The organism is Streptomyces sp. NPDC043861 (genome assembly GCF_056435905.1).
On record NZ_JBWKDP010000002.1, the window covers coordinates 1 to 55,956 of the forward strand.

The 55,956-nt window shown below is 70.7% G+C and carries 55 protein-coding genes and 6 pseudogenes (1 of these 61 only partly in view); 33 read left to right on the top strand and 28 right to left on the bottom strand.

Translation table 11 applies throughout. From position 1 onward, the window contains the following. The 3 genes and pseudogenes from AC068D_RS04180 to AC068D_RS04190 form a co-directional block, all read left to right on the top strand. A pseudogene (locus AC068D_RS04180) lies at positions 1–254 on the top strand (alpha-glucosidase); the annotation flags it as partial. Between the two features lie 25 nt (positions 255–279). Next, positions 280–1,314: a LacI family DNA-binding transcriptional regulator gene (locus AC068D_RS04185; RefSeq protein ID WP_478821404.1), complete on the top strand. Its 1,035-nt coding sequence runs from the start codon at positions 280–282 to the stop codon at positions 1,312–1,314. Between the two features lie 87 nt (positions 1,315–1,401). Then, entirely contained in the window at positions 1,402–2,304 is a 903-nt protein-coding gene (locus AC068D_RS04190; RefSeq protein WP_478821405.1) for a phosphatase PAP2 family protein, read from the top strand. Between the two features lie 40 nt (positions 2,305–2,344). On the opposite strand, the gene AC068D_RS04195 is transcribed toward AC068D_RS04190, so the two are convergent. Then, positions 2,345–5,359, bottom strand: coding sequence for a bifunctional [glutamine synthetase] adenylyltransferase/[glutamine synthetase]-adenylyl-L-tyrosine phosphorylase (locus tag AC068D_RS04195; protein WP_478821406.1), 3,015 nt, complete (start codon positions 5,357–5,359; stop codon positions 2,345–2,347). 149 nt (positions 5,360–5,508) lie between these two features. On the opposite strand from AC068D_RS04195, the gene AC068D_RS04200 reads away from it, so the two are divergent. From AC068D_RS04200 to AC068D_RS04220, 5 genes are all read left to right on the top strand, one after another. Further along, on the top strand, positions 5,509–6,063 hold the full coding sequence (locus tag AC068D_RS04200) for a pyridoxamine 5'-phosphate oxidase family protein (RefSeq protein WP_478821407.1): 555 nt from the start codon (positions 5,509–5,511) through the stop codon (positions 6,061–6,063). Positions 6,064–6,113: 50 nt separating this feature from the next. After that, complete coding sequence (locus AC068D_RS04205) at positions 6,114–6,548, top strand: VOC family protein (RefSeq protein ID WP_478822006.1); 435 nt, start codon at positions 6,114–6,116, stop codon at positions 6,546–6,548. Between the two features lie 51 nt (positions 6,549–6,599). Further along, positions 6,600–7,058, top strand: a complete 459-nt coding sequence (locus AC068D_RS04210) for a VOC family protein (protein ID WP_478821408.1) — start codon at positions 6,600–6,602, stop codon at positions 7,056–7,058. A 30-nt stretch (positions 7,059–7,088) separates the two neighbouring features. Continuing rightward, a complete protein-coding gene (locus tag AC068D_RS04215) occupies positions 7,089–7,532 on the top strand; it encodes a VOC family protein (RefSeq protein WP_478821409.1) in 444 nt (147 codons plus the stop codon). A 219-nt stretch (positions 7,533–7,751) separates the two neighbouring features. Then, entirely contained in the window at positions 7,752–9,434 is a 1,683-nt protein-coding gene (locus AC068D_RS04220; RefSeq protein ID WP_478821410.1) for an ABC-F family ATP-binding cassette domain-containing protein, read from the top strand. A 267-nt stretch (positions 9,435–9,701) separates the two neighbouring features. Here AC068D_RS04220 and AC068D_RS04225 read toward each other — a convergent pair whose 3' ends face one another. The 9 genes and pseudogenes from AC068D_RS04225 to AC068D_RS04265 form a co-directional block, all read right to left on the bottom strand. Then, positions 9,702–10,427, bottom strand: a complete 726-nt coding sequence (locus AC068D_RS04225) for a DUF899 domain-containing protein (RefSeq protein ID WP_478821411.1) — start codon at positions 10,425–10,427, stop codon at positions 9,702–9,704. Between the two features lie 292 nt (positions 10,428–10,719). Next, positions 10,720–10,806, bottom strand: a pseudogene (locus tag AC068D_RS04230) (glutamine synthetase); the annotation flags it as partial. A gap of 313 nt (positions 10,807–11,119) precedes the next feature. Beyond that, entirely contained in the window at positions 11,120–11,725 is a 606-nt protein-coding gene (locus AC068D_RS04235; RefSeq protein WP_478821412.1) for a methyltransferase family protein, read from the bottom strand. Further along, positions 11,722–12,465: a cation efflux transmembrane domain-containing protein gene (locus tag AC068D_RS04240; protein ID WP_478821413.1), complete on the bottom strand. Its 744-nt coding sequence runs from the start codon at positions 12,463–12,465 to the stop codon at positions 11,722–11,724. The genes AC068D_RS04235 and AC068D_RS04240 overlap by 4 nt, the downstream gene beginning before the upstream one ends. A 2-nt stretch (positions 12,466–12,467) precedes the next feature. Further along, positions 12,468–12,803, bottom strand: a complete 336-nt coding sequence (locus tag AC068D_RS04245; RefSeq protein WP_478821414.1) for an ArsR/SmtB family transcription factor — start codon at positions 12,801–12,803, stop codon at positions 12,468–12,470. 102 nt (positions 12,804–12,905) lie between these two features. Beyond that, positions 12,906–13,565 (bottom strand): SCO family protein, encoded by a 660-nt coding sequence (locus AC068D_RS04250; protein ID WP_478821415.1) that lies wholly within the window; start codon positions 13,563–13,565, stop codon positions 12,906–12,908. Positions 13,566–13,571: 6 nt separating this feature from the next. Continuing rightward, positions 13,572–13,955, bottom strand: a complete 384-nt coding sequence (locus AC068D_RS04255) for an ArsR/SmtB family transcription factor (RefSeq protein ID WP_478821416.1) — start codon at positions 13,953–13,955, stop codon at positions 13,572–13,574. A 43-nt stretch (positions 13,956–13,998) separates the two neighbouring features. Continuing rightward, a complete protein-coding gene (locus tag AC068D_RS04260) occupies positions 13,999–14,643 on the bottom strand; it encodes a vitamin K epoxide reductase family protein (protein ID WP_478821417.1) in 645 nt (214 codons plus the stop codon). After that, the gene (locus tag AC068D_RS04265) at positions 14,640–15,308 is read right to left on the bottom strand and encodes a DsbA family protein (protein ID WP_478821418.1); all 669 of its coding nucleotides are present in this window, start codon (positions 15,306–15,308) and stop codon (positions 14,640–14,642) included. Before AC068D_RS04265 ends, AC068D_RS04260 begins: the two co-directional genes overlap by 4 nt. 308 nt (positions 15,309–15,616) lie before the next feature. Here AC068D_RS04265 and AC068D_RS04270 point away from each other — a divergent pair, with 308 nt between their 5' ends. Both AC068D_RS04270 and AC068D_RS04275 read left to right on the top strand, forming a co-directional pair. After that, positions 15,617–16,000, top strand: coding sequence for an HNH endonuclease (locus tag AC068D_RS04270; RefSeq protein WP_478821419.1), 384 nt, complete (start codon positions 15,617–15,619; stop codon positions 15,998–16,000). A gap of 249 nt (positions 16,001–16,249) precedes the next feature. Continuing rightward, a pseudogene (locus tag AC068D_RS04275) lies at positions 16,250–16,525 on the top strand (hypothetical protein); the annotation flags it as partial. Here the strand turns inward: AC068D_RS04275 and AC068D_RS04280 are convergent. Together AC068D_RS04280 and AC068D_RS04285 are read right to left on the bottom strand one after the other, a co-directional pair. Then, entirely contained in the window at positions 16,478–16,891 is a 414-nt protein-coding gene (locus AC068D_RS04280) for a hypothetical protein (RefSeq protein WP_478821420.1), read from the bottom strand. The pseudogene AC068D_RS04275 and the gene AC068D_RS04280 overlap by 48 nt on opposite strands. Before the next feature lie 288 nt (positions 16,892–17,179). Then, positions 17,180–17,893: an alpha/beta fold hydrolase gene (locus AC068D_RS04285; RefSeq protein ID WP_478821421.1), complete on the bottom strand. Its 714-nt coding sequence runs from the start codon at positions 17,891–17,893 to the stop codon at positions 17,180–17,182. Between the two features lie 141 nt (positions 17,894–18,034). Between AC068D_RS04285 and AC068D_RS04290 the strand changes: the two genes are divergently transcribed. Both AC068D_RS04290 and AC068D_RS04295 read left to right on the top strand, forming a co-directional pair. Then, a complete protein-coding gene (locus AC068D_RS04290; protein ID WP_478821422.1) occupies positions 18,035–18,688 on the top strand; it encodes a hypothetical protein in 654 nt (217 codons plus the stop codon). Further along, positions 18,685–19,469: pseudogene (locus AC068D_RS04295) on the top strand (transposase). The gene AC068D_RS04290 and the pseudogene AC068D_RS04295 overlap by 4 nt, the downstream one beginning before the upstream one ends. 65 nt (positions 19,470–19,534) lie before the next feature. Here AC068D_RS04295 and AC068D_RS04300 read toward each other — a convergent pair. After that, positions 19,535–20,326: a hypothetical protein gene (locus AC068D_RS04300; protein ID WP_478821423.1), complete on the bottom strand. Its 792-nt coding sequence runs from the start codon at positions 20,324–20,326 to the stop codon at positions 19,535–19,537. A gap of 133 nt (positions 20,327–20,459) precedes the next feature. After that, positions 20,460–21,215: a hypothetical protein gene (locus tag AC068D_RS04305; RefSeq protein WP_478822039.1), complete on the bottom strand. Its 756-nt coding sequence runs from the start codon at positions 21,213–21,215 to the stop codon at positions 20,460–20,462. On the opposite strand from AC068D_RS04305, the pseudogene AC068D_RS04310 reads away from it, so the two are divergent. Next, positions 21,144–21,317 (top strand): annotated as a pseudogene (locus tag AC068D_RS04310) (tyrosine-type recombinase/integrase); the annotation flags it as partial. The gene AC068D_RS04305 and the pseudogene AC068D_RS04310 sit on opposite strands and share 72 nt — an antisense overlap. 75 nt (positions 21,318–21,392) lie before the next feature. Here the strand turns inward: AC068D_RS04310 and AC068D_RS04315 are convergent. Beyond that, positions 21,393–22,754 (bottom strand): glutamine synthetase family protein, encoded by a 1,362-nt coding sequence (locus AC068D_RS04315; RefSeq protein WP_478821424.1) that lies wholly within the window; start codon positions 22,752–22,754, stop codon positions 21,393–21,395. Positions 22,755–22,897: 143 nt separating this feature from the next. Between AC068D_RS04315 and AC068D_RS04320 the strand changes: the two genes are divergently transcribed. The 3 genes from AC068D_RS04320 to AC068D_RS04330 all read left to right on the top strand — a co-directional run bounded on the left by AC068D_RS04320 (position 22,898) and on the right by AC068D_RS04330 (position 24,679). Next, on the top strand, positions 22,898–23,299 hold the full coding sequence (locus AC068D_RS04320) for a hypothetical protein (protein WP_478821425.1): 402 nt from the start codon (positions 22,898–22,900) through the stop codon (positions 23,297–23,299). A 73-nt stretch (positions 23,300–23,372) separates the two neighbouring features. Then, complete coding sequence (locus tag AC068D_RS04325; protein WP_478821426.1) at positions 23,373–24,017, top strand: DUF3105 domain-containing protein; 645 nt, start codon at positions 23,373–23,375, stop codon at positions 24,015–24,017. After that, positions 24,014–24,679, top strand: coding sequence for a DUF305 domain-containing protein (locus AC068D_RS04330; RefSeq protein WP_478821427.1), 666 nt, complete (start codon positions 24,014–24,016; stop codon positions 24,677–24,679). The genes AC068D_RS04325 and AC068D_RS04330 overlap by 4 nt, the downstream gene beginning before the upstream one ends. Positions 24,680–24,685: 6 nt before the next feature. Here the strand turns inward: AC068D_RS04330 and AC068D_RS04335 are convergent, their stop codons facing one another. Beyond that, a complete protein-coding gene (locus tag AC068D_RS04335) occupies positions 24,686–25,123 on the bottom strand; it encodes a DUF5990 family protein (RefSeq protein WP_478821428.1) in 438 nt (145 codons plus the stop codon). 88 nt (positions 25,124–25,211) lie between these two features. Here AC068D_RS04335 and AC068D_RS04340 point away from each other — a divergent pair, with 88 nt between their 5' ends. Then, positions 25,212–25,631 carry a CBS domain-containing protein gene (locus AC068D_RS04340; protein ID WP_478821429.1) on the top strand — a complete coding sequence of 140 codons (420 nt, stop codon included), beginning with the start codon at positions 25,212–25,214 and terminating at the stop codon, positions 25,629–25,631. On the opposite strand, the gene AC068D_RS04345 is transcribed toward AC068D_RS04340, so the two are convergent. Then, positions 25,552–26,484, bottom strand: a complete 933-nt coding sequence (locus tag AC068D_RS04345) for an alpha/beta fold hydrolase (RefSeq protein ID WP_478821430.1) — start codon at positions 26,482–26,484, stop codon at positions 25,552–25,554. The genes AC068D_RS04340 and AC068D_RS04345 overlap by 80 nt on opposite strands. A 309-nt stretch (positions 26,485–26,793) precedes the next feature. On the opposite strand from AC068D_RS04345, the gene AC068D_RS04350 reads away from it, so the two are divergent. The 3 genes from AC068D_RS04350 (at position 26,794) to AC068D_RS04360 (ending at position 30,797) form a co-directional block, all read left to right on the top strand. Next, on the top strand, positions 26,794–27,156 hold the full coding sequence (locus AC068D_RS04350; protein WP_478821431.1) for a hypothetical protein: 363 nt from the start codon (positions 26,794–26,796) through the stop codon (positions 27,154–27,156). 94 nt (positions 27,157–27,250) lie between these two features. Then, positions 27,251–28,936, top strand: coding sequence for a multicopper oxidase family protein (locus AC068D_RS04355; RefSeq protein WP_478821432.1), 1,686 nt, complete (start codon positions 27,251–27,253; stop codon positions 28,934–28,936). A gap of 100 nt (positions 28,937–29,036) precedes the next feature. After that, positions 29,037–30,797, top strand: a complete 1,761-nt coding sequence (locus tag AC068D_RS04360; RefSeq protein WP_478821433.1) for an NAD+ synthase — start codon at positions 29,037–29,039, stop codon at positions 30,795–30,797. Here AC068D_RS04360 and AC068D_RS04365 read toward each other — a convergent pair. From AC068D_RS04365 to AC068D_RS04380, 4 genes and pseudogenes are all read right to left on the bottom strand, one after another. After that, positions 30,763–31,136: pseudogene (locus AC068D_RS04365) on the bottom strand (MFS transporter); the annotation flags it as partial. The gene AC068D_RS04360 and the pseudogene AC068D_RS04365 sit on opposite strands and share 35 nt — an antisense overlap. A 104-nt stretch (positions 31,137–31,240) precedes the next feature. Beyond that, the gene (locus AC068D_RS04370; RefSeq protein ID WP_478821434.1) at positions 31,241–32,275 is read right to left on the bottom strand and encodes an endonuclease/exonuclease/phosphatase family protein; all 1,035 of its coding nucleotides are present in this window, start codon (positions 32,273–32,275) and stop codon (positions 31,241–31,243) included. A 185-nt stretch (positions 32,276–32,460) separates the two neighbouring features. Then, positions 32,461–33,258 carry a TetR/AcrR family transcriptional regulator gene (locus tag AC068D_RS04375; RefSeq protein WP_478822007.1) on the bottom strand — a complete coding sequence of 266 codons (798 nt, stop codon included), beginning with the start codon at positions 33,256–33,258 and terminating at the stop codon, positions 32,461–32,463. 158 nt (positions 33,259–33,416) lie between these two features. Continuing rightward, complete coding sequence (locus AC068D_RS04380) at positions 33,417–35,045, bottom strand: DHA2 family efflux MFS transporter permease subunit (RefSeq protein ID WP_478821435.1); 1,629 nt, start codon at positions 35,043–35,045, stop codon at positions 33,417–33,419. A 180-nt stretch (positions 35,046–35,225) separates the two neighbouring features. Between AC068D_RS04380 and panB the strand changes: the two genes are divergently transcribed. The 4 genes from panB (at position 35,226) to AC068D_RS04400 (ending at position 38,592) form a co-directional block, all read left to right on the top strand. After that, on the top strand, positions 35,226–36,092 hold the full coding sequence (panB, locus tag AC068D_RS04385; RefSeq protein ID WP_478821436.1) for a 3-methyl-2-oxobutanoate hydroxymethyltransferase: 867 nt from the start codon (positions 35,226–35,228) through the stop codon (positions 36,090–36,092). A gap of 173 nt (positions 36,093–36,265) precedes the next feature. After that, positions 36,266–36,631 (top strand): cupin domain-containing protein, encoded by a 366-nt coding sequence (locus AC068D_RS04390; protein ID WP_478821437.1) that lies wholly within the window; start codon positions 36,266–36,268, stop codon positions 36,629–36,631. Between the two features lie 147 nt (positions 36,632–36,778). Next, the gene (locus AC068D_RS04395; protein WP_478821438.1) at positions 36,779–37,774 is read left to right on the top strand and encodes an ATP-binding cassette domain-containing protein; all 996 of its coding nucleotides are present in this window, start codon (positions 36,779–36,781) and stop codon (positions 37,772–37,774) included. Beyond that, complete coding sequence (locus AC068D_RS04400) at positions 37,771–38,592, top strand: ABC transporter permease (RefSeq protein ID WP_478821439.1); 822 nt, start codon at positions 37,771–37,773, stop codon at positions 38,590–38,592. The genes AC068D_RS04395 and AC068D_RS04400 overlap by 4 nt, the downstream gene beginning before the upstream one ends. Here the strand turns inward: AC068D_RS04400 and AC068D_RS04405 are convergent. Then, on the bottom strand, positions 38,540–42,193 hold the full coding sequence (locus tag AC068D_RS04405) for an ATP-binding protein (protein WP_478821440.1): 3,654 nt from the start codon (positions 42,191–42,193) through the stop codon (positions 38,540–38,542). The two genes, AC068D_RS04400 and AC068D_RS04405, sit on opposite strands and share 53 nt — an antisense overlap. A 121-nt stretch (positions 42,194–42,314) precedes the next feature. On the opposite strand from AC068D_RS04405, the gene AC068D_RS04410 reads away from it, so the two are divergent. Next, positions 42,315–43,124, top strand: coding sequence for a site-2 protease family protein (locus AC068D_RS04410; RefSeq protein ID WP_478821441.1), 810 nt, complete (start codon positions 42,315–42,317; stop codon positions 43,122–43,124). 195 nt (positions 43,125–43,319) lie between these two features. On the opposite strand, the gene AC068D_RS04415 is transcribed toward AC068D_RS04410, so the two are convergent. Both AC068D_RS04415 and npdG read right to left on the bottom strand, forming a co-directional pair. Continuing rightward, the gene (locus tag AC068D_RS04415; protein WP_478821442.1) at positions 43,320–43,493 is read right to left on the bottom strand and encodes a hypothetical protein; all 174 of its coding nucleotides are present in this window, start codon (positions 43,491–43,493) and stop codon (positions 43,320–43,322) included. Between the two features lie 143 nt (positions 43,494–43,636). After that, positions 43,637–44,347, bottom strand: a complete 711-nt coding sequence (npdG, locus tag AC068D_RS04420) for an NADPH-dependent F420 reductase (protein WP_478821443.1) — start codon at positions 44,345–44,347, stop codon at positions 43,637–43,639. 117 nt (positions 44,348–44,464) lie between these two features. On the opposite strand from npdG, the gene AC068D_RS04425 reads away from it, so the two are divergent. Both AC068D_RS04425 and AC068D_RS04430 read left to right on the top strand, forming a co-directional pair. After that, positions 44,465–45,070 (top strand): hypothetical protein, encoded by a 606-nt coding sequence (locus AC068D_RS04425; RefSeq protein ID WP_478821444.1) that lies wholly within the window; start codon positions 44,465–44,467, stop codon positions 45,068–45,070. Positions 45,071–45,112: 42 nt separating this feature from the next. Then, on the top strand, positions 45,113–46,441 hold the full coding sequence (locus tag AC068D_RS04430; protein ID WP_478821445.1) for an MFS transporter: 1,329 nt from the start codon (positions 45,113–45,115) through the stop codon (positions 46,439–46,441). Between the two features lie 19 nt (positions 46,442–46,460). On the opposite strand, the gene AC068D_RS04435 is transcribed toward AC068D_RS04430, so the two are convergent. Beyond that, positions 46,461–46,691 (bottom strand): hypothetical protein, encoded by a 231-nt coding sequence (locus AC068D_RS04435; RefSeq protein WP_478821446.1) that lies wholly within the window; start codon positions 46,689–46,691, stop codon positions 46,461–46,463. A gap of 117 nt (positions 46,692–46,808) precedes the next feature. Here AC068D_RS04435 and map point away from each other — a divergent pair, with 117 nt between their 5' ends. Then, positions 46,809–47,666: a type I methionyl aminopeptidase gene (gene map / locus AC068D_RS04440; protein ID WP_478821447.1), complete on the top strand. Its 858-nt coding sequence runs from the start codon at positions 46,809–46,811 to the stop codon at positions 47,664–47,666. A gap of 116 nt (positions 47,667–47,782) precedes the next feature. Beyond that, on the top strand, positions 47,783–48,433 hold the full coding sequence (locus AC068D_RS04445; protein ID WP_478821448.1) for a biliverdin-producing heme oxygenase: 651 nt from the start codon (positions 47,783–47,785) through the stop codon (positions 48,431–48,433). Between the two features lie 73 nt (positions 48,434–48,506). Here AC068D_RS04445 and AC068D_RS04450 read toward each other — a convergent pair whose 3' ends face one another. From AC068D_RS04450 to AC068D_RS04460, 3 genes are all read right to left on the bottom strand, one after another. After that, the gene (locus AC068D_RS04450) at positions 48,507–49,292 is read right to left on the bottom strand and encodes a PhzF family phenazine biosynthesis protein (protein ID WP_478821449.1); all 786 of its coding nucleotides are present in this window, start codon (positions 49,290–49,292) and stop codon (positions 48,507–48,509) included. A 90-nt stretch (positions 49,293–49,382) separates the two neighbouring features. Then, positions 49,383–50,918 carry an HtaA domain-containing protein gene (locus tag AC068D_RS04455; protein ID WP_478821450.1) on the bottom strand — a complete coding sequence of 512 codons (1,536 nt, stop codon included), beginning with the start codon at positions 50,916–50,918 and terminating at the stop codon, positions 49,383–49,385. Between the two features lie 33 nt (positions 50,919–50,951). Next, the gene (locus AC068D_RS04460) at positions 50,952–52,352 is read right to left on the bottom strand and encodes an HtaA domain-containing protein (RefSeq protein WP_478821451.1); all 1,401 of its coding nucleotides are present in this window, start codon (positions 52,350–52,352) and stop codon (positions 50,952–50,954) included. Between the two features lie 181 nt (positions 52,353–52,533). On the opposite strand from AC068D_RS04460, the gene AC068D_RS04465 reads away from it, so the two are divergent. From AC068D_RS04465 to efeO, 4 genes are all read left to right on the top strand, one after another. After that, positions 52,534–53,547 (top strand): heme/hemin ABC transporter substrate-binding protein, encoded by a 1,014-nt coding sequence (locus tag AC068D_RS04465; protein ID WP_478821452.1) that lies wholly within the window; start codon positions 52,534–52,536, stop codon positions 53,545–53,547. A 2-nt stretch (positions 53,548–53,549) separates the two neighbouring features. After that, on the top strand, positions 53,550–54,701 hold the full coding sequence (locus AC068D_RS04470; RefSeq protein WP_478822008.1) for a FecCD family ABC transporter permease: 1,152 nt from the start codon (positions 53,550–53,552) through the stop codon (positions 54,699–54,701). A 61-nt stretch (positions 54,702–54,762) separates the two neighbouring features. After that, entirely contained in the window at positions 54,763–55,617 is an 855-nt protein-coding gene (locus AC068D_RS04475) for a heme ABC transporter ATP-binding protein (protein ID WP_478821453.1), read from the top strand. A 165-nt stretch (positions 55,618–55,782) separates the two neighbouring features. Continuing rightward, positions 55,783–55,956 carry the 5' end (the start) of an iron uptake system protein EfeO gene (gene efeO / locus AC068D_RS04480; RefSeq protein WP_478821454.1) on the top strand. 975 nt of this gene lie beyond the right edge of the window, so 174 of the gene's 1,149 nt are visible here — the first part of the coding sequence; its start codon is at positions 55,783–55,785; the stop codon falls past the right edge of the window.

The window sequence follows — 55,956 nt, forward strand, 5'->3', positions numbered from 1 at the left end:
AGCTCTACCGGGCGGCACTCGCCGTCCGCCGCGAACACCCGGGCCTCGGCGCGGGCGACACCGTGACCTGGCTGGACGCACCCGACGGCGTCCTCGCCCTCGCCCGCGACGGATTCGTCTGCACCACCAACACCCGCGGCACGGACGTGGAGCTGCCCGTGCCGGGACGTGTGCTGCTGTCATCGGCGGCACCCGAGTTCACCGGCGGGACGGTCCGCCTTCCCGCCGACTCCAGCACCTGGTGGGCAATCTGACATGCGACCGGTACAGTCCAATCCCATGACCGCACGGCTTGCCGACATCGCAGCCCAGGCGGGGGTCAGCGAAGCCACGGTCAGCCGAGTGCTCAACGGCAAGCCAGGCGTGGCAGCGGCCACCCGCGAATCGGTGCTCGCCGCACTCGACGTCCTGGGCTACGAACGCCCCGTACGACTCCGCAGGCGCAGCGCCGGACTTGTCGGACTCATCACCCCTGAGCTGGAAAATCCCATATTTCCCGCCCTGGCCCAGGTCATCGGTCAGGCGCTGACCCGCCAGGGCTACACGCCCGTGCTGGCCACCCAGACCCCCGGCGGCTCCACGGAGGACGAACTCACCGAAATGCTCGTGGACCGCGGGGTCTCCGGCATCATCTTCGTCTCCGGACTGCACGCCGACACCAGCGCCGACATGCAGCGCTACGAGAAGCTGCGTGCACAGGGCGTGCCGTTCGTGCTCGTCGACGGCTTCGCACCGGACGTGCACGCGCCGTTCATCTCGCCGGACGACCGGGCGGCCATGCGGCTGGCGGTGACCCACCTCGTGTCACTCGGCCACACCCGGATCGGTCTCGCGCTCGGCCCGAAGCGATTCGTCCCCGTTCTGCGGAAAATAGAGGGATTCGTCAAGGCGGTCCGCGAACAGTTGGGGCTGGCCGACCAGCAGATCGAGTCCGAACTGATCCAGCACTCCCTCTACACCCTGGAGGGCGGACAGGCCGCGGCCACCGCGCTGATGGACCGCGGCTGCACCGCGGTGGTGTGCGCGAGCGACATGATGGCGCTCGGCGCGATCAGGGCGGCACGGCAGCGCGGTCTCGAAGTGCCCGACGACATCTCGGTCGTCGGCTTCGACGACTCCCCTCTGATCGCCTTCACCGACCCGCCTCTCACCACCATCCGCAAGCCGGTGCCCGCGATGGGCCAGGCGGCGGTACGCACACTGCTCGAGGAGATAGGCGGGACACCCGCACCGCACAGCGAGTTCGTGTTCATGCCCGAGCTGGTGGTCCGGGGTTCGACCGCGTCGGGACCTGGGGTTACGCCCAGTCCTTAGGGCGTGCCGAAGGGCGTACCCCCGTGCGGTCGGAACCTTACGAGGGATGATCGGGCCGGGGCCGGGCATCTGGCACACTCTGTCCCTATGGGTGAAGCGACCGTAAAGACTCTGGAAGGCCGGACGGCCGCGCCGTCACCCATGGTGAGCGAGGACGTTCCGGCCCCGGAGGACGGTCGGCTGCGCAGGCTGCGGGCACCGCGGCGGCCGCGGATCTGGTTCGAGATCGCGCTCATCGCGGTGAGTTACTGGGTGTACTCGATGATCCGCAACGCGGTGCCGGAGCAGAAGGCGCAGGCCCTGCGGAACGCCGACTGGATCTGGGCCGCCGAGAAGGCGCTCGGCATCGCGGTGGAGCAGACGGTCAACCATGCCGTGAACTCGGTGACATGGCTGATCGTGACGATGAACTACTACTACGCGACGCTGCACTTCCTGGTGACCATCGGTGTGCTCGTCTGGCTCTACCAGCGGCATTCGGGCCGCTACGCCCCGGCACGGCTCGTTCTCTTCGCCATGACGGGCGTCGCGCTCGTCGGCTACTACCTGTACCCGCTGGCCCCTCCGCGCCTCATGACCGGCCAGCACTTCATCGACACCGTGCGGGTCCACGACACCTGGGGCTCGATGGCCTCGGGGAATCTGAAGCACATGTCGAACCAGTACGCGGCGATGCCGTCGATGCACATCGGCTGGTCGCTGTGGTCAGGGATGATCATCTTCGCGCTGGCCTCGGCGCCGTGGGGGAAGATCCTCGGCCTGCTGTACCCGACCCTGACCCTCATAGTCATCGTCGCCACGGCCAACCACTTCTGGCTGGACGCGGTGGGCGGACTGCTCTGTCTGGCCTTCGGCTACGGCGTTTCGTTTGCCTGGTACGGGGCCCTGCCCCACCGGCTCCCGCGGTACGTACCGGGGGCCCCGGCCGGGACCATCGCGCTCGCCGACGGCGGGACGATGGCACCGGGACTGAACGCCGCCCGTCGCTGAGCCGGCGCAACCCACCGGCGCGAGCGGGCCCCCGCGTCGGCTACGCGCCGTAGAACAGCTCCTCCACCACCGACCTCGCCCGCCGCGTCGCGCGCCGGTAGTCGTCGACCATCTCGCCGCTGGAGCCCGCGTGCGGCTGCGCCCGGTCCGGCCCCGGCCCGTAGCCCAGGTACCGGCTCACCGCGCTCAGTTCACGGGCCTCCGAGGGGAATGTGTCGCCCGGCCGGCCGCGGACCAGCATCACGGCGTTGCGGACACGGGTCGCCAGCACCCAGGCTTCGTCGAGGGTCTGGGCGTCCTCCGTGGACAGCAGCCCGGCGGCATGGGCGGCGGCCAGAGCATCGCGGGTACGGGTGGTGCGCAGGCCCGGCTCTGCCCAGCCGTGACGCATCTGGAGGAGCTGGACCGTCCACTCGACGTCGCTGAGGCCGCCGCGGCCCAGCTTGGAGTGGAGGGTGGGGTCGGCGCCGCGCGGGAGACGTTCCGTCTCCATCCGGGCCTTGAGCCTGCGGATTTCGCGGACCGCGTCCTCGCCGAGGCCCTCCGCCGGGTAGCGGAGCGGATCGATCAGCTCGATGAAGCGCGCACCGAGCTCCGCGTCGCCCGCCATCGGCTCCGCGCGCAGGAGGGCCTGGCTCTCCCAGACGAGCGACCAGCGGCGGTAGTACGCAGCGTACGAGGCGAGTGTGCGGACCAGAGGGCCGCTCTTGCCCTCGGGACGGAGATCGGCGTCGATGAGCAACGGAGGGTCCGCGGTGGGGAGCTGGAGCAGCCGCCGCAGCTCTGCCACGACGTCGTTCGCCGCCCGGCCCGCCTCCTGTTCGTCGACTCCTTCGCGCGGCTCATGGACGAACAGGACGTCCGCGTCGGAGCCGTAGCCCAGTTCGTGCCCGCCGAAGCGGCCCACGCCGATGACCGCGAAGCGGGTGGGGAGCATGTCGCCCCACCGTTCCCGGACGACGGCACGCAGCGCACCGGCGATCGTCGCCGCGGTGAGGTCGGAGATCGCATTGCCCACGCGGTCCACGATCGCGCCGGGATCCCGTTCTGCGGGGCTCTCCTCGGTGCCGTACGAGCCGATGAGATCGGCCGCGGCCGTACGGAACAGCTCGCGCCGCCGCACCCCGCGGGCCGCCGCGACCGCCGCCTCCGCGTCCTCGGCCCGTCCGACCGCGGCGAGCACCTCCTGCTCGAGGTGGTCCCGGTTCCGCGGTTTCAGCCCTTCCGGATCGCCGAGGAGCGCGACCGCCTCCGGAGCGCGCAGCAGCAGATCGGGGGCCAGCCGGCCGGCGGACAGCACACGCGCCAGGTTCTCCGCCGCCGCGCCCTCGTCGCGCAGCAGTCGCAGATACCAGGGCGTCTTGCCGAGCGCGTCCGACACCTTGCGGAAGCCGAGCAGCCCCGCGTCCGGGTCGGCCGAGTCCGCGAACCAGCCCAGCAGCACCGGCAGCAGGGTGCGCTGGATCGCCGCCTTGCGGGTGACACCCGACGACAGGGCCTCCAGATGGCGCAGCGCGGCTGCCGGATCGGCGTATCCGAGCGCTTCGAGACGCTGCCCCGCCGCCTTGGCGCTGAGCCGGGTCTCGCCGGGGGCGAGCTGGGCGACCGCGTCCAGCAGCGGCCGGTAGAAGAGCTTCTCGTGCAGCCGCCGTACGACCGCGGCGTGCCGCCGCCACTCCTTGTTGAGCTCTGCGACCGGATCGGCACGCAGGCCCAGCGACCGTCCGAGGCGGCGCAGGTCGTCCTCTCCCTCCGGGACGAGATGCGTGCGGCGCAGCCGGAACAGCTGGATGCGATGCTCCATCGCGCGCAGAAAGCGGTACGCCTCGTCCAGCTGTGCCGCGTCGGTCCGCCCCACGTATCCGCCGGCCGCGAGTGCGTTGAGCGCATCGAGCGTGGTCCCGCTGCGCAGCGTCGCGTCGCTGCGGCCGTGCACCAACTGCAGGAGCTGTACGGCGAACTCGACGTCGCGCAGCCCGCCGGGGCCGAGCTTGAGCTCACGGTCCACCTGGGCCGCGGGGATGTTGTCGACGACCCGGCGGCGCATCCTCTGCACATCGGGCACGAAGTTCTCGCGCTCGGCGGCCTGCCAGACGAGAGGGGAGAGGGTCTCGACGTACTCGGCGCCCAGCTCCGGGTCCCCGGCCACCGGCCGTGCCTTGAGGAGCGCCTGGAACTCCCAGGTCTTCGCCCATCGCTGGTAGTAGGCGAGATGGCTGGAGAGCGTACGCACCAGGGGGCCGTTGCGGCCCTCCGGCCGGAGATTGGCGTCCACCGGCCAGATCGCGCCCTCGACCGTGGTCTCCGAGCAGATCCGCATGAGGTGCGAGGCGAGCCGGGTCGCGGCCTTCAGCGCCTTGGCCTCGTCGGCCCCTTCCACCGGCTCCCCGACGAAGATCACATCCACGTCGGAGACGTAGTTGAGCTCATGGCCGCCGCACTTGCCCATCGCGATCACCGCGAGCCGGCAGACGGCGGCGTCCTCGGGCGCTGCGGTGCGGGCGATGGCAAGGGCGGCCCGGAGCGTCGCCGTCGCCAGGTCGGCGAGCTCGGCCGCGGTCTGCGCGACGTCGGTGGTGCCGCACACGTCCCGGGCCGCTATCGACAGCAGACAGCGGCGGTAGGCGACACGCAGCGACACCGGGTCCGTGGCCGCGGCGAGACCCAGCTCGAACTCCTCCACACCGGGGTGCAGATCCGCCGCCTCGTACGTCACGAGCGCGTGCCAGTCGCGCGGGTGCCGCGCCAGATGGTCACCGAGTGCCTCGGAGGCGCCGAGCACGCCGAGCAGCCGGTCCCGCAGCGGTTTCGCGGAGATCAGGGTGTCGAGCAGCACCTGCCGTTCGTCCGGCTCCTGCGCCTCGACCAGGCGAACCAGCCCGCGCAGCGCCAGGTCGGGGTCGGCGGTGGCTCCCAACCCGTCGAGCAGCACCGAGTCGGCCCGTACGGTCGCCATCTCGGGCAGATCGAGGAACCGCTCGGCAACGGCGGGGTGTGTGAACCCGTGCCGCAGCAAAAGCGTGAACGTGCTGCTTCTTCGACCCGGCACCGTCATCCCACCGCCTCCGATCAAGGTCCGGATCCGAGCCTAGGCCCTGTCCGGCCCGATCGGCCTGGCCGGGCCTGCCTTCCGTACCGGATTCCGATGAGTCCGGTCGCCGCGCAGAGTCGGCACTTCGAAGGGACCATTGAAGGACCGAGAGGATGGACCACGCGATGCCCGTACAGGCGAACGCGCAGGCGCAGGAACCGCTGACCGATCTGGACCCGCGCTACAGCTCTCCCGGCGCGACCGCGACGCCCTGGTCCGACGCCGTGGCGCTGCTGGAGAAGGCGGAGATCTTCTGGCTGTCGACCGTACGGCCCGACGGCCGCCCCCATGTCACCCCGCTGATCGCCCCCTGGCTGGACGGAGCCGTCCACTTCACCACGGGCGAGCAGGAGCGCAAGGCCCGCAACCTCGCCGCCAATCCGCAGGTGGTCCTCACCACCGGCACCAACCGGTCCGACACGGGATGCGATCTGGTGATCGAGGGCGAGGCGGTCCTGATCACCGACGAGAAGCGGCTGCGCCGACTGGCGGCGGCCTGGGAGGCCAAGTACGGGGCCGAGTGGCACTTCGACGTACGGGACGGGGCATTCCACTCCGAGGAGGGGGGCCGTGCCCTGGTCTTCGAAGTGGCCCCGCGCACCGCCTTCGGTTTCGGCAAGGGAGAGACCTTCAGCCAGACCCGATGGCGCTTCACCGGGCAAGGATGACGATCGGAGACGCCGTCATGGCGACAGCAGAAGGCGCGGACGAAGAGAGCCTGGAGTGGACCCTCGAGGTGATCGTCGTCCCGGTCGGCGACGTGGACCGGGCCAAGAGCTTCTACGCCGACCGGTGCGGTTTCAGGCCCGACCTCGACGTGTCCCCCTTCGAGGGTGCCCGCTTCGTCCAGCTCACCCCGCGCGGCTCCCGCTGCTCCATCGTCCTCGAGGCGGGTCTTCCCGACTCCCCGGGGCAGCCCCGGATGGCCCCCGGCTCGCTCCAGGGCCTTCAGCTGTGCGTCACCGACATCGACGCGGCCAGGGACGAGCTCACGGACCGCGGTGTCGAGGTCAGCCCGGTGCAGCACGTGGGGCCGTCCGGCTGGGAGGAGGGCAAAGGCAAGGAAACCTGGAACTCCTTCCTCTTCTTCAAGGATCCTGACGGCAACGGCTGGGTGGTCCAGGAGGCCCCCGCACCGCTCGCCGAACGCTGACCGACTGTCGTCGCACGCCGGCCCGGACGCCGGCCACGGGAGGTTCCGCCGATGGATTTCACGCTGGAAGTCGTCCTCGTCCCCGTCGCCGACGTCGACCGGGCCAAGGAGTTCTACCGCGACAAGGTGGGGTTCACGGTCGACCTCGACACCAGGATCGACGAGCGGATCCGCATCGTGCAGCTGACCCCGCCCGGCTCCGGCTGCTCCATCGTGATCGGCGAGGGCATCCCGCTGCCGGGCGGCAGGAAGCTCGAGCCCGGTTCGTACCAGGGTCTCCAGCTCGTCGTCGGGGACATCGAGGCGGCCCATGCCGAGCTCGTGGCCCGGGGCCTCGACGTCACCGAGCCGCAGGCGGTCGCCCCGGGCGACGGCGGTACGTTCATGTACTTCAGCGACCCCGACGGCAACGGCTGGGCGATCCAGGAATGGACCGCACGCGCCGCTCAGCCCCTCCATGAGTTCCTTTCCGCCCAGGCACGAGCCCGAGCGGGCGGCGAGGCGGACTGACTTGTCCCCGAGAGACATCCGGACAAAGCCATGGAATGGACCCTCGAGGTGATCGTCCTCCCGGTCGGCGACGTGGACCGGGCCAGGGGCTTCTACGCCGACCAGTGCGGTTTCGAGATCGACCACGACACCCGGATCGACGGCGGCGTCCGCATCATCCAGCTGACGCCGCCCGGCTCGCCCTGCTCCATCCTCATCGGCTCCGGGCTGCCACCCGCGCCGGGCCAGACGACGATGACCCCCGGCGCGATCCAGGGGCTCCAGCTCTGTGTCCCGGACATCGAGGCCGCCCATGACGAGCTGCTCCGACGCGGGGTCGAGGTCAGTGCGGTGCAGCATGTCGGGCCGAACGGCTGGGCGCAGGGCAAGGGCGAGCCATGGAACTCGTTCGTGTTCTTCAGGGACCCCGACGGCAACGGCTGGGTCGTCCAGGAGGCCCCGTCGCCCCTCACGGAGCGCCGTCGCCGGTCCTGACGGTGACGGGGCCGGCCGTGCTCCTCCGACGCCACGGGGGCGGCCGTGCTCCGCGCCACGGGACCGGGGGCCGATTCTCCGCACGGTGGCTCCCGGACGGCCGAGGGGGTGCACCGACCGTCGCGAGACGTAGCGTCTTGCCAAAGTGGGCGCGAGGCGTTACGGTCTCCACGAGACGAGACGGACCGTTCCGTTCGCTGTCCTGCAGCCCACCGAAGGATGTCGCCCTTGTTCCCAGTAGCCGCCCCCGTCACCTCCGCCCCGGTCACCACCGCGGTGTCCCAGATCACACTCACCGACGTCACGAAGCGCTACGACGACCACGTCGTTCTGGACCGCGTCTCCTTCACCCTCCGCCCCGGCGAGAAGGTCGGTGTCGTGGGCGAGAACGGCTCCGGGAAGTCCACACTCCTGCGGCTGCTCGCCGGACAGGAGGAGCCCGACAACGGCGCGCTCACCGTCGTGGTCCCCGGCGGCATCGGCCATCTCGCACAGACCCTGGACCTGCCCGGCTCGGCGACGGTCGGCCGGGCGATCGATCTCGCTCTCGCCGGTCTGCGGCACCTCGAGCGTCGTATCCGTGCGGCCGAGGCCGGGCTGCACACGGCCGGCGAGGCCGGGGCCGACGAATATGCGAGGCTGCTCGCCGAGTTCGAGGCACGCGGCGGGTACGACGCGGACCGCAGGGTCGCGGTGGCCCTGCGCCGGCTCGGCGAGCGGGAGCCGCTCGACCTGGACCGGCGGCTGGGGACGCTCTCCGGGGGCAGACGCTCCAGACTCGCGCTCGCCGCTGCCCTCGCCTCCTCGCCGGAGCTGCTGCTGCTCGACGAGCCCACCAACGACCTCGACGACGAAGCCGTCTGCTGGCTCGAGGAACAACTGCACGCCCACCGTGGCACGGTCGTCGCCGTCACCCACGACCGTGTCTTCCTCGAGCGGGTCACCTCCACGGTGCTGGAGGTGGACCAGGACCGTCGCACCGTGCGGCGCCACGGCAACGGCTATGCCGGCTTCCTCGCCGCCAAGGCCGCGGACCGGGCGCGCTGGACCTCGGCGTACGAGGACTGGCGCGCGGACGTGGCCCGTCAGTCGCAATTGGCCACGGTCAACATCGGCCTTCTGTCCGCGATCCCGCGAAAGGCGCCGGCGGCATTCAGCGGCGCGGGCGCGTTCCGGGCACGGTCGCGGGCGCACGGGGCGATGAGCCGTATCCGCAACGCCCGCGAGCGGCTGCACCGGCTGACGTCGAATCCGGTGCCGCCACCACCGCAGCCGCTGTGCTTCACGGCCCGCATCGAGGGCGAGGCGGCCGGCGGCGTGACCGTGGCGGGCCTCGAGGTGCCCGGGCGGCTCACGCTCGACGCCCTGGAGATACCGCCGGGCGGGCGGCTGCTGGTCACCGGGCCGAACGGCGCGGGCAAGTCGACCCTGCTCCAGGTGCTGGCCGGTGAACTCGAGCCGGGCGTGGGCACGGTCACCCGCCCGCCCCGGGTCGGATTCCTTCGCCAGAGCACGCAACCGGTCCTCGACGGGCGCACGGTCCTGCAGGTGTACGGCGAGGAGCGGGCGGAGCAGCTGTCGACGACCGGCCTGCTCCACCAACGCGACTTCACCCGGCCCGTTCGGGAGCTCTCCATCGGCCAGCGACGCAGGCTGGAACTGGCCCTGCTGGTGGCCGGACCGGTCGACCTCATGCTGCTCGACGAGCCCACCAACCATCTTTCGCCGGCCCTGGTGGAGGAGTTGGAGGCCGCTCTGGCCGGGTATCCGGGCACGCTGGTGGTCGTCACCCACGACCGGCGGATGCGCGGAAACTTCGACGGTCCGGAGCTGGTGGCCGGTGGTGCCGGGGCGGCACGGGAGCGGGCCGGACACCCTCCGCGATCGGCGCCGGACGAGTGAGACGTACGACTCCGGGAATCGGCCCCGGACGGACCCGGGCGACCGCATGCAGCCGGGCCGGCGGTCGGCACCGCCGGCCCGGAGTGCTCGGCCGTCGGGTGTACGGGCTCTGACCTGCGCTTACAGCACCTGCGGCGGGTCGTTGCGCAGCCCGAAGGCGAGCGTCCGGGAGCAGCGCCTGCAAGGCGCCTGCCCACGGGCCGTTCAACGCCGAGCCCTGCGTCCCCGACCTGCCGCGACTCGATCGCTCAGTCGCCGGACGACGGCTCAGTCGCGCCGGCCTCGGGGGCCCCGGCGAGTCTGGGCCACCCACTCCTCCCGCCCCGCGTCCTCGCCGTATTCGTCGTGCCAGTTCCACCACTCGTACGGCGGAGTCCGGGGGTAGCCCTCGGGCGAGTCCTCCCAGTCCTCCTGCCGCCCGAGTGCGGTCATGTCGAGGTAGCTCCAGGTGCTTCCCAACGCCTCGTCGCCGCGGGCGTTGATGAAGTAGGTGCGGAACACCCCGTCGCCGTCGCGGATGAACGCATTCGTGCCGTGCCACTCGTCCACGCCGAAGTCGGTGTCGAACTCGTCCGTCAGTGTGTACCAGGGCATCGTCCAGCCCATCCGGGCCTTCACCCGCTCGATTTCCGGCTGCGGTGCGCGTGAGGCGAAGACGAGGGTGGTGTTGCGGGCGTTCAGATGGGCGAGGTGGCCAACGTGGTCGGCCACCATGGAGCAGCCGCGGCAGGCGTGGTCGGGCCAGCCATGCACGCCGGGTTCGAAGAAGGCGCGGTAGAGGATCAGCTGGCGACGCCCCTCGAACAGGTCGAGCAGACTCGCCCTGCCCTCGGGTCCGTCGAACTCGTACTCCTTCTCCACCGCCGTCCACGGCATCCGCCGACGCTCGGCGGCCAGCGCGTCACGGGCCCGGGTCAGCTTCTTCTCCTCCACAAGCAGCCGCTGATACGCGGCCTCCCACTCCTGCGGCGAAACGATCGGGGGTGTCTTCATCGTGACGTTCACCTTCCCCTTCGGTCCGAGCGCCAGGCCGGGGCCGCCCAGTAGGACCCCCTGCATCCAGGGTGGGCCGCTGCCGGAACGTGCGCACGCCGATGCGCAGGATGTCGTCACGCAGAGCAGCCGTGGCTGCACGCTGGGAGCGGTGGACACCCCCACCAGGCCGGGCCGCCGGTTCGTGGCGCGGCCGCAGCCGGCCCGCGGCGCACGAGACGGCTCCGGGCCGACGGTCGGTGACCGTCGGCCCGGAGTGCCGTTTCACCGGGATACCCGGTCTGACCTGCGCTTACAGCACCGGCAGGTTCTTCCGCAGCTCGAACGCGGTCACCTCGGAGCGGTACTCCTCCCACTCCTGCTTCTTGTTGCGCAGGAAGTGACGGCGGCCCGGAGCGACCTCCCGCGATCGACGTCGGCGCAGCGCTGACCTGTGATCGGACGGTCGTGATTGGCCGTTGTTGGTCGCTGTGGGCCACCCTTCGACGGCCCACAGACGGCCCGGGATCCGGCACGCGAGACCGACCCGCGGAGCCCTGTCGTACCCCGGCCAGCGGTCCCGGCCGGGGCCTGCGTCACCTCCGGGACCCCGACGCTGTCGAGGACGCCGAGGATGGAGATGGCTGCAGGCCCCGACGTCACTTGACGCCGGGGCCTGCCGAGCGCGGGGGCGGTCAGTTGCAGCAGTCCGGTTAGGCGGTGAGTCGGCCGATTCTGGGGAGGAAGCGTCCGGTGCGGGCGGTGTAGGCCGCGTACGCGGCGCCGTGCGCGGTTTTGAGGTAGGGCTCCTCGACGACGCGGACCTGGAGCTGGATCGCGGCGATCAGGCAGGCCAGGGCGAGGAGGGAGACCCAGTTCGGGATCATCAGGGCCAGGCCGACCGCGGTGATGGCCATGGCGGTGAAGACGGGGTTGCGGACATGCGCGAACAGGCCGCCGGTGACCAGCGTGGTGCGTTCCCCCGCATCCACGCCCACGCGCCAGGAGGTCCCCATGTTCGTCTGTGCGGCCAGGGTGGCCACCATCCCTGCCAGCGTGATCACCAGTCCGGTCCACTGCACGTCGGCGTGGGCGGCGGTGGGCAGTCCGGCGAGCGCGGCCACGGGAGCGGCGGTGCCGCCGAGAAGGGCGGTCACGAACAGCACGCCGGCCCACCAGGAGGCTTCGCCCGGGCGGCCGGAGATGCCGCGGAAGCCTGCGTCGCCGGTGCGGCGGCGCTGCATGGCGGCGCGGACGCCGAAGGCGAATCCTGCCCACCCCAGGTAGAGGGCGAGTGCCGTCCAGGCCCAGCCACTCACCGCTTCGTCCCGGGTGCGGGCGTGCAGCAGGCGCATCCCGGATCGCAGGTGCCGCACGCGTCCGCCTCGGCTCCGGTGGTCGGCATCACCGTGGCGGTGGGTGCGCAGCAGCCCTTGCCCTGCCAGGCGTCGCGGCCTTCCTTGACGGCGATGGCGGCGATGATCAGGGCGGCGATGGGGTCGGCCCAGGACCAGCCGAGGGTGGCGTTGAGGACCAGGCCGACCAGGAGCACGGCCGACAGGTAGGTGCACAGCAGGGTTTGCTTGGAGTCGGCGACCGCGGAGACGGAGCCGAGTTCGCGTCCGGCCTTGCGTTGGGCGTAGGAGAGGAACGGCATGATCGCCAGTGACAGGGCGGCGATGACGATGCCGGGGATGGAGCGTTCGGCCTCGCCGGTGCCGGCGAGGGCGCGGACGGCGTCGACGGTGACGTACGCGGCGAGCGCGAAGAAGGAGACGGCGATGATCCGCAGGGTGCGCTGCTCGCGCGCTTCGCGCACGGCGTGCTCGCGGGCCGAGAACTGCCAGGCGACCGCGGCGGCGGAGGAGACCTCGATGATCGAGTCGAGGCCGAAGCCGATCAGGGCGGTGGAGGAGGCGATGGTTCCGGCGGTGATGGCGACGATCGCCTCGATCACGTTGTAGGTGATGGTGGCGGCGACCAACAGGCGTATCCGCTTGGCGAGCGCTTCGCGGCGGGCCGGGGACGGTCCGAGGGATATCGATATCTCGGCGGTCATGGTCAGCAGCACCCCTTGTCGGCGGCGTCCGGGCAGGTGCGGTCGGTCTCGACGGCCACCACGGCGGTGCGCAGGTCGTCCAGTGCGTGGCCGAGGCGTTCGTCGGCGAGTTCGTAGCGGGTGCGGCGGCCGTCGGGCACGGTGACCACCAGGCCGCAGTCCCGCAGGCACGCCAGATGGTTCGACAGCCGCGTGCGGGAGATCCCGAGAGCGTCGGCGAGATCGGCCGGGTAGGCGGGGGCCTCGCGCAGGGCGAGCAGGATGCGGCAGCGGATCGGGTCGGCGAGCGCGCGGCCGAACCGGGCCAGCACCTCGATGTCGGGAGCAACAGTCAGCACCCCACAACGATACAAAGATTCCTGAATTCAGGGAACCCTGTATTGCCATGGGTGGGGTGCGGCTCACCGCCGGGCAGCCGGCGGGTGCGCGCACGTCGTCGGCTAGGCGTTCTTGACCAGCAGCGGCAGGTCGTGGGCGAAGTCGTCGACTGTGGTGCCGCTGGTGTAGACGACCCGACCCTTGTCGTCGCCGGGGGTGAAGGCGATGACCTGGGTGCCGTGGTCGGAGGTGACGGTGCCGTCGTGGTGCTTCTTGGGGTCCTCCACTGAGATGCCGACGCTGAGCGCGGCCTTCTTGACCTTGGCCAGGTCGCCGGACAGGCCGGTGAAGTTGGGCCCGAAGGACTTCAGCCACTCGCCCAGGCTTTTGGGGGTGTCGCGTTCGGGGTCGGTGGTGACGAAGACGACCTGGACGCGGTCGCGCACGGCCTGGGGCTGCTGGGCCAGGGCGATGGAGATGTCGCCCATGGTGGTGGGGCACACATCGGGGCAGTTGGTGTAGCCGAAGAAGACCAGGGTGGTCTTCTTGGCGGTCTGCCGGCGCAGGTCGTAGGGCTTGCCGGTGGTGTCGGTCAGCACCAGGTCCGGCTTGGCGAAGCCGGGGTCGACGGCGGTGCCGCGGTAGGGGGAGTCGCTCTTGGCGGAGATCGCGGCGGGCTTGTCGGCGGCTTCGTGGTGGGCGCCGGAGGTGCCGCAGCCGGCCAGGAGGGCCGCGGCGGCGAGGGCGGTGGCGGACAGGTAAAGAGCGCGGGCGCGGTGCATGGCGGATCAGGTCCGATTCGTGGCGGGGCTGGCGGTCGGGGCGGGGTCGAGAACGGCTCGGGTCAGGGCGCGGCCGCGGTCGGTGAGCGTGTACATCACCAGCCGTCCCTGGCGGCGCGAGGCGGCAAGGCCGGCCTGGCGGAGCTGTCGCAGGTGGTGGGAGACGAGGTTCTGGGCCTGGCCGATGACCCAGGCCAGGTCGCACACGCACAGCTCGCCGGCCTCGGCCAGGGCGGCGGCCACCTTCAGGCGGGTGGGGTCTGCCAGGGCCTTGGCGGCCGCCGCGGCCGCCTCCAGGCCGGGCAGGGGTGGCATGCGGCTGCGGATGGCCTCGGCCACCGGCAGGTCCAGGCACAGCAGGTCGCAGGAGTCGTCGTGCTCCTCGCTCACGTCCACGTCTCATTTCGTCGTTCGGCGCCCGGGCGGGCAGAGGTCAGAGCAGGGTGGTCCAGTACAGCCAGAACCGCTGAAGGATCAGCACCACGATGATCAGGTACCAGGCGGTGAGGACCACGCCGTGGTAGCCGGCGACCTTGCCTGCCGCCTGGCGCACCCGATCCGGCACGGGCAGGTGCCCGTGGGTGAGGGCGTGCACGGTGGTGTACCAGAAGACGGGAATCATCACCGCCCACACGACCATGCAGTACGGGCACAGCGCGCCGATCCGGTAGAGGCTCTGGAAGATCAGCCAGTGGACGAACACCACACCGAAGACGACCCCGGCCTGAAGACCCCACCACACCCAGCGCGGCAGGACCACGCCGGTCCACAGCACCACGCCGAGCGCGGTCACGACGGCGAAGCCGGCGATGCCCAGCAGCGGGTTGGGGAAGCCGAACACCTCCGCCTGCGGCGTGGTCATCACCGAACCGCAGCTGAGGACCGGGTTGATGCTGCACGACGGGCTGTAGGACGGGTCCTTCAGCAGGGCGATCTTCTCCACCGTCAGCGTGAAGGCGGCCAGGAAGCCGATCGCGCCGCCGATCGTGAGCACCGCCGCCACCAGACGCTGCCCCACGGGCACCGCCGGCCGCGCGTCCGAGGCCGGTGACTCGGCGGGTGTCGTGGTCGCGGTCACTTGGCCAGTTCCGCCTCGATGGCGGCCCTGAAGTCCGCCTCCGACTGAAGCTGGGGCCTTTGGCCGTTGATGAAGAACGTCGGCGTGCCCTGCACCCCGAGCGCGAGGCCGTCCTCGCGGTCCTTCTCCACCCGCTTCGCGGTGGCCGGGTCCTTCCAGTCCGCCTCGAACCTCTTCATGTCCAGCCCCAGCTCACGCGCGAAGCCGCGGAAGGTCTCCTCGTGCGAGACCTGCTGGTCACCCCAGCCCTCCTGGGTCTCGTACATCTTCTGGTACATCGCCTCCAGCTTGCCCTGCTTGGAGGCGGCCTCCACCGCACGGGCGGCCAGCTCGGCGTTCTTGTGGCTGGGGACCGGGAAATACCGCATCACGAACGTCACCCGGCCCTCGTACTCCTCGCGCAGCCGCTCCACAGAGGGGAACGCAGCCCGGCACGATTCGCACTCCAGGTCCAGGAACTCCACGACCGTGACCTTGCCGTCCTCCGCGGTCGAGAGCCGGTGACTGTCCGGCCGGACCAGCACGGAGGCATCGGCCACCTTGCCCTCACCACTGTCCGAGGCGGTTGAAGGCACATCCGGCGTGCGGTTAGCCGCCAGCAACGCAGCAACGATCGCCGCGACGACAGCGACCAGCGCGAGAGAAATCTTCAGGTTCTTCGTCATGAGCCTTCAGCCAAGGAGAGGGCAGGAACACAGGGATTACGTGTCTCCTCACGGCATGCACTACGCGGGCGACGACGCATCGACACACTAACGGACATTGATATGTCGACCGCTGCCCCGCTCAGGGCTCCGACCCGGCGCAAGGGCATCCTTCAAAACTCGACTCCGACGACCCTCGCATCGCCGAGCTGTCTCACTACCTGCAGCTCCTGGGCGCCTACCCGCCCGAAGAGCGGGCCCCGACGTACCGCAACGACAAGAAGCCGGCCAAAGGCGGACAACTGGACCGGGAAGTCCTGCGCGACTTCTTGGACCGGCCGGAAGAGATGGCTCGCGCCGCGGAACTGCTACGCGAAGGCCTGGCTCACGGCACCTTGGAGACCATCCTCGCGGACGACGATGCGGACGACGCCGAAGACGAGGCCAGCGCCCCCGAAGGCAGGGTCCTCTACCGTCGTCACCGGATGCGGGAGCGCAACAAGGGTCTGCGAAAGAAGAAGAAGATCGCTGCTGTCCTGAAGTCAGGCGGCACGCTGGCCCGTGAGGCGTGTGGCTTCGACTTCGCAGCGGTCTACGGCGAACGCGGCGAGGGCTACATCGAATGCCACCACGTCGTGCCACTGCACGAAGCGGGCGAAGGCACTACCAACTCTCCGACCTCGCCCTCATCTGCTCCAACTGCCACCGAATGATCCATCGCACCGCCCCATGGCCCACGCCATCCGAGCTCAGCCTGTTGGTCCAGGACCAAGTCCGAAGAGGTCAGCCAGCGTTGCCGAGCCCGCGGGCAACCGAGGAGGTGGCGGCGACGGCGCAGTAGATCTTTGCCATGCGACGGTTTTCAAGACCGGTCGGACTGCTCGGCCCAATGCGGCTTGACCTGCGCGAGCGTCTCCTCAGCGGGCGCCGTCGCCGCCTGGTTGGCCAGAGGTTGGCCGCGAACCGTATTCCAGCTGCCCACCTACGCGCCGGACCTGAACCCGCAGGAGGGCATCTGGTCGCTGGTCAAGCGCGACATCGGCAACCTTGCCGCAGCCGACCTGGGCCAGATCACCAGGGCCGTGAAGCGCAGGCTCAAGCAGATCCAGTACCGCCCGGACTTCGTCGACAGCTGCCTTGCGGGCACCGGCCTATCACGGACGACTGAGCGGCGCTGCGCTGCAGAATCGTCAGTCGCCGTAGTACCGGTCGTAGGAGGTGGAGCGCTCCTCCACTGAAAAGCTCTCGAATTCACCGTCCGCCTCGAGCTCGCGCAGTCGATCCAGCGCCGCCGCCGCAGCAGGTGCACGGTTGGCCGAGAGGTGGGCCTTCGTCGCGTCGAGCCCGTGCCCAAGCAGGAATTCGATGTCGATCGAGCACGCTGCGTCGAAGCTGGCTTGCTTCGCACTCCAGACCAGGAGCACGTCGTCGACGTCGCCGCTGTTGAACAGTTGGAAGCAGCAGAGCCTCATCAGCTCGGTGTCGCCCTCGCCCTGGGCGCGTTGTTCACGCGCCGTGTGCTCTCTGAGGAGTGCGCGGACCTCGTCGAGATCCGCGCCGACGGGGCGAAGCCCGTAGCGGCGCAAGCTTTCCTTGACATCCATCGCTGGTCTCCTTGATCGTCCGGCCCGGCCCGTGGCCTATCGGCCCCGCCCATCGCCGTTCAGCCGGACGACAGCCTCTCTGCCGGTCACAGCATGCACACCGAGGGCCGGCCCATATGGGTCGGCGGCCATCGGCGCAGGTGACCGGGCCCACGCTATCCAACATCACCCAATCAAGTTGAGTAGCGGTCCGCTATGAGGCGACCGTCCTCATAGCGGCCATCGACGAATGGCTGTGACCAGCGCACATGTCGCGTCCAGAACGAGCCCGGGGGCGTGGAAGTGCTGTCACTCCACGGCAGCATCGAGGAGAATCTGCGCCAGCGCGCGCGGCTGGGAGAACATCGGCCAATGTCCGGTGTCCATCTTGATCAACCGCCAGTGCTTGCTGTTCAACAGCTCGGCCACGTCTTCGTCGGGCTCGGCGTCGTCGGGCTCAGCCCCTGCGAGCACGCACAGGATGTAAGTCGCCGGAAGTTCACCGAGCGGCCTCGCCAGCACAGCGGGCTCGGTCAGCGTGGCTCCTGGGTGAGGCGTCGAGCCACGGACGAGGCGGGCGATCTGCTCATCAGTGAGACCCTCGCCGTCGTAGTGAGCAGCTGGCGCGAGCGGCCAAAAACCTCCATTCTCGGCGATCGATGCCTTTACCGCCGCTCCGCCGTCCGGCCAGGCGGAGACAAACGACTGGCCGTCAGTTGGAACATTGGAGTCGACGAATACCGCGCGGGCCAGCCGGTCGCCGATCCGCTCCGCGGCCTGACCGACTGGGATGCCCGAGTAGCTGTGACCTACCAGGACTACGTCACGCAGGCCCTTGCGTTCTACCTCGGCAACGATGTCCTGTACGTGAGTCGCTTGCCCTGCCCGTAGACCCCGCTTGTCAGCAAGACCGGACAGTGTCAACGGGTAAACGCCGTGGTCAGCCGCACGCAGATACGGCACGACCTCGTCCCACGCCCACGCCCCGAGCCGCGCACCTGCAACCAGCACGAAATTCACCATGCACGTACCGTAGCCGGGCAGCCCGACGATCCCCTAGAAAACACTTTCGATACACGCCCTAAGGGCTGTCCCGTAACTGGGCGGTGCTCCCTTGCCGATCCCGGATAGGACCGTGTCAGTGGCCGGTGACAGGATCGAGGGGTGCTGATCAAGGGATACGACGTCGGCCCGTTGGTGCCGGGCGAGTCACTGCTGGACCATCCGGGCTTCTGGTCGAACTACCTGCTGGCGATGTGCAGCGACGGGGAGTGTCCCGAGCGCCCGTTTCCAGAGTGGTTCGGGGAGGACGGTGCCGATGCCGATGCCATGTCCGAGATCCTCTTCGATCCCGGACGCTGGCCGGCGTTCAGGGTGCCGGCAGAAGACGGCCCCGGAGCCGTGGTGATCTACCGCAACCTGGACGGCGACTACGGCACCGACTACCTCCTCACCCATCCAGGCAGAAGCTACGCCGAGCAGATCGCCAGCTGGGACGGAGACTTCTCGGGCACTGGGCTGACATGGCACGAACTGGTCCGGATCGCCGAAAGCCCGTCCGTTGCAACCGAAGGCGTCCAGGACACAGCCACCCGCTTCCTGCTACTGCTTCCCCTCCTCACCGACCCGGACGTGCCGGAAACAGCATCAGCAAGGCTTATCTCCGCCCTGACCGCAGTCGGCGCTCCACAAGACACCGCCTCCACCGCTGCGGACCACCTCCTGGCCCACCTCACGAGGAGATCCCGACACGATCCTACGTGGGCGTCTCCGCTGAGCGGCAGCCGAGAGGCGGGAGGGGCGCCAGTCATCCCATGAAACGATCTTGGTGTGGCTGCCGTGACACGGCGTCGGAGTTGTCCTGGATAGCCCCGTTCACCGGGTTGAGCCCGCGCAACTTCGGCAAGCTGGTGACCGTCCTGCGCCGGGTAGGCGCGGATGCGGTCCGCAGGGTCGGCCGTGGAGCCTTCCGCTGGAGGACCGGGCCCTGCTGGTCGCGGCGTACTGGCGTACGAACCTGACGATGCGGCAGCTTGCCCCGCTGTTCGGGGTCTCCAAGTCGGCGGCGGACCGGATCATCGACCACCTCGGGCCGATGCTCGCCCTCCAGCCGCGGAAGCGGTTCGCCAAGGACGCCGTGCTGATCGTGGACGGCACCCTGGTCCCTACGCGGGATCACACCATCGCCGAGCGGTCGAAGAATTACCGGTACTCCACCAACCACCAGGTCGTCATCGACGCCGACACCCGCCTGGTCGTCGTGGTCGGCCGGCCGCTCGCCGGGAACCGCAACGACTGCAAGGCTTGGGAGGAGTCCGGCGCCAAAGCCGCCGTCGGCAAGACCCTCACTATCGCCGACGGCGGCTACCCGGGCACCGGACTCGCCATCCCGCACCGCCGCGAGCGCGGCCAGGCCGAACTCCCGGATTGGAAAGAGGAACACAACAAGTCCCACAAGCAGGTCCGCGCCCGCGTCGAGCACGTCTTCGCCCGCATGAAAACCTGGAAGATCCTCCGCGACTGCCGCCTCAAGGGTGACGGCGTCCACCACGCCATGCTCGGCATCGCCCGGATGCACAACCTCGCCCTCGCCGGATAGACGAACGGGCCGCACCGCGGCCAAGCACGTCAGAGGCGCCTCGGAGATCATTTACGGGACAGCCCTTAGGGCGGTGAGGGCGTATGCGCGATTGTCAGTCGAGCAGCTGCGCCTCCCACGGAGGTGATGCCCGCGATCGCCTCCAGACGGTTCAGCAACTCCGCCGACAGAGCGCCACGAGCCTCGTCGGCCGCATCGAGGGCGCTCCTCAGAGCTGCGGAGCCTGCATCGTCAAGTAGCTCTCCCTTGATCACGGATTCACGCGTAAGCGCTGTGACCTTCTTGAGCGCATCCAGCACCCGGCGGGGTGGTTGGGTGTCGCTTGACTGCGGGACTGCGCTGGTGGGTGGGTACGGGTAGCCGTAGCCGATCGGCGGGCGGTTGGCCAGGGAAGCCGGATAGCCATAGCCGGACTGATGGATCCAGAGACCATCGTGCAAGGCCTGATCCAAAGCGGACCGGGCCTCACTCCCAGCGGCCATGACTGCTACATCGAACTGGTCAACGTCCACTGGCCGTCCTAGTCCGAGGTCCTGGATAGTCCGCGCCAAGAGATCGCTCCACTCGCGGGTGGAGCTGCGAATTCGGATAATGCGTGCTGTCGCCGCCTCTCTTCGTGTGTGCGCGCTCTCCTCAAGCGCTTGTTGCCGTAGGGTGTCGGCCGCTGCGCGTTCCTCTGCCGCCTCCCGTTGTGCCGCCTCCCGCTCCGCCTCAGCTGCTCTGCGGGCGACCTCGTCTCTCGCGCGCTGTGCGGCAAACCCGCGCCGCTGGATGTGCAGGGGCCCCCAGAAGGCTCCGACACCGGTAATCAGCGCTCCGCCAAGTGCGCCTAGTAATCCATAGACAGTCTCGGACACGGCTGTATTTTGCCCTACAAGTCAGCCACTTGGTTGAGAAACGGGCGCACCCGAGCGGGTGCGTGCCGGGGGTGCTGGTGCTGCCCCGGCCCTCCGGAGAAGGGTCCGCATGACTCAGCCGACGGGTCAACGGCTAATAGCCGTGCCCCATACGGTCCGCGACTCGTGCGGCCTTGTCTGCTGCTGCTTGAAGGAGTCGGGCATTGTCCGGGAGGGCCTGAAGGCTGTCCATCAGTCGGCCTGCCGCTCGATCGGCTCTGACTGCGGCCTGATGGAGCGTCGACGCATTGTCAGCGAGCGCCACCAGGTCCTCGGCGGCATCGGCGAGCGTGCTTGCAGTGTCCTGTAGGTGCGACAGCCTCCCAGCCGCGTCAACCAGCAGAAAGGCGGTGTCCTGGAGGTGAGCGAGTCCGTCAGAGGAGCGGCTCAGCGAATGGATCTCGTCTCCGGAAAGCCCGAACCCGTGGATGCGGGGGTCTGAAAGTTCTTTGAGAGTGACCTTCAGCAGCGACGCGAGCTCGGGAGCCGTCTTCGCGAACTCATCCAGCGCTGGCTCGATGCGGGTGACGAGTGCCGTTTGGGCTTCACTGATCATCTCGCCGAGTCGCTGCTCTGTCAGGTCGCCCAAGCCAGCCAGAGCGCTGAGGCCATCGGCCTCGCGCTCCTGCTTCCAGCGCTCCAACAGTTCCACCGAGTACTGATCGCTGTTCGTCCCGTCAATCTCGGAGTGATGCGGGTGGCACAGCAGGATGAGGTTCGCGAAGCTATTGCGCTCGCTGATTGTCCAGTGCGGGTTGTAGCGCTTACCCCCTTCCTCGAACGCCCGGACGCACTGAGTCACTACCTCGGACACAACGATCCGGGGTTCACGCTCCGTGTCTACACGCACCTCATGCCGAGTAGCGACGCGCGGGCCCGCAAGGCCGTGGACGGACTGTATGAGGGCACCGATCCGACGCCGGACGGCCCAGCGACGGCCCAGGGTGGATGAGACGCGATGGGGCCGACGGTCCGTGACCGTCGACCCCATCCGCCGAATCAGCAGGAAACCCACGCTGACCTGCGCTTACAGCACCGGCAGGTTCTTCCGCAGCTCGAAGGCGGTCACCTCGGAGCGGTACTCCTCCCACTCCTGCTTCTTGTTGCGCAGGAAGAAGTCGAAAACGTGCTCGCCGAGCGTCTCGGCAACGAGCTCGCTGCGCTCCATGAGCGTGATCGCCTCGCCCAGGTTCTGCGGCAGCGGCTCGATACCCATGGCGCGCCGCTCGGCGTCCGACAGCGCCCACACGTCGTCGTCGGCACCCGCAGGCAGCTCGTAGCCCTCCTCGATGCCCTTGAGGCCCGCCGCGAGAAGCACGGCGTAGGTCAGATACGGGTTGGCACCGGAGTCGATGGAGCGGACCTCGACGCGCGAGGAGCCCGTCTTGCCCGGCTTGTACATCGGAACGCGGATCAGGGCCGAGCGGTTGTTGTGGCCCCAGCAGATGTAGGAGGGGGCCTCGCCGCCCGACCCGGCGGTGCGGGCCGACCCGCCCCAGATGCGCTTGTACGAGTTGACCCACTGGTTGGTGACGGCCGAGATCTCGGCGGCGTGCTTCAGCAGACCAGCGATGAAGGACCGCCCCACCTTGGACAGTTGGTACTCCGCACCCGACTCGTAGAACGCGTTCCGGTCGCCCTCGAAGAGGGACAGATGCGTGTGCATGCCGGAGCCGGGGTGCTCGGAGAAGGGCTTGGGCATGAACGTGGCCTGAACGCCCTGCTCCAGCGCGACCTGCTTCATGACCAGGCGGAACGTCATGATGTTGTCCGCGGTCGACAGGGCGTCCGCGTATCGCAGGTCGATCTCCTGCTGGCCCGGCGCACCCTCGTGATGGCTGAACTCCACCGAGATGCCCATGGATTCGAGCATCGTGATGGCCTGGCGGCGGAAGTCCATTCCGACGTTCTGCGGGGTGTGGTCGAAGTAGCCGGAGTTGTCCGCCGGGGTGGGACGGGTGCCGTCCAGCGGCTTGTCCTTCAGCAGGAAGAACTCGATCTCGGGATGCGTGTAGAAGGTGAAGCCCAGGTCCGAGGTCTTGGCCAGGATGCGCTTGAGGACGAAGCGCGGGTCCGCGAAGGACGGCGAGCCGTCGGGCATCAGGATGTCGCAGAACATCCGGGCTGTGCCGGGGGCCTCCGCGCGCCACGGCAGGATCTGGAAGGTGCCCGGATCGGGCTTGGCGATCATGTCGGACTCGTAGACCCGGGCGAAGCCCTCGATGGCGGACCCGTCGAAGCCGATGCCCTCGTCGAATGCCTGCTCGAGCTCGGCAGGGGCCACCGCGACCGACTTGAGGAAGCCGAGCACATCGGTGAACCACAGGCGTACGAACCGGATGTCGCGCTCTTCGAGGGTACGGAGCACGAATTCCTGCTGCTTGTCCATGAGCCACATCCTTGCAGTTCAGACGGCCTGTGCACCACCGCCAGGGCGTAGCGGAAGAGCTTCAGTATCACGACCCCGGGTTTCGCCCAGATTACGCACCCCATATGACATGGGGCACGCCGTCGCCATTACCATCTGCGCTCATGGGGGGCCTGCGGCACAACCGCACCGCGCACATCGCGCGTCCCATGGCGCTGGGGAGTGCCGTGGCGACGCTCCTCGCTGCGCTCTTCATCTGTCTGGGAAGCCAGGGAATCGCCCATGCGGACCCCGGCGAGGTCCACGCCGGCGCCCCGGCGGGTATCACGGTCTCGCCCGGCACCGCGGCGACGACCGAATTCAGCTGCCCCTACGACCGCGGTGACTGCGGTCTGATCCCCCACCTCACCCAGGCCGTGCTCACCGCTCCGCCCCTGGACGGGCCGGTGTACGGCACACAGCTGCCGCCCGGTCCGGCCACGGCACAGGGCAGCGGCCGGGTGGCCGGCACGGGAGCGCTCCCTCGCGCCCCGGATCTCCACGTCCTTCAGGTGCTGCGGACGTAGCGGAAGCGCTCCAGCCCCATCCGCACCGCGTCATCCACGCACTTTCACCCACACGGAAGAAGGACGAAGCAGAATGGCTGCCAAGACCAGCAACAACGACCGCCGGGCCCGCATAGAGGAGATGCGCCGCGCCGAGCAGGCCCGCGAGCGCCGCAACCGCATCATCACCGTCACGCTCAGCGGCGTCCTGGTGGCGGGTCTCGTGGGCTTCGGCGTGTACGTGCTGAACAGGGAGTCCGACAAGAAGGAGCAGGCGGAGGCCGCGGCCAAGGCGCCCATCGCGGAGGAGAAGTCCTGGGACGCCAAGAAGCTCGGCCGCAATCACGTCGCCAAGACGGTGACGTACCCGATGAAGCCGCCGGTCGGCGGTGACCACCACCAGGCGTGGATGAACTGCGACCGCAACGTCTACGACAAGCCGATCCCCGAGGTCAACGCCGTGCACTCGCTGGAGCACGGCGCGGTGTGGGTGACGTACAACGACAAGGCCCCGGCCGGCGAGGTGAAGAAGCTGAAGGACAAGGTCGGCAAGACGTCGTACTCGCTGATGAGCCCGGTGAAGGACCAGGCCGGGGCCATCATGCTCAGTGCCTGGGGCAAGCAGGTCACCGTGGACGGCGCGGACGACCCGCGGGTGGACCAGTTCTTCACCAAGTACGTGCAGGGTCCCCAGACCCCCGAGCTCGGTGCCGCGTGCACGGGCGGTTTGAGCTCGTGACCAGGACGCACTGGGCCGCGATCACGGCCGTCGTGCTGGCCCTGCTGTTCGCGGGCGCGGCCACGGTCGCGTCCGCGGGCGACGACCACGGCACGAAGGCGGCGGCCACGGTACCGGGCCCGGATTCCGCCGACGCGGGCTTCGCCCGTGACATGGCGGTCCATCACCAGCAGGCGGTGGAGATGTCCTTCATCGTCCGGGACCGTACGCAGGACGAAGAAGTGCGCCGGCTGGCGTTCGACATCGCCACCACGCAGTCCAACCAGCGGGGCATGCTGTTCGGCTGGCTGGACCTGTGGGGGCTGCCGAAGGTCGAGTCCGGCACCGATCCGATGGCCTGGATGGATTCGTCGGAACACGGCGGTCACGGGGCGGCCGGCGGCCATGAGGCGGGCGAGGACGGCCGGCTGATGCCCGGCATGGCCACCCGGGCCGAGCTGGACCGGCTCGCGGGGGCGAGCGGCAAGGAGGCCGAGATCCTCTACCTCCAGCTGATGACCGACCACCACAAGGGCGGCGTCACCATGGCCCAGGGCTGCGCCGACCTCTGCACCGTGGAGACGGAGCAGACGCTCGCCCGGGGCATGGTCGATGCCCAGCAGTCCGAGCTCGGCCTGATGGCGGACCTGCTGAGGAAGCGGGGCGCGACGCCCCGCGGCTGACCGCGCTCAGCTGCCGCCCGCCCCGGGCCGCCACACGACCCGGGGCGGGCGGACCGCCGCGCACAGCGGCAGCCCGCAGCCGTCGGTGAGCCCGAGGCTCGCCTGCGCCGCGCCCGACGCCACCAGCTCCGCGGGGATGTCGCCGAAGAACAGCTTCGCCCGCCGGAACATGGCGAAGTGGCCGCCGGGGGGCAGCTCGCCCCAGGTGAGGTAGAAGAACCGCTCACCGCGGCGCCCCTGCACATAGGGGCCGCGGAAGTCCGTGGTCCCGTCGGGCGCCCGGACGACCTCGGCGGTAATGTCGAATACGGCCTCCTCGGCGTCCGCCGGCACCAGCTGCTCGGGGTCACGGCCCCGTTGTGCTCCGACGTGCACGTCGGAGAAGTCGCCGCAGCCAAGGCCGGGCAGTTCCCGGCCGTTGATGCGCAAGGTCAGCCGGGCCATCGGCAGGCTCTCCTCTCCCCCGTTCGGCCGATCGGTGGTCCGACCGGGTGCCAACGGTCGCGTGGGACGCACTCAGGAGGTACGAACCATGACCACCGCCAAGGACATCATGCATCCAGGGGCCCATTGGATCCCTGCGCACGAGACGCTCGACCGCGCCGCACAACTGATGCGCGAACTCCATGTGGGCGCCCTGCCCATCGCCAACTCCGAGGACCGGCTCTGCGGCATTCTCACGGACCGTGACATTGTGGTCGGCTGTGTGGCGATGGGCCACGACCCGTCACGGGTCACGGCCGGCGACATGGCCAAGGGCACGCCCCGCTGGATCGCCGCCGACGCGGACGTGGACGAGGTCCTGCACGAGATGCAGGACCACCGGATCCGCCGGCTGCCCGTGATCGAGAACAAGAGGCTGGTCGGAATGATCAGCGAGGCCGACCTGGCCCGGCATCTGTCGGAGGACCAGATCGCGTCGTGGGTCGAGCAGGTGTACGCGCAGGGCTGACCTGCTCCTCCTCCGGCACGAGGACCGCCCGGGCCACCGCGTCCGGGCGGTCCAGCATGAGCAGATGGCCCGACGGCTCCACGGCCTCGAAACGGGCCTCGCCGAGCTGCCGTGCCAGCGTGCGCTGCCGCTGCAGCCACCGGAGCCCGAACCGTCCGCCGCGCCCGTCGTACGCGGCAAGCACCGTCACCGGCATGCCCTCGGGGAGCGGGAAACGCTCGCGCAGGGCCAGCAGTTCGGCGGCGACCGCCAGGTAGTGGGTGTTCTCCAGCAGCGCGCCCTGCAGCACGCGCGAGGTGCCGTAGCAGCGGCGTACGAGGGCGGCGGGGGCCGGGTCGACGCCGCTCGTCCGGGACAGGCGGACCGTGGCCCGACGGGTGAGGGGGCCGAGGGCGGCGGGCGCGCCGACGGCGGTCAGAGCCGCACCGACGGTGCGTGCGACTGCCGTACGCAGGGCGGGGGCAGCGGGTACGCGGGCGTGCTCCTCGATGCTCGAGTCGACGAGGACGATGCCGGCCGCCCGGGAGGGGTGGAGGCGTGCGAAGGCTTCGGCGTGGAACCCGGCGATGGAGTGGCCGACGACGGTGGCGGGCCTGTCGCCGAGGCCGACCGCGTCGAGGAGGGCGGCGATGCGGTGGGCCTCGCCGGCGGCGGACGGCGGCACGGAGGCCGGTCCGCTCAGCCCGTGTCCGGGGCGGTCGAAGCGGACGACGGTGCGATGCGCGGTGAGCAGGGGGACGACGGGGTCCCAGTCGAACCAGCTCATGGCGAGCCCGGCGCTGAGCACGCAGACGGGGCCGCTGCCCTCGACGACGACATGATGGGGCACGCCGCCGATCCGTACGAAGCTCACTCTCCACGCCTCCCCTCCCGCGGCGCCGGGTGCGCGGGTACCGGCAGCCACCCTGTCACGAGCGGTATTCGGAGCGGCCGACCGCCTCCCCGTGGCCCCGATGCCGTGTCGGTCCGGAGCGCGGCGACGGGAGCCGGGGCACGGGAACCGGCAGCGCAACGGCAGCCCGCCGGTCCACGGGACCACCACGATCAGGGGGCGGTCATCGACTGCCGTATGACGGTACTTCCGACATCGTGCCTCATGTTAGGTCGTGTCGGACCTGTCCCTTACCGGGGACTTCTGCCTGGTGGAGCTAGGGTGCGTCGTGTGACGAGTGAACGGAGGGCCATGCACGGACAGCTACTGCTGCTCCTGGCCCTGCTGTTCGGGATCGTCACGATGTCGGCGGGCCGTCCCGGTGAGCACGCGCCTGCGGCCGCCGCGCCGGCCGCGCCGGTCCGTGAACACACCGCCCCCGCCGCCCCGCCGGCCGGCACGGATCCGACGTACGTCTCCCTGGCGGTCCTGGGTGTCTGGGGTATCGCACTGCTCGCCGCCCGGCGCCATACGCGCCGCGGGTCCGCCGGGAAGAGCAGTGCCGGGACCCGGTCGCGGCCGGCTCCGGCCATACGGACGAATCCGCCGCCGCTCCGGTCCGTGCTCGCCACCTTGTCGGTGCTGCGCCAGTAGGAGCGCGTCCGGCCGTCCCGTCCTGCCCTGACGCGGTGGCAGACGCACGCCTTCCCCCGCCTTCCCCCACAGCGAGGTGCACACAGTCATGCGCATGGAGCACACCCGTCAGACCTCTCCCACCCGTCGTGCCGTCATCGGCGCCGGGCTCGCCGCCGCGGGCTCCGGGCTGGTCGCCGCCTGTTCGAGCGACGACGGAACGGACCGCGGCGGTCACGGCGCGGCCGCGGGTGCCGGCCCCGATGGTTCCGGCGCGCCCGGTGCACCCGGTGGCAAGAAGGGCGAGGCCCGGCGTCGCAGCGGAGAGGACCGCAGCCTCACCTTCACTGCCACCCCGAGCACGGTCGAGCTGGGTGGCGGGCGCACCGTCAGGACGTGGACGTACAACGACGAACTGCCGGGCCGGGAGGTCCGGATCACGGCGGGCGACACCCTCCGGCTGTCGCTGGCCAACCATCTGCCGGACCCCACCACGGTCCACTGGCACGGCATCGCCCTGCCCAACGACATGGACGGCGTGCCCTTCGTGACACAGCCGCCGATCAAGCCGGGCGAGTCCTTCTCGTACCGCTACGAGGTGCCGCACGCCGGGACGTACTGGTTCCACCCGCACCTGGGCGTACAGGTCGACCGGGGGACGTACGCGCCGCTGATCGTGGAGGACCCGAACGAGCCGCTCTCCTACGACCGGGAGTGGGTCGTCATGCTGGACGACTGGCTCGACGGGGTGGACGGCTCCACCCCGGACGATGTGCTCGCCCAGCTGCGCAAGGGCAAGCCCAGCCGTATGAGCCACGGCACCGAGCACGACGGCCATGGGCGGTCCACCCCGCCCAAGCCCCCCAAGCCGTCCGGACCCGTGGGGGCGGGCGCCGGGCCCGCATGGGCGCACGAGGACGGCAAGAACCCGTCGTCGGCGTCCCCGTTCCGCAGCAGGGGCCCACGCCGGCTGATGTCGGGCGCCCACAGCAATCTGCTCGGCGGCCACGCCGGGGACATCGCCTACCCCCACTACCTGATCAACGGCCGGACGCCGGACGATCCGACGCAGTTCAGGGCGAGGCCCGGCGACCGGATCCGGTTGCGCATCATCAACGCCGGCGGCGAGTCGGCCTTCCGGGTGGCACTGGGCGGCCACCGGTTCACGGTCACCCACAGCGACGGTTTTCCGGTCCGGCCGTACAGGGCCGATGCCCTTCTCATGGGCATGGGTGAGCGCTACGACGTGCTGTTCACCGCGAAGGACGGCGTCTTCCCGCTGACCGCTCTCGCCGAGGGCAAGAGGGGCTCGGCGCTGGCCGTGCTGCGGACCGGCAAGGGGACTCCCCCGGGGCCGTCCACGCGTCCCGCCGAGCTGTACCGCAAGGTGCTGCGGTCGGCCGCTCCCCTCCTGCCGGACGAGTCCGTGCGCCTGTCGCGGCGCAAGCCGGACCGCCTCATCAAGATCAAGCTGACGGGGGGCATGGAGAAGTACGACTGGGGCTTCGACAGAAAGCCCTACGACCCCGACGTGGTCCACAGGATCGAGCACGGCGAGCGGGTCAGGCTGGTGCTCATCAATGTGACCGACATGTGGCACCCGGTCCATCTGCACGGCCATACCTACGCCCTGGCCGGAATCGACTCCCGTGGTGCCCGCAAGGACACCGCCGCGGTCCTTCCGCACCACAAGCTGGTGGTGGACTTCGACGCGGACAACCCGGGCAAGTGGATGCTCCACTGCCACAACATCTACCACTCGGAGTCCGGGATGATGACCACCGTCGTCTACCGCGACTGACGCCGCGGGAACCCTCGTCGCCTTCGGGGCGCCCCCGCAGTGGGGCGCCCCACACTCCTCGCCCAGTACATTGCGTCAATCAGACGATTACACTGTTCCCGTGCCTCAACTACGCCTCGCCCTGAATCAGATCGACTCCACCGTCGGTGATCTCGCCGGGAATGCCGAGTCGATCGTGCACTGGACCCGGCACGCCGCCGACCAGGGGGCGCACCTCGTCGCGTTCCCGGAAATGGTGCTGACCGGCTACCCCGTCGAGGACCTGGCCCTGCGGTCCTCCTTCGTCGAGGCGTCACGGGCCGCCCTGCGGGCGCTCGCCGTGCGCCTCGCCGACGAGGGGTTCGGGGAACTTCCCGTGATCGTCGGCTACCTGGACCGTTCCGAGAAGGCCCAGCCCCGCTACGGCCAGCCCGCCGGCGCCCCGCAGAACGCGGCGGCCGTGCTGCACCGCGGCCGGGTGGTGCTGAGCTTCGCCAAGCACCACCTTCCCAACTACGGGGTCTTCGACGAGTTCCGCTACTTCGTGCCGGGCGACACCATGCCGGTGGTCCGGGTGCACGGCGTCGACGTCGCGCTCGCCATCTGCGAGGACCTCTGGCAGGACGGCGGCCGCGTCCCGGCCGCGCGCTCCGCCGGGGCCGGCCTGCTGGTCTCGATCAATGCCTCACCGTACGAGCAGAACAAGGACGACACCCGCCTGGAGCTGGTCCGCAAGCGCGCCCAGGAGGCGGGCTGCACGACGGCCTACCTGGCGATGATCGGCGGACAGGACGAGCTCGTCTTCGACGGCGACTCGATCGTGGTCGACAAGGACGGCGAGGTCATCGCGCGCGCCCCGCAGTTCGCGGAGGGCAGCGTGATCCTCGACCTCGACCTGCCGGAGGCCGCCGCCGAGCCCGCGACGGGTGTGGTGGACGACGGCCTGACCATCGACCGCGTCGTCATCTCCGACGATCCGCTGCCCGCCTACGAGCGGGAGCTCACGGGCGGTTACGCCGAGCGCCTCGACGACGACGAGGAGGTGTACTCCGCGCTGGTCGTCGGGCTGCGCGCGTATGCCGCCAAGAACGGTTTCCGGTCCGTGCTGATCGGCCTCTCGGGGGGCATCGACTCCGCACTCGTCGCTGCGATCGCCTGCGACGCGATGGGCGCCGAGAACGTGTACGGCATCTCCATGCCCTCGAAGTACTCGTCGGACCACTCCAAGGGCGACGCGGCCGAGATGGCCCGCCGCACCGGGCTCAACTTCCGTACCGTGCCGATCGAGCCTATGTTCGACGCCTACATGGGCTCGCTCGGCCTCACGGGTCTCGCCGAGGAGAATCTCCAGTCGCGGCTGCGCGGCACGATGCTGATGGCCGTCTCCAACCAGGAGGGCCAGATCGTGCTCGCGCCGGGCAACAAGTCGGAGCTGGCGGTGGGCTATTCGACGCTCTACGGCGACTCCGTCGGTGCGTACGGCCCGATCAAGGACGTCTACAAGACCTCGGTCTTCCGGCTCGCCCGGTGGCGCAACCGGGCGGCCGAGGAGCGGGGCCAGACCCCGCCGATCCCGGAGAACTCCATCTCCAAGCCGCCGAGTGCCGAGCTGCGCCCGGGCCAGGTCGACACCGACTCCCTCCCCGACTACGACGTCCTGGACCGGATCCTCGAGCTCTACGTCGACCGCGACCAGGGCAAGGACGCGATCGTGGCGGCCGGTTACGACGAGGAACTGGTCAAGAGGACCCTCCGCCTGGTCGATGTGGCCGAGTACAAGCGGCGCCAGTACCCGCCGGGCACGAAGATCTCGGCGAAGGGCTTCGGCAAGGACCGGCGGCTGCCGATCACGAACCGCTGGCGGGAGACGACGACGCACTGACCTGCTGCCCGGTCTCGGCGAGGGGGCTTCCCGCGATCACCAGGGAGGCCCCCTTCGCCGTACCCCGGGCACCACGGTCGAGAAGCCCGGCCGCCGCCGCGGTCAGCAGCCCTGCCATCGCCAGGGCCGCGCCGACGAGGGTCGGGGACGTCCAGCCGAAACCCGAGGCGATCGCCGCCCACCCAGCCATGCCCCGCCCGCGTTGGCGAGGTTGAAGGCGGAGTGGTCGGAGGCGGAGGCAAGGGTGGGAGCGTCCTGCGCCTTCTGCATCACCAGCATCTGGAGCGGGGTGGTCGTCATGAAGCCGACCGCGCCGAGTACGACCACGGTCACGAGTGACGGCCGATCTGCGGGGGCCGTCACCGCAGATCGGCCCCGGACGCGTGCGCTGCGCGGCACGCGTGTCCGGGGCCCGGAGCGGGGAAGGGCGAAACGGCGAGCGGTCAGAGTGCGACGCGCGCCGCGATGGGCAGATGGTCGCTGGCCGTCCGCGGCAGGTTCCAGGACGCCACGGGCTCGACACCCTTCACCATGATCTGGTCGATCCTGGCCATCGGGAACGACGCCGGCCAGCTGAAGCCGAAGCCGTCGCCCGCCGCGCCCTGTGTGGAACGCATCTGGGAGGTGACCGCGTTCAGGGAGCGGTCGTTCATCGTGCCGTTGAGGTCGCCGAGCAGGATCGCCCTGGGCGTCCGGTCCTGCGCGATCGCCTCCCCCAGCGCGTCGGCACTCTCGTCGCGCTGACTGGCGGTGAAGCCCGCGTTCAGTTTGACCCGCACCGACGGCAGATGGGCCACGAAGACCCTGACGTCGCCGATCGGCGTCGACACCGTCGACCGCATCGCACGCGTCCAGCCCAGCCGGATGTCGACGGGCCCGGTGTCGCTCATCGGGTACTTGCTCCACAGCCCGACGGTGCCCTGCACGGAGTGATAGCGGTACACCGACTCCAGAGCCTTCTCGTACGCGGGGACCGCGTCCGCCTTCAGCTCCTCCAGCGCGACGATGTCCGCGCCGGCCTCCGCGACCTGGCGTGCGGTGCCCTCGGGGTCGGGGTTGTCGGCGTTCACATTGTGCGTGGCGACCGTGAGGCCGCCGCCCTTGCCTCCCGTGTCGCCCGCCTTGTCCCAGACCAGCCCGCCGAAGAGATTCAGCCATACGACCAACGGCACCAGAAGGGCGATGAGCGCCGTCGCGGACCGACGGATCAGCGCGAACACCAGCAGCAACGGAACGAGGACACCGAGCCAGGGCAGGAAGGTCTCCGTCAGACTGCCCAGGTTGCCGATCCTGTTCGGAATCTGGGCGTGGAGGATCATCAGCAGTGCGACGACCAGGGCACAGACGGCGAGAACGATGCCGCGCCGCCAGATCCCCGGGTCACTGCGCCATCGGTCGAGCACGGCCCGGCCCCGGGACCCGGGGCGGAGGTCCTCCGCGCCGTCGTGCCCGGTCTCCGCGATGTGTGCCTGCCGCATGCCGTGTCCTCACTGCTTTACCGCCTTGCCTTGCCGGCGCATGCCCGCCCCTCAATGACCCTAGGGGATGAGCCGTCGCCTGCTGTCGTACGGTCACGAGGACGACACGGCGGCGCGCCGGGTTCCGATCAAGGACTCCGGGGCGGCGGCTGTGACAGAACGCGGATATTGGCAGTCCGGGCAGCTCAGCGACCCGGAGCCGGTACGGATGGCGCGGCCGGCGGGCGAAGTCCCTCCAGCACGGCCGAGACGATGCGCTCCGCCAGGCCCTCGGGCAGCGGGGCGTCCGGCCGCATCACGGCCCGTACGAGCATGGGGCCGACGATCAGGTCGTTCACCAGGTCGATGTCGACGTCGTCCCGGATCTCCCCGCCGGCGATCCCCCGCCGCAGGATCTCCAGGACGACGGCGCGCCGGGGATCGATCACGGTCGCGACATATGCCGCCCACAGCCTGGGGTGGCTCTTCATCTGTGCCAGCACGTTGTTCAGCAGGGCGGAGGAACGCTGGGCGAGACCGCGCACACGGACGGACTCCAGCATGACGACGAGGTCGTCACGGGCGGAGGTGCCGGGCAGGGCGGGTTCCGGCGGCTCGATGTCCCGCAGGACCTCGACGAACAGCTCCTCCTTGTCGCTCCAGCGGCGGTAGATGGTGGCCTTGCCGACTCCCGCCGTGCGGGCGATGCGTTCGATGGAGATCTCGCCGAGCGGCACACCCTCTTCCAGGAGTGTCACCACCGCGGCACGGATCGCCCGTTCGGCCGCCTCGCTCCGGGGACGGCCGCGCCGCGGCTCCGTGCCACCTGCCGTGGCGCGGCCCCCGGAACCGGCGCCCGGCCCACCCCCGCCCGCGGAACCGTCCGCCGGCCTGCCCGTACCCCCGGCACCTGGCCTTTCCGCAGCCCCGCCCGCGGAACCGTCCGCCGGCCTGCCCGTACCCCCGGCACCTGGCCTTTCCGCAACCCCGCCCGCGGAAGGGATCACGCCCCTGCCGGCTCCTGGGCCCCTCACCGTCTCCACCTCGCCCCGCACAGCCGCCTCCGCCTCTCCCGATCCGTACCGGACAGCGCTCCGTGTCCGGTGTCCGGCGCGGTCGGCCCCGCCGGTCGCAGGACCGGTCGACCGACACCTGCCGGCACTCACCCCCTGGCCGCCCCCGCCGCCGAACGTTCACCCGGCTCCCCGGGCACGGGCGGCCCGCCCGTGCCGTCCGGGCGGCGTCCCGGGAGGTAGAGCGCCACGACCACTGCGCCCACCATCGTCACCGTTGCCGCGCCGAGTGCCGTGAGGTGCATGGCGAGGATGAAGGCGTCGTTCGCGGGCCCAATCAGCAGGTTCCCGGACGGCCCGAGCTTCTCCGCGACACCCAGCGTCGCCTCGATCGACTCACCGGCCGCCTCCCGGGCCGCGTCCGGCAGGCCTGCCGTCCGGTCGAGGGCCCCCTCGATCCCGCCCCGGTACGCCGCCGACAGCAGCGAGCCGAGCATCGCCACACCGAGCGCACCACCCACCTGCCGGAAGGTGTTGCTGATCGCGGAGCCCACCCCCGCCTTCTCCCGCGGCAGCGACTGCATCACCGCGACCGTCACCGGCGGCATGACATGTGCCATCCCGGCGCCCTGGACGAAGAAGGCGACCTCCAGCATCCACAGCGGCGTCGTGGCGTCGAAGAGGGCGAAGGCGGCCAGTCCCGTGGTGATCATCAGCATTCCGGCCGTGCAGGTCGCCTTCGCCCCGAACCGGCCGATGGCCAGCCGGGCACGCGGCGCGAATGCCGACTGGGCCACCGCGAGGGGCAGAAGCAGCAGCCCTGCCGTCAGCGCGCTGAAGCCGCGCACGCTCTGCAGATAGAACACGGAGAGGAAGGCCACCCCCATCATCGCGAAGAAGCCGAGCGCGGTGGCGGCGATCGCGGACGAGAACACGGGGTTCCTGAAGTACGAGAAGTCGAGGGCCGGGTGGTCGCAGCGCACCTCGTAGAGCACGAACGCCGTCAGCACGGCCAGACCGCCGAGCAGCGGCAGCAGCACCGCAGGGGCGGTGAGGGAGGCGAGCTCGCCGCCGCGGATGATGCCGTACACCAGCAGCACGAGTCCGACGATGGACAGCAGCACGCCGACCGGGTCGATCCGTCCCGGGGCCGGGTCCCTGGAGTCGGGGATCAGCAGCACCATCGCGACGAAGCCGACGATCACCACAGGCACATTGACCAGGAAGATCGAGCCCCACCAGAAGTGCGCGAGCAGCAGCCCACCGGTGAGCGGCCCGAGGGCGATGGACACGCCCACTCCGCCCGCCCAGATGCCGATGGCCTTGGCCTGCTCATCCCGTTCGAACACATTCATCAGGACGGCCAGGGTGGCCGGAATGACGAACGCCGCCCCGACGCCCATCACCGCGCGATACGTGATGAGTTCGGCCGGCGACCCGGAGAACGCGGCGAGTGCGGAGCCGAAGCCGAACACGGCCATGCCGAAGAGCAGCGCCTTCTTGCGGCCCGTGCGGTCGCCGACCAGTCCGGCCGTGAAGAGCAGTGCGGCGAAGACGAGGGTGTAGGAGTTGATCGCCCATTCCAGTTCGCCCTGGGTGGCGCCGATGCCGACGGGCGCGGGAGTGGCGATGGTCTTGACCGCGACGTTGAGGACCGAGTGGTCCAGCACCACGATGAGGACGCTGAACATGAGCACGGCGAGGATGGCCCAGCGGCGCCGGTGGACTGCTTCCGGCACACGGGAGTATTCGGGTGAAACACCTGATGGTCGGGACATGAAGCGAGCTTTCCCGTTTTCGATACGAGACCGTCTCGTATAGGAAAAAACGACCGGGATGGCGGAACATCGCGGGGGTGTGAACGGCACCACTTCACGCGACGGGCACCGGGATGCCACCATGGACGGGATCCGGGGACGCCGTCAGGGCGCCTCGAGATGACGAAGGAGCCGTTCACCATGACGCTTCAGGCTGCTCAGAAGCAGCCCGCCGACAGCAGCACCAAGGCGCTGTACGGCGGCAAGAGCACTCGTCGCATCACGGTCCACGACATCGCCGCTGCCAAGGAGCGCGGCGAGAAGTGGCCCATGCTCACCGCGTACGACGCGATGACCGCGTCCGTCTTCGACGAGGCGGGCATCCCGGTGATGCTCGTCGGCGACTCGATGGGCAACACCCACCTCGGCTACGACACCACCGTGCCCGTCACGATGGACGAAATGACCCTCCTGTCGGCCGCCGTCGTGCGGGGCACCAGGCGTGCCCTCGTCGTCGGCGACCTGCCCTTCGGCTCGTACCAGGAAGGCCCGGTCCAGGCGCTGCGCAGCGCCACCCGGCTGGTCAAGGAGGCCGGGGTCGGTGCCGTGAAGCTGGAGGGCGGGGAGCGTTCGCTGCCCCAGACCGAGCTTCTGGTCCAGGCCGGCATCCCCGTGATGTCGCATCTCGGCCTGACCCCGCAGTCCGTCAACACCATGGGCTACCGGGTGCAGGGCCGCAGCGACGAGGCCGCGCACCGGCTGCTGCGCGACGCCAAGGCGGCGCAGGACGCGGGCGCCTTCGCCCTGGTGCTCGAACTCGTGCCGGCCGAGCTGGCCGCCGAGGTCACCCGTTCGCTGCAGATCCCGACCATCGGCATCGGTGCCGGTCCCGACACCGACGCACAGGTCCTCGTCTGGACCGACATGGCCGGCCTGACGGACGGCAAGGTGCCGCGCTTCACCAAGCAGTACGCGAATCTGCGCCAGACCCTCGGTGACGCGGCACGGGCCTTCGCGGACGACGTCGTCGGCGGGACGTTCCCGGCCGAGGAACACACCTTCCACTAGCCGCTGCAGTCAGGCACCGCGCACCACCGCCAAGCCACTCCCGGCACCAACGACAGCCCGCCGATCTTCCCCCGTCGGCGGGCTGTCGGCCGTCCGCGGCGGGGTGGTGGCGCCTGGGCGTAGCCTGAGAACGGACTCGGGGACCGCCCGCTCCGCCCGGGAGGCGGATGACCATGGCCGGAATCTTCGCCAAGAACTTCGACTCGGCCGACGAGACCCGCCCGTTCGAGGACGGCAAGGGGAAGCTCGACCTTCTCACCACGGACCACGGCCCGGTCGGCCGTGCCGTGTTCGAGCCGGGCTGGCAGTGGTCCCAGCACGTGAAGCCCATCGCGGGCACGGAGAGCTGCCAGGCCGCTCACGCCGGATACGTCGTCAGCGGACGGATGAAGGTCGTCATGGACGACGGGGAGTCCGCGGAGGCGGGCCCGGGCGACTACATCGGCATCGCACCCGGCCACGATGCCTGGGTGGTGGGGGACGAGCCGTGCGTCGTCATCGACTGGGCAGGGTTCGGGGACTACGCGAAGCCCGGGTGATCCCCGCCGACGGCGGTTCTCCGTGGCTGTCCGCGCCCGGCCCTCGTCCACCGCCGATGTCGCTGTCGGTGCTCTGTCGGTGGGCCGCAGGTGGGCTGTCGGTGGCTTGTCGGTGGCTTGTCGGTGACGTCTGCGACCGTGAACGGCATGACGCGAACCGACAAGAACGCCGTCGAGGTACGAGGCCTCGTGAAGCACTACGGCGAGACGAAGGCCCTCGACGGCGTGGACCTCGACGTTCCCGAGGGCACGGTCCTCGGGGTCCTCGGGCCCAACGGCGCGGGCAAGACCACCCTCGTGCGCTGCCTCTCGACCCTCGTCGTCCCGGACGCCGGACACGCCACCGTCGCCGGATACGACGTGGTCAGGCAGCCGCGCCGGCTGCGCCGGACGATCGGCCTCACCGGCCAGTACGCATCGGTGGACGAGAAACTCTCCGGTCTGGAGAACCTGTACATGATCGGGCGGCTGCTCGATCTGTCGCGCAAGGACGCCAGACGCCGCGCCGCGGAGCTGCTGGAGCGCTTCTCGCTCACGGAGGCCGCCAAGCGCCCCGCCTCCACGTACTCCGGCGGTATGCGGCGCCGCCTCGACCTGGCCGCCTCGATGATCGGGCAGCCCGCCGTGCTCTACCTCGACGAGCCGACGACCGGGCTCGACCCCCGCACACGCAACGAGGTGTGGGACGAGATCCAGCGGATGGTCGCCGAAGGTGTCACCGTCCTGCTCACCACGCAGTACATGGAGGAGGCCGAGCAGCTCGCGACCGCGCTGACGGTCATCGACCGCGGCCGGGTCATCGCCGAGGGAAGGATCGACGAGCTGAAGGCGAAGGTCGGCGGCCGGACCCTGCGGATCAGGCCCACGGACCCGGCACGGTTGCCGGCGATGGCGGCCGCGGTCCGCGAGGCGGGGCTGGACGGAGTCGCCGGTGCACAGCCCGTCCCGGACGAGGGCGCCCTGTACGTCCCGATCCTCAGCGACGAGCAACTGACCGCGGTGGTCGGTCTGCTGGGGGCCCGCGGCTTCGCCATCGCCGACATCGGCACCGATCTGCCCAGCCTGGACGAGGTCTTCCTGGCCCTCACCGGCCACCGGACGTCATCCGTCAACGACACGATTCCCCAGGAGGTCGCCGCGTGAGCGCCACCACCGTCAGCACCACTCACCTCGCCGACGACGACCGGATCGGCATGCGTGGCAATCTGCGGCACATCGGCGCTCTCGTCCGACGCAATCTGCTGTGGATCCGGCAGGACCCGGAGTCGATGTTCGACGCCGTACTGATGCCGATCGTCTTCACCGTGCTGTTCGTGTTCGTCTTCGGCGGCTCGGTCGCCCTGGCCCTGGGCGGCGATCGCTCCACCTACGTGGACTATGTCGTGCCCGGTCTGATGGCGATGACGTGCGTGAACATCGCCATGGGTGTCGGCACCGGCTTCAACCAGGACTTCCAGACCGGTGTCATGGACCGGTTCCGGTCGCTGCCGATCGCCCGGTCCTCCGTTCTGATCGCCAAGATCGTCGTCGAGGTCGGACGGATGGTCGTCGCGACCGCGATCCTGCTGACGGTCGGCTTCGTCCTCGGTCTGTCCGTGTCGAACGTACCGGGACTGCTCGCGGCCGTCGGTCTGTCGATGGTCTTCGGCGGCTCGATCATGTGGGTCTTCCTCACGATGGGCGTGACCATGAAGAACGCCCAGGCGATCCAGGGAATGGGGTTCCTGGTGCTGATGCCGTTGCAGTTCGGGTCCTCGATCCTCTCCCCGCCCACCACCATGCCGGGCTGGCTGCAGACGTTCACCGACTACAACCCGCTGTCCTCGCTCGCGGATGCCGCCCGTGGTCTGATCCACGGCGGCGCCGTCGCCCACGACGTCTGGGTGACGCTGATCTGGTCGGGGGTGATCACCGCGGTGATGGCTCCGATCGCGATCCGGAAGTTCCGTACGAAGTCCTGAGCCGGGCGCGTACGACGGCGGCGGCCTCCTCCAGTGCGAGGCGGCCGCCCTCGGCGTACCGGGCCGCGTAGACCTCGTCGCCGAGCGCGGCCCGGGCCGCCCGCTCGGCACGGTCGTGGACCTCGCGCTCCAGGCTGGTCCGGACATGGCGGGCCGGCAGAATCTCCTTGTAGGCGCCGAGGAGTCTGGCCGCGTCCTGAGCGGTCTCCTCCCCCAGTGCGGCGAACGCCTCGGCGGCGGTCATCAGATGAGCCGCGGCCATATGGGGCGCAACCATCCTGGCCAGTGGGGTCATCGCCGAATCCAGCGCTCCGATCACATGCTCCAGCGCCTCGTCGTAGCGGCCGTCCAGGCAGTCCAGCCAGGCGAGGCCACCGATCCGGAATCCCTCGAACATCGCCAGGGTTTCCGAACTGAACTCCCCGGCGAGCAGATTCAGTTGCACTCTCGCCTCGGCGGTGCGGCCGTCGAGACCGAGGAGGAGTGAGAGGCACAGACGGGCGGTGGGGACCGCCTCGTGGCAGCTCTCGTCCGCGTGCGCCAGTACGTCGTTCAGGATCGCCTCCGCCTCGTCACGGCGGCCCAGTTCGGTCAGCATCGACGCCAGCCGGGCCCGTAGCAGCGGCACCTGACTGTCGGCGCCGACGCGCACGGCACAGTCGAGCGCTGCAGCGAAGTCATCGGCGGCCAGGGCGAATTCACCGCTCTTCTCGCGGGCCTCCGCCCGGGCGGACAGCGCTCCCGCAGTGCCCCAGAGATCTCCGCACCGCTCGAAGATCTCCAGACCGCGGTCGGCGTCCGCGGTCGCGTCACCCGCCCATTCGCTGCGGTTGGCCAGCACATTGGCGCGCAGTTGGAGAGCGGCCGCGAGATCCCATTCGTAGCCGAACTCCTCGCAGGCGCGGACGGTCTCGTCGAGCACCTGCCGCAGCTGGTCGTGCTCGCCGGTGAGCAGGACCGCGTAGAACCAGAGCATGCCGGGGAAGCGGCACGTCTGCGGCAGTCCCGGCCGGTAGACCGAAGCGACGCCGCGCAGCCACTCCAGCCGCTCGGGCGATGTCCAGTTCTCCGCCCCGTGCTCCATGCTGACCATCCCGATCAGCCGCACCCCGCGCCTGGCCTCCAGCAGCCGCTCGGGCTCCAGCGGAGGCGGGGCGTCGATGACCCGTGCGTGCATGGGCGCGACGGGGCCGAAGGGCGGTGCGAACGGATCGGGCCCGAGCGCCGCCACGGCCCGTGACCAGTGTCGCGCGGGAACGCGCAGATCCCTGATCTGCCAGTACCAGCCGAGCGACAGCACCAGGCACAGTGCCTCGTCCTCGTCATGGGCGGCACAGGCCCGGCGCAGGGCGGTGGTCATGTTCTGCTGCTCCCGCTCGAGCAGCGCGATGGCGTCGATCTGCCCGTGCCGACGCAGCAGAGGGTCCGTACGGCGGGCGAGTTCGCGGTAGTGCACACGGTGGGCGCGCTCGGCATCCGCCCGGTCGCCCGCCTCGTCCAGCCGTTCGGCGGCGTACTCGCCGACGGTCTCCAGCAGGTGGTAACGCATCCCGCCGTCCGGGGAAGGCACAGCGACGACCAGCGACTTGTCGACCAGGGCGCCGAGCACGGAGACGACGTCGAATGCTCCGACGTCCGCGTGACGCACCCCGGGAGCACCCGGGGTGGCCGAGCGGCGCGCATGCCCGTCGGGGCCGAGCGTGCCGTGCGTGGCGGCGGAGTACCGGGTAGGACCGGGACCCTGCACCGCGGGCGCCCCGGACGCAGACCCGCCGGACAGGCCGGAGTCCGTCGTCCCGGCGGGTCCGGGCACCGTGGCCGCCGCCGTCGGATGCGGGGTGCCCGGCGCCCCGGACACCGCACCGGCAGGCGGACGTGCGGAGCGCGGCGCCGGTGGCACCCTCGGCGTCTCCGGGCCGCCGAGGGGCGCACTCGCGGCGCAGACCGTCTCCGCCGCCTCGAGGTCGCAGCCGCGGGCGAAGACCGAGAGGCGGCGGAGCACCGCACGCTCGGGCTCGTCGAGGAGGTCCCAGGACCAGTCGACGACCGCGCGGAGGGTCTGCTGGCGGGGCAGCACCGTCCGGATACCGCCCGACAGCAGCCGGAAGCGGTCGTCGAGGCGGTCGGCGATCTGACGGGCCGTGAGCATCCGCAGCCGGGCGGCGGCAAGTTCGATGGCGAGGGGGAGCCCGTCCAGGCGGCGGCAGATCTCGGCGGACGCCTCCGCCGTCACGGAGTCCGTGTCGGTGCGGAAGGCGGGGTTCGCGGCCGCGCCGCGGTCGGCGAGAAGACGCAGGGCCATCGGAGCGGGCAGGGGGCCGACCGGACGCACCGACTCCCCCGGCACCCCCAGGGGCTCGCGACTGGTGGCGAGGACCGTGAGGCCCGGGCAGTGCACGAGAAGCTGCTCGCACAGGGCTGCGGCAGCGGCGACGACATGCTCGCAGTTGTCGAGGACGATCAGCATGCGGCGCCGTGCGCAGTGGTCGGTGAGGCGGACGAGCGGGTCGTCGCCGTGCCGGTCCGTCGCGGCTCTCAGCTCATCGGCTCCCGCGCCGCGCAGCACGGTCTCGCGCGCCCCGAGCGCGGTGAGCACGGCATCCGGCACGTTCTCCGGGTCGCCGACGGGCGCCAGCTCGACCAGCCAGACGCCGTCCGGGTACGACGCCGCCACGCGCTCGGCCGCCTCCTGCGACAGCCGGGTCTTGCCCGACCCGCCCGGCCCGAGCAGGGTGACGAGCCGTGCCCGTCCGAGGTCGGCGCGGATGGCCTCGATGTCGGCCTTCCGCCCTACGAAGCTGGTCAGCCGTGCCCGCAGATTCCCCGGTGCGGCGGCCTTGAGCGGTCCCTCCGGCTGCGTCCGGTCCGGCTGCGGTGCCGGAGGGGGCTTCAGCAGCTCCCTGTGCAGCGCGCGCAGCTCGGTACCCGGGTCCGTGCCCAGCCGGGCCGAGAGCTCGCGTCGTACGGACTCGTAGGCCGCCAGTGCCTCCGCGGGACGCCCTGCGGCGCGCAGGGCCCGGATGCGCAGCGCCTGCAGGGGTTCGTCGAGCGGATGTTCCTCGCAGAGCGACACGAGCTGCGGGAGCGCCTCCTGGACCCGGCCGAGGCCGAGCTCCGCGGCGAGGCGTGTGCGGCGGGCGTACAGACGGCGCGCCTCCCAGCGGGCCGCCTCCCCGCCGCGGCCGGGCAGATCGGCGAGCACCGGCCCCCGCCACAGCTCCAGTGCCTCGCCCAGCAGTTCCGCCGCCGCTCCGGGGTCACCCCCGGTGTATGCCCGCGCGCCCTCCCCCACCAGCCGCTCGAAGCGGTGCAGGTCCACCTCGTCGGCATCGGCGGCCAGCCGGTAGCCGCCTTCGGACGACAGCACGGCGTCGCGCCCGAGGGCCCGGCGTGCGCGCCCGACCAGCGCCTGCACCGCCCCCGCCGCGTCTGCGGGCGGATCACCGTCCCACACGTCGTCGACGAGCACGTCGACCGGCACCGTGCGCCCGGCGCGCAGCGCGAGCGCGGCGACGAGCGCACGCAGCCGTGCCCCGCCGAGGGTGACAGGGGTGCCGTCCTCATGAACGGTCCGGGTGGTGCCGAGTACCTGGTAACGCACCGCCCCATTCTCTTCGATCGCCAGGAACGCTCGCTGCCGCACGGGACGTTGCCCGCGTGTCACCACTACGCACTACGCTCGACCCGCCCCGTGCCCGCGCGCCGATCGAGGAGCCCCGCCCATGACCACCGCCGCGACCCGCCGGAGCGATCGCCGTGTCTCCCCCGTCTTCCTCGGCATCGCGGCGATCATGGCGGTCACCGGCTGGGCGGTCTGGACGGCCTTCTCGCCCAACCCGGGCCTCGCGGTGTTCCTCTTCGTCACGTCCGCGTGGATCGTCTCGCTCTGCCTCCACGAGTACGCGCATGCCCGCACGGCGCTCCACGGCGGCGACATCACGATCGGGGCCAAGGGCTATCTGACGCTCAACCCGCTCAAGTACACGCACGCCGTACTGAGCATCGTGCTCCCGGTGCTCTTCGTGATCATGGGTGGCATCGGGCTGCCGGGCGGCGCGGTCTTCATCGAGCGGCACCGCATCAAGGGCCGCTGGAAGCACAGCCTGATCTCGGCCGCAGGCCCGCTGACCAACGTCGCGTTCGCCGTCGTGTGCACGGCGCCGTTCTGGCTGGGCGCACTCGACGGCGTGCCCATGGCCTTCCGCTTCGCCCTGGCCTTTCTGGCGCTGCTCCAGGTGACGGCGGCGATCCTCAATCTGCTGCCCGTCCCGGGGCTGGACGGGTACGGGGTGATCGAGCCGTGGCTGTCGTACGGGATCCGGCGTCAGGTGGAACCGATCGCACCGTACGGACTGATCGGCGTCTTCGCCCTGCTGTTCTTCGTGCCGGGTGTCAACGAAGCCTTCTTCGACGGCATCCGTGCCGTCATGGACGGCCTCGGCGTGGACTGGAACGACGCCGCCTGCGGTCAGAACCTGTACCGCTTCTGGACCGGGCGCAACCCCGTCTGCGAGGCGGCGATGGGCCACTGAGGGCCCGGCCCGGTGTCCCTGGCGGATCCCCGCCGCCCCGGCCTGTCGGCGCGCGACGTCAAAGGCACGTCTCCCCTGCCCCGCCGGTGACCTGGGGCACAGCCCTCGGGCCGTATCTTTCGGGGACTGCCGGCCGGGCAGGATCCGCACGAGGCAACCGGCCCCCGCGCGGGCGGCTCGGCCGTAGCCGTCGCCTCAGGCGCCGCGTGCCGCCTTCCCCCGGCGGATGTAGTAGATCGCCATGTTCGACGAGACACCGGCCAGCAGTACCCAGACGATCCCCATCCAGCTGCCCTGTACGAAGGACACGACCGCCGCGGCGACGGCCAGGGCGCAGATCACAAGGGCGTAGAGGGCGAGGCGGGGCATGGGGGTCGGCTCCTGTCCGGTCACTGATGGTGCGGTCCAGTGTCCCCCATGCCCGTGCCGCGGCGTACGAGGGCCGACGGTCCGCGTCGGACAGCGCTGAGGGGTCCGCTGCGAACGACCGTCACGGGTCCGTGCCACGACGGTCAGACGTCGGTGACGCGCAGACCGGCGTGCGCCTTGTAGCGGCGGTTGACCGAGATCAGATTGGCGACCAGCGATTCCACCTGGTGCGCATTCCTCAGCCGGCCCGCGAAGACTCCCCGCATGCCGGGGATACGACCGGCGAGTGCCTGCACGATGTCGGTGTCGGCGCGCGTCTCGCCCAGGACCATCACATCGGTGTCGATCTCCTCGATCGACTCGTCCTGCAGCAGCACGGCCGAGAGGTGGTGGAAGGCGGCGGTGACGCGGGACTCGGGCAGCAGGGCGGCGGCCTGCTCGGCGGCGCTGCCCTCCTCCGGCTTCAGCGCGTAGGCGCCCTTCTTGTCGAAGCCGAGCGGGTTCACACAGTCGACGACGAGCTTCCCGGCGAGTTCGCCGCGCAGCGCCTCCAGGGTCTTGGCGTGACCGTCCCACGGCACGGCGACGATCACGACGTCGCTGCGCCGCGCGCACTCGGCGTTCTCGGCTCCCTCGACACCGAGGCCCAGCTCGGACGCCGCGGTCTCGGCGCGCTCGGCGACGCGGGAGCCGATGATCACCTTCTGTCCGGCACGGGCAAGCCGGTAGGCGAGGCCGCGGCCCTGGTCACCGGTGCCTCCGAGGACGCCGACGACGAGACCGGCCACATCGGGAAGCTCCCAGGGGTCCTTCGCGGCGGGCTTGGTGGCGGCGGCGTTGTCTTGAGAAGTCATGTCCCGACCTTACTTCCAGGGCTACTCACAGGTAGGGCGCCGGGGCCCCGGCCCTTACGAGTGGGCTTCTGCGGACCCGCCCCCGCGGCCCCCGCCCGTGCGGCAGGATGCGGGCCCATGGATGCCGTACGCGTCGCACTGCTGCGAGAGGTCCTGGACGGGACCGCATGGCCCGACGCGGCCCGTCGGTTCGCGGGAGCGCTGCGTTCGTCCGTCGTACCGCAGGGCGGCGGGCTGCTGCTGGTCGGGACGGCGGAGTACGAGCCGTGGCATCTGGCCGCGCATCTGGTGGACGAGGCCGCGTGGTCGGGGCAGCCCGAGCTGGCTCCCACCCTGGTGCGGCACGAGGTGCGGTCCGGGGACCCGGCTCATCTGGCGGTCGGGCTGGGCCGTATCGAAGCGGCCGGGCGGGGCGAGACACTGCTCGTGGTGGCACCACGGCGTCCCGACGCGGGACTGCTCGAACGGGTGCACGATGCGCGCCGCTCCGGCGCGACGGTGCTGTCGCTGGACGGCGGGGACCCGGATGTGCACGGCATCGCGCATGAGGCGCTGACAGTGACCGGGGCGGCCGGGATCGACATCGACACGGTGCAGCACCTGGTCAGCGCAGCCGCCGGGGAGAACGTCCCGCCGCCGTCGCCGAGCGGTTTCCGCCGCTTCCGGGACGGGCTGTCCCGTCTTGCCGACCGCCTCACCGCCCCGCCCCCGCCCCGCTGGTAAACCGGTTGCCCCGCCGGTACCGGGCGCGGAGCATGTCGGTCCGTGGCATCACGCATCCGCGCGCTCCTTCCCGATCTCTCCCCCTGGCGGTCCTCCCGGGACTTCCGCCTGCTGTGGGTCCAGGGTCTCGTCACCTACTTCAGCAGCTTCATGGCGATGGTGGCGCTGCCTCTTCAGATCAAGGAACTGACCGGCTCCCCGCTCGCCGTGGGTGCGATGGGCGCCGTGGAGCTGGTGCCCCTCGTCGTCTTCGGGCTCTACGGCGGCGCGCTCGCCGACGCCGTGGACCGGCGCAAGGTCATCCTGTGCACCGAGGCAGGGCTGGGGGTGCTGGCCCTCGTCCTGCTGGTGAACGCGCTTCTGCCGTCCCCGCTGCTCTGGCCGCTCTACCTGGTCGCGGGCGGGGTCTCGGCCCTCGCCGGGCTGCAGCGGCCCGCGCTCGACTCGCTGCTGGCCAGGATCGTGCCGCACGAGCAGCAGACCGCCGCTGCCGCCCTCAATCAGCTGCGCTGGCAGTTCGGCGCGATCGTGGGACCCGCGCTGGCGGGTCTGCTGGTGGCGTTCACGGGTCACGCCCCTGCGTACGCGATCACCATGGGCGGCTTCTGCGTTTCCGTGCTGCTCTGTCTGCGGCTCGCCCCGGCGCCGCCCACGCTCGACGCGGACAGGCCGTCGCTGCGGAGTGTCGCGGAAGGGGCGCGGTATGCGTGGAGCCGGCCGGTGCTGCTCGGCACGTACGCCGTCGACCTGGCCGCGATGTTCTTCGCCTTCCCCAACACGATCTTCCCGTTCCTCGCGGACGAGCTGGACGCCCAGTGGTCGCTCGGGCTGATGTACGCGGCGGGGGCCGTCGGCTCGATCGTGCTGGGCCTCACGAGTGGCTGGACCTCGCGGATCCGGCGGCACGGGCTTCTGGTCGTCCTCGGTGCGGCCGGCTGGGGGGCGGCCATCGCCGCGGCGGGCTGGTTCTCGAGCGTCCCGCTGGTGCTGCTCTGCCTGGCACTGGCCGGTGCGGGTGACACGCTCAGCGGTCTGGGCCGCTCCACGATCTGGAACCAGACCATCCCCGAGGAGCTGCGCGGCAGGCTGGCGGGGATCGAGGTGCTCTCGTACAGCGTGGGCCCGCAGCTGGGCCAGGTCCGTGCGGGGGCGATGGCCGGATGGACGGGCACCCGCCCCGCGTTCTGGAGCGGCGGTCTGGCCTGCCTGGCTTCGGTGGGGCTGCTGGCCGCGGTGCTCCCGAAGCTCCTCACCTACGACGCGAGCACCGATGAGGACGCCCGGCGCCGCCGCATCCAGAAGGAGCAGGAGGTGGCGGCGACGGAAACGGCGAAGGCCGGGGCCACGCGCGGGACCGGGGCGAAGCCGTGAGCGAGCGGCGGGCAGGCGATCAGCCGGCGGTGTCCTCGCCCCGGGGGGCGTCGTGCCACCGGGGGTCGGTCTCCCACTCGAGGTTGCGCTCGCGGGCGGTCTCCATCGCGTGCTCGGCCTCCGCACGTGTGGCATAGGGCCCGAAGCGGTCCTTGGAAGGGCACTCGGGGCCCTCTTCGACCTTCTTGTGCTGCAGGCAGTAGTACCACTCGCCCGGCTTGCCCACCGTGCGCTTCTTGAACAGGGCCATCGTCGGCTCCTTCCTCTGACGCCATGCTGCCCCAGGACCGTCCCCCTACGCCTGGCGGCGGCGGGACCCCCGGCCGCGCCCGGCGGGGTGGGACGGCCCCCGGATAGACTCGCCGGCATGTCTGGCCAGTCGCTGCTCGTACCAGGGAAGCTCTCTCCCACCCGCTCCGTACCCGGAAACATCCGGCGCCCCGAGTATGTCGGGAAGCCCGCGCCGACGCCTTACACCGGGCCGGAGATCCAGGATGCCGAAACGATCGAGCGCATGCGCATCGCCGGCCGTATCGCCGCGCAGGCGATGGCGGAGGCCGCGAAGCTCATCGCGCCCGGGGTCACCACGGACGAACTGGACCGTGTCGCGCACGACTTCATGTGCGACCACGGGGCCTATCCGTCGACGCTCGGCTACCGCGGCTTCCCGAAGTCGCTGTGCTCCTCGATCAACGAGGTCATCTGCCACGGGATCCCCGACTCGACGGTGCTGCGCGACGGCGACATCGTGAACCTGGACGTCACCGCGTACATCCACGGCGTGCACGGTGACAACAACGCCACCTACCTCTGCGGCGACGTGGACGAGGAGTCGAGGCTTCTGGTCGAGCGGACGCAGGAGTCGCTCAACCGGGCCATCAAGGCGGTCAGGCCGGGCCGCCAGATCAACATCATCGGACGGGTCATCGAGTCGTACGCGAAGCGCTTCCGCTACGGCGTCGTCCGTGACTTCACCGGGCACGGCATCAACTCCTCGTTCCACTCGGGGCTGATCGTCCCGCACTACGACAGCCCGCACGCGACCACCGTCATCCAGCCCGGCATGACCTTCACGATCGAGCCGATGCTGACGCTCGGGACGCACGAGTACGACATGTGGGACGACGGCTGGACCGTGGTGACGAAGGACCGGAAGAGGACCGCGCAGTTCGAGCACACCCTGGTCGTGACCGACACCGGGGCGGAAATTCTCACGTTGCCCTGACCCGTAAGAGGGGTAGCGTTCTTACCGACAGGACGTCGGGAACCTGTTGACTTAGGTAAGCCTAAGCAGGAGGATCCTAACCGGTTCCCGTCCCCATCGGTCCCCGGAGGTCCGCCTTGGACACGCCCTTCTCGACCCTGATCCGTGTTGCGTCGCACGAACAGCACACCGAGGCGGAGACCTCCACCTTCATGAGCGACCTCCTCGGCGGCAGGCTGGGCGTCGACGCGTACACGCGCTACACGGAGCAGCTGTGGTTCGTGTACCGCGCGCTGGAGGGCGCGGCCGAAGCCCTGAAGGACGACCCGGTCGCCGGCCCCTTCATACAGCGGGAGCTGTTCCGGACGGCCGAGCTGGAGCGGGATCTCGCGCATCTGCGCGGCGCGGGCTGGCAGGAGGGGCTGACACCGCTGCCCGCCACCGCCGCGTACGCCGCCCGGGTCGACGAATGCGCCCGCGTCTGGTCGGCGGGCTATGTCGCCCACCACTACACCCGCTATCTCGGGGACCTCTCCGGCGGCCAGATCATCCGCGACAAGGCGGAGCGCACCTGGGGCTTCGACCGCAAGGGCGACGGCGTGCGCTTCTACGTCTTCGAGGAGATCGGCAACCCGGCCGCTTTCAAGCGGGGTTACCGGGAGCTGCTCGACCGGGTCGACGCCGATGACCTGGAGAAGCAGCGGATCATCGACGAATGCAAGCGGGCGTTCGACTTCAACGGGGCGGTGTTCCGGGAGCTCGGGGCGGAGTTCCCGTTGACCGCGTGAGCGGGCCGCCGACGCCGACGTGCCGGCACCGCGATCCGGCGCCGATCCGGGCCGGCGGCCCGGATCGCCCGGCTCAGCCCGTGAGACCGGGCACGGTGACGGCGTGCGGAAGGCGGGACGGTGTCGCCGCGCGCCGCAGCGGCGCTATCCGGGCGCCTGAGCCGGACTCCGGGGCGCTGCCCGACCCGCATGGTGCCGCCGGTTCGGCCGCGGGCACCGCGAGACGTACCCGCCCACCGATCTCCACGACACCGTCGGGGCCGGGGGCGGTCAGGATCTGCGAGCCCCGGCCCTGGGTGATGTTCAGGGCGCGGCCGAGGCGGGCGGTCAGCAGCAGCGCCGCCGCGCCCGTCGCCTCGTCCTCCACGATGTTGTCGTCGCGCCTGGGAAAGGCCCTCGCCCGCACGCGTCCGGCCGCTTCGTCCTCCCACGCCCAGGCGTAGAGCCAGCCCTCACCGGGCGGCGGGGCGGGCAGAGCGTCGACCTCGGCGGCCGAGCCGTACTGCTCGAGCCGGCGCGGCGGTGCCCACTCGGCGCGCGCGGTGATCCAGGTGAACTCGCCGTCGTCGCGCGCCCACACCTCGCCCGCGGGAGGATTGACGGCCTCCAGGTCCAGCAGCCAGGCGACACCGACGAGCGGATGGCCGGCGAAGGGCAGCCGCAGCCCCGGGGTGTAGATGTCCACGACACCGCGCTCGGGGTCGTCGACGAACACGGTCTCGCTGAAGCCGAGCTCGGCGGCGAGCGCCTGCCGGGACGCCCGGTCCGGCCAGCGGCGCGGATCGCGTACGACACCAAGGCTGTTGCCGAACCGGCCGTCGCCGGCGCAGAAGACCTGGAGCACGTCGAGTTCGTTCACCCCGGCATTGAAGCACCCCCGACATCGTCGTGGGACGGCCGCCGCCCGCGGCCGGGGGGCGGCCGGGGCGACGGTCGTCACACCAAGGGGTCAGGGGCGAGCGGTCGCACGACGGCGCACGGCGTGGACGACGCCCGTCCCGGCCACGGCGAGGGCGCCGGATGCGCCCAGGAGGGCGCCGGCCGGGATGTCCGCCCCGGTGGCGGCGAGATTGCCCGAGCCGTCGGCCGCGAGGCCCCCGACCGTGCCGCCGCCGGTCGTGGAACCGCCCGAGGCGCCGCCCCCGGTCGTCGAACCGCCGGAGGTCGTGGGCAGTTCGGCGTCCGCGTCGAGGGTGAGCGCGACCGTCACCGGGTCGACGGCCGTACCCGGCTTGTAGAACTCCTCACCGTTCGGGCCCACGAACTGCGCGGCGCCGTCCTTGGTGAGGGCGGCCGGGACCTTCTCGAGGGTGACAACGCCGTTCCTGGCCGAATAGTCGGCCCCGGAGAGGTCGAGGCCGGCGAACTTCACGTTCTCGGTGGTGCCTTTGGCCGTGGTGATGTCCGCGACGAGGGTGCCGGACCTGCCGGAGGCCCGGACCTTCACATCGCTGATGGTCCAGTCGATGTGGTGTGCGGCGCACTCGAACCGGACGCTGCCGCCGAAGCCCGCATCGGCCTTGCGTGCGGCCGGGTCCAGCTCCGCCGCGCGCAGGGGGAAGTCGTAGGCCGTACCGTTCTTCTCGGCACCGCCCTTCGCGGTGACCGTCCCGCCGCAGGTGTCGTCGACATAGGTACGCCAGGATTCCTTGACGCCCCAGGTCAGTCTGCCGCCGAGGGCCTTGCCGGGGGTGCCGGTCGCCGGTGACGAGGTGCCCGCGGTCGGCTTCACCGTCGGCCCGGTGGTGGGCTTGCCGGTCGGCTTGGCGGTGGGCTTCGTCGTCGGCCGGGGCGCCGTCGGATTCGGCGAGGGGCTGCCGGGGGTCACCGCCTTGACGGTGAGCGTGGCCGGGTCGAGTGGGGCCCCCTCCTTGTAGAAGCCCGCGAAGGCGTCCGCGCCGCCCTTCGTCAGCTTGGCCGGGATGTCCTTGAAGACCATGGCGCCGCCCGCGCCCTGCCCCGGTCTCACTCCGGTCATGTCCAGTGCGGCGACCGCAAGGTCGTTGCTGGTCTCGAAGGTTCCGTCCTGCTTCCTGGAGACGACGTCCGCGGTGATCTCTCCGGTGGGCGCGGCGGTGCCCTTGGTGGTGAGCCTCAGATCGGAGAGTCTGATGTCCAGGACGCCCTCGTGGGCCGTGAAGTGCACGCTCCCCTTGAAGGCGTTGGCGGTGGCGTGCGTTCCCATGTCATAGGTGCCCCTGCCGTCCACAAACGTGAACACACCGTTGCCCGGCGCCTGCTTGGCTCCATCGGCCGTGGTGATCCTTCCGTGCGCGACGGGCGAGGCGAGGTAGGCGCGGAAGGACTCCTTGAAGCCCCACTCCAGCGTGCCGTCCTTCAGTTCCACCCCCGGTGCGCCGGGCACGGCCGCGGGGGCTCTGTCCGCCGCGAGCGCGGGTAGCGCGAAGGCGGCGGCGCCGAGGGCGGCGGCCGTGGCGACTGCGGAGACGAGCGCCATGGGGCGCCGGATGACTGTGGCTGGCATGGTCGGTGTTCCCCTCGAAGAGATTCGCGGTGATCAGTCGGTGGTGCTGGTGGAGGCGCTGCGCCGGCGGAGGGCGTACACGGCGGTCGCGGCGGCGACGAGTGCGCCGGCTCCGATCGCGGCGTAGGTGCCGGGGCCGGAGGAAGGTCCGTAGGAGGAGGCCGTGGATGCCGTCGGGGCGGACGTCGCGGCCGACGGCCGCGCCACGGCGGACGGGGAGGCGCCACTGCCGAGGTCGGGCAGAGCGGGCAGCTGTGCCTCCGGGGCCACGGCGACGGAGAGCGAGACCGGGTCCATCGGGGTGCCGGGCCGGTACATCCCGCCGAACGTCCGGGCGCCGTCCGCGGTCAGCGTGGTGGGAGCCTCCGTGACGGTGGCCAGGCCGCCCTTCGGGGTGAAGTCCTTTGCAGGGAAGGTGACGAGGGGTACGGCTCTTTCGGTCCTGCCGCTCCTGGTGACATCGGCGCTGAGGGCACCGCTGCCGTTCCGCACGGCGACGGTGACCCTCCCGAGCGCCAGATCGAGACGGGTGCCGGTGAAGCGGACCGTGCCGGCGAAGTCCGCGTCGAGGGTCTGCCTCCGCTGGTCGTACGTCCCCTTCCCGTGCCGGAAGCGGAAGAGTGCGCCGCCGTCCTGGGCGCCGCCACCGAGGACCCAGCCGCCCTTGGCGATGGGGCCCGTGACGTACTCGCGGAAGGTGCGGCGCACTCCCCAGTCGACGGCTGCGTCCCTGAAGGTGCCCGCAGGCAGTGTCGCCGGGCCGGACGGCTCCGGGCTCTGCTTCGGCCGGGAGGGCGCCGGCCGCGCCGCGGACCGTACGTCCACGGAGAGGTTCACGGTGTCGAGCGGTGTGCCCGCCGTGTAGTACCCGGCGAAGGCGGCGGCTCCCCGCGAGGTGAGGGTGGCTGGGATGCCGGTGAGCCCGACGGTGCTGCCGCCGCCCTTCATGTCCACACCGGAGAGGTCCAGCGAGGCGAGCGGCACCCGGGAAGAGGTGGTGACCCTGCCCGTGCTTCCGGCCCTGCTGGTCATGTCGGCGTAGAGGGTGCCGCTGCCGCCGCCGATGCGGACGGTCGGGTGGCTGATGGTGAGGTCGAGTTCGTGCGTACCGTCCGCTCTGCGGTGGCCGACGAAGTGGACGCCACCGGAGAACCGGGATTCGAACACGCCACTGTCGGGATCGTACGAGCCCTTGGCGGAGTGGAACCGGAACCGGCTGTCACCGGTGGTGGCCGCCCCGCCCGTGAGATTCCAGCCGCCCTGGGCGATGGGGCCGGTGACGTAGGCCTGGAAGGAGGATTTGATCCCCCAGTCGAGCCGGCCGCCGTGGACCGTGCGGCTCTCGGCGTGCGCGACGGCGGCGGGGAGCAACGCTCCCAGGACGGCCCCGAGCATCGCGACGGCGAGCGCACGGACCGGTCCGGACGGCAGCATCAGAAACCCCTCCGAGGGCTGGCCAGCAAGGTAAGGCTAACCTAAGCTAACCCCAGCCCACGCCGGAAGCCCCACGCACGTCACGAATCCCGGAATCCGGCAGACGCACCATCAACTTCGTTTCAGCACAGCGGAGTTGAACGCATTGACCGTTGACGGTTCGACAGGACGGAGCCTTTCGGTGCGTAGATCCCGCCTCGCGGGTGCGCTGGTGTCGGCGCTCACCCTCACCCTGGCCGCGACCGGTTGCGGCGGGGGTGCCCGACCCGCCGGCACCCACGCCGGTCCGGCCGTCACCGCCGCTGCCGACCGGGTCGAGCCGCTCACCGCCGCACCGGATCCGGAGCTTCCCGTGACGGTCCGCTCCGCGGACGGCACAAGGGTCACGGTCGAGTCGGCCGACCGGATCGTGCCGCTCACCGGTTCACTGAACGAGATCGTCTTCACGCTCGGGCTCGGCAGCCGTGTGGTGGCCCGGGACATCACTGCCACATTCGAACAGGCCGCGGACCTGCCGGTGGTGACACGCGCGCACGACGTCTCGGCGGAGAACGTGCTGTCGCTGAAGCCGACGGTCGTCCTCGCGGACACGTCCAGCGGATCCGCGGAGGCCGTGCAGCAGATCCGTGACGCAGGCGTTCCGCTCGTCGTGGTGAAGCCCGCGAAGAGCCTTGCGGACGTCGGGACCCGGATCGACGCGGTCGCGGCCGCGCTGGGCGTGAAGTCGGCCGGAGATACGCTCCGGGCCCGGACGCAGCAACGGATCGACGCCGTGCGGAAGGACGTTCCGGCACCGCAGGACAGCGGCGGGAAACCACGTGTCGCCTTCCTCTATCTGCGCGGCTCGGCGGCCGTGTATCTGCTGGGCGGAGCCGAGTCCGGGGCGAGTTCGCTGCTGGAGGCGGCCGGAGCCGTGGACGCCGGCAAGGACTCCGGCCTGACGAAGGACTTCACCCCCCTCACCAGCGAGGCCCTCGCCAAGGCCGCACCCGACGCCGTGCTCGTCATGAGCAAGGGCCTCGACTCGGTGGGCGGCATCGACGGACTCGTCAGGATCCCCGGCGTCGCACAGACGCCGGCGGGAATGGACCGCAGGGTCGTCTCGATCCCCGACGGTGTGCTGCTGGGCTACGGGCCGCGTACCGACCAGGTGCTCAAGTCCCTGGTCGGACAGCTCTACGCGGACGGGACATGACGATGTCCGCACCCCACGCGGAACCGGCCCCACCGGTGAGCACCGCGAACACCACGAACACCGCGAACACCGCGAACAGGGAGGAGTCCCCCGTACCTGCACCGGCGCCGCTTGACGCACGGCGGAGGCGCGGGGGCTCGTACGTCCTCACCGCCTCCCTCGTCGGCGCGTTGCTGGTGCTGTGCCTGCTGTCCGCCGGACTCGGCGCGTACCACCTTCCCCTCGGCGACGTCCTCACCTCCGTCCAGCACCGCACCGGGCTCGGCGGGCATGCGCTGGAGCGCGCCGCCGAGGGCGTCCTGTGGAACATCCGGCTGCCCCGCGTCGTACTCGCGCTGCTCGTCGGTGCGTCGCTGGGCTGCTCCGGGGCCCTGATGCAGGGGGTGTTCGGCAATCCCCTGGCCGAGCCGGGCGTCATCGGAATCTCGGCGGGCGCGGCCGCGGGGGCCGTCGGTGCGATCGCGCTCGGGCTGGGTTTCGCCGGGAACTGGACGGTGACGGTGTGCGCGTTCCTCTCGGGCCTGGCCACCGTGTCCCTGGTGTATGCGATGTCGCGATCCGGCGGCCGTACGGAAGTGGTGACCCTGATCCTGACGGGTATCGCGGTGAACGCCTTCGCCGGAGCCCTGATCGGCCTGTTCATCTTCTTCGCCGACAACGCCCAGATCACCCAGATCACCTTCTGGCAGCTGGGCTCGCTCGCACAGGCGACCTGGCCCAAGGTGCTGGCGGTGCTTCCGTGCGCGGTCGTCGGCCTGGTGCTGGCACCGCTGTACGCACGGCAGTTGGATCTCCTCGCACTCGGCGAGCGGCCGGCCCGTCACCTCGGGGTGCGGGTGGAGCGGCTTCGCGTCGCAATGATCCTGGTGGTGGCGCTGCTGACGGCGGCTGCGGTCGCCGTGGCGGGCATCGTCTCCTTCGTGGGCCTGCTCGTCCCCCATCTGCTCCGCATGGCGAACGGGCCGGGCCACCGCTTCCTGGTCCCGGGCAGTGCGCTCGGCGGGGCGGTGGTCCTGGTGGCGGGTGATCTCGCGGCGCGCACGGCGGCGGCCCCGGCCGAGCTCCCGCTCGGCGTGCTGACGGCTCTCTTCGGCAGCCCGTTCTTCTTCCTCCTGCTGCGACGTACACGGCGCAGACAGGGCGGCTGGGCCTGATGTCCCCGCCCCGCACGCAACTGTCCGCCCCTTCCGAAGTCCGTGGCCGAGGTGGTCGCACATGATCGGATCGCTGTTCTCCCGGCAGCGGCGGGAACTTCCCACCCCGCCCTCCTCCGGGGACCTGCTGCTGGACGTACAGGGCCTGTTCATCCGGCTCGGGGAGCACGAGGTGCTGCGCGGCGTCGAACTGACCGCCTGCGCCGGGGAGGTGCTCGCACTCGTCGGGCCGAACGGCTCCGGGAAGTCGACCCTGCTCGCCGCAGGTGCCGCGGACCTCACCCCGGCAGCCGGCGAGGTCCGGATCTGCGGGCGGCCCGCGTGCGAGTGGTCCGCGCCGGGACTCGCCCTGCGCCGCGCCGTACTGCCGCAGTCCGCCGCGCTCTCGTTCCCGTTCCCCGTCGAGGAGGTCGTACGGATGGGCCGGGCCCCCTGGGCGGGCACACCGCGCGAGGACGAGGACGATGCGGCCGTCGCCGAAGCCATGGCGGCGACGGAGGTGACCGCGTTCGCGAGGCGGCCGTTCGCCGCGCTTTCGGGCGGCGAACGGGCCCGTGTCGCGCTCGCACGCGTACTCGCCCAGCAAGCGCCTCTGCTGCTGCTCGACGAGCCGACCGCCGCGCTGGATCTCCGCCATCAGGAACTGGTGCTGCGGGTCTGCCGAGGACGTGCTGCGGCGGGCGACGCGGTAGTGGTCGTCCTGCACGACCTCGGTCTCGCCGCGGCGTACGCGGACCGGATCGCGGTACTCCATCGCGGAGGTGTCGTCGCCGAAGGGACCCCGGACCGGGTGCTGCGCGACGACCTTCTCAGCGAGGTCTACCGGCAGCCGGTCGAAGTGCTGCCCCACCCGCGGACCGGGGCCCCGCTCGTCGTCCCCAGACGGGACACGGAGCGAGATTTGACCCGCACTTGACCGGCCCGAGGGGCGTCCATGGCGCTCCTGTGACCGGGCCGTTTCCGCACCCGGATCGTGAGAGACGAATCACTGGACGCCGGGGTTTCGGTCAGGTAAGCCTCGGTTAAGTTAGGTCCGCCTCACCCCCTGTCCCACCTTGTCCCGCCCACTCGTGGAGCCTGTATGCGACCCGTCCGCCTCACCGTCGTCACCGCCGTCGCCGCCGTGACCGCTCTGACCGCCGTCACGGGCTGCGCCGAGAAAAGCGATGCCAAGGGCGGGGACGGCGCCGTCACCGTCACCGCGAAGGACGACACCTGCGAGGTCTCCAAGAAGGAGTTCCCGGCCGGGCACGTC

Bases quoted from the DNA above. Each gene is read 5' to 3' on its own strand.
- AC068D_RS04185 (WP_478821404.1), top strand. From the start codon at position 280: ATGACCGCACGGCTTGCCGACATCGCAGCCCAGGCGGGGGTCAGCGAA.
- AC068D_RS04190 (WP_478821405.1), top strand. From the start codon at position 1,402: ATGGGTGAAGCGACCGTAAAGACTCTGGAAGGCCGGACGGCCGCGCCG.
- AC068D_RS04195 (WP_478821406.1), bottom strand. From the start codon at position 5,359: ATGACGGTGCCGGGTCGAAGAAGCAGCACGTTCACGCTTTTGCTGCGG.
- AC068D_RS04200 (WP_478821407.1), top strand. From the start codon at position 5,509: ATGGACCACGCGATGCCCGTACAGGCGAACGCGCAGGCGCAGGAACCG.
- AC068D_RS04210 (WP_478821408.1), top strand. From the start codon at position 6,600: ATGGATTTCACGCTGGAAGTCGTCCTCGTCCCCGTCGCCGACGTCGAC.
- AC068D_RS04215 (WP_478821409.1), top strand. From the start codon at position 7,089: ATGGAATGGACCCTCGAGGTGATCGTCCTCCCGGTCGGCGACGTGGAC.
- AC068D_RS04220 (WP_478821410.1), top strand. From the start codon at position 7,752: ATGTCGCCCTTGTTCCCAGTAGCCGCCCCCGTCACCTCCGCCCCGGTC.
- AC068D_RS04225 (WP_478821411.1), bottom strand. From the start codon at position 10,427: ATGAAGACACCCCCGATCGTTTCGCCGCAGGAGTGGGAGGCCGCGTAT.
- AC068D_RS04240 (WP_478821413.1), bottom strand. From the start codon at position 12,465: ATGACCGCCGAGATATCGATATCCCTCGGACCGTCCCCGGCCCGCCGC.
- AC068D_RS04250 (WP_478821415.1), bottom strand. From the start codon at position 13,565: ATGCACCGCGCCCGCGCTCTTTACCTGTCCGCCACCGCCCTCGCCGCC.
- AC068D_RS04265 (WP_478821418.1), bottom strand. From the start codon at position 15,308: ATGACGAAGAACCTGAAGATTTCTCTCGCGCTGGTCGCTGTCGTCGCG.
- AC068D_RS04280 (WP_478821420.1), bottom strand. From the start codon at position 16,891: ATGGATGTCAAGGAAAGCTTGCGCCGCTACGGGCTTCGCCCCGTCGGC.
- AC068D_RS04285 (WP_478821421.1), bottom strand. From the start codon at position 17,893: ATGGTGAATTTCGTGCTGGTTGCAGGTGCGCGGCTCGGGGCGTGGGCG.
- AC068D_RS04315 (WP_478821424.1), bottom strand. From the start codon at position 22,754: ATGGACAAGCAGCAGGAATTCGTGCTCCGTACCCTCGAAGAGCGCGAC.
- AC068D_RS04320 (WP_478821425.1), top strand. From the start codon at position 22,898: ATGGGGGGCCTGCGGCACAACCGCACCGCGCACATCGCGCGTCCCATG.
- AC068D_RS04325 (WP_478821426.1), top strand. From the start codon at position 23,373: ATGGCTGCCAAGACCAGCAACAACGACCGCCGGGCCCGCATAGAGGAG.
- AC068D_RS04335 (WP_478821428.1), bottom strand. From the start codon at position 25,123: ATGGCCCGGCTGACCTTGCGCATCAACGGCCGGGAACTGCCCGGCCTT.
- AC068D_RS04340 (WP_478821429.1), top strand. From the start codon at position 25,212: ATGACCACCGCCAAGGACATCATGCATCCAGGGGCCCATTGGATCCCT.
- AC068D_RS04355 (WP_478821432.1), top strand. From the start codon at position 27,251: ATGGAGCACACCCGTCAGACCTCTCCCACCCGTCGTGCCGTCATCGGC.
- AC068D_RS04370 (WP_478821434.1), bottom strand. From the start codon at position 32,275: ATGCGGCAGGCACACATCGCGGAGACCGGGCACGACGGCGCGGAGGAC.
- AC068D_RS04380 (WP_478821435.1), bottom strand. From the start codon at position 35,045: ATGTCCCGACCATCAGGTGTTTCACCCGAATACTCCCGTGTGCCGGAA.
- panB (WP_478821436.1), top strand. From the start codon at position 35,226: ATGACGCTTCAGGCTGCTCAGAAGCAGCCCGCCGACAGCAGCACCAAG.
- AC068D_RS04390 (WP_478821437.1), top strand. From the start codon at position 36,266: ATGGCCGGAATCTTCGCCAAGAACTTCGACTCGGCCGACGAGACCCGC.
- AC068D_RS04395 (WP_478821438.1), top strand. From the start codon at position 36,779: ATGACGCGAACCGACAAGAACGCCGTCGAGGTACGAGGCCTCGTGAAG.
- AC068D_RS04410 (WP_478821441.1), top strand. From the start codon at position 42,315: ATGACCACCGCCGCGACCCGCCGGAGCGATCGCCGTGTCTCCCCCGTC.
- AC068D_RS04415 (WP_478821442.1), bottom strand. From the start codon at position 43,493: ATGCCCCGCCTCGCCCTCTACGCCCTTGTGATCTGCGCCCTGGCCGTC.
- npdG (WP_478821443.1), bottom strand. From the start codon at position 44,347: ATGACTTCTCAAGACAACGCCGCCGCCACCAAGCCCGCCGCGAAGGAC.
- AC068D_RS04425 (WP_478821444.1), top strand. From the start codon at position 44,465: ATGGATGCCGTACGCGTCGCACTGCTGCGAGAGGTCCTGGACGGGACC.
- AC068D_RS04435 (WP_478821446.1), bottom strand. From the start codon at position 46,691: ATGGCCCTGTTCAAGAAGCGCACGGTGGGCAAGCCGGGCGAGTGGTAC.
- map (WP_478821447.1), top strand. From the start codon at position 46,809: ATGTCTGGCCAGTCGCTGCTCGTACCAGGGAAGCTCTCTCCCACCCGC.
- AC068D_RS04455 (WP_478821450.1), bottom strand. From the start codon at position 50,918: ATGCCAGCCACAGTCATCCGGCGCCCCATGGCGCTCGTCTCCGCAGTC.
- AC068D_RS04460 (WP_478821451.1), bottom strand. From the start codon at position 52,352: ATGCTGCCGTCCGGACCGGTCCGTGCGCTCGCCGTCGCGATGCTCGGG.
- AC068D_RS04470 (WP_478822008.1), top strand. From the start codon at position 53,550: ATGTCCGCACCCCACGCGGAACCGGCCCCACCGGTGAGCACCGCGAAC.
- AC068D_RS04475 (WP_478821453.1), top strand. From the start codon at position 54,763: ATGATCGGATCGCTGTTCTCCCGGCAGCGGCGGGAACTTCCCACCCCG.